Genomic DNA, 57,671 nt, shown 5'->3' on the forward strand with positions numbered 1-57,671 from the left:
TACTTTGTCTAAGTTTTAACAATATTTCTTTCGCCCGGTCCGCCTGTCCTTGGACAAACAGCCAGCGAGGACTTTCTGGCATAAACAAAATACCACATAACAAGAGCACAGAAGGAACAACGGCAATTCCAAGCATCAGACGCCATGCCTCTGCATCTGCTAAAACGTAGTTCACAATATAGGCAAGAAGAATACCAAATGTGATCATGAGTTGGTTTAATGAGGAAAGTGCCCCTCTTGATTCCTTTGGCGCAAGTTCAGATAAATATAATGGAACAATCGTCGTCGAGCATCCGACAGCAAGTCCTAGCACGATTCGGAATAAGACCATGACCTCCGTATTCGGTGCAAGGGCTGTTCCAAATCCGCCGATAATAAATAAAATGGCTGCGGCGATTATCGCTTTTTTCCGTCCGAATTGATCTGTCAGTTTTCCAGAAAGAGAAGACCCGAGCATCGCCCCGATTAAAATCGAGCTGACCACAAGTCCCTCTGTAAATGCATTTAAACCTAAATCCTCTTTCATAAATAAGATAGCGCCAGAAATGACACCTGTATCGTAACCATATAAGGCGCCGCCAAGTGCGCCGAAGAAATAAAGCCACCCATTCCGATTTTTCATGATCATAACCCCTCTTTTATCTATGTAATGACTAGATGTTTCTCTATGAAAAATCATTTTCCTCACTTCCTGTCATTTCAAACATTTCGATGTTTTATGACAAATATATTTCATTTGCGTATCATTGAAACTTTTTTAGATAAGGAAACGTCAATTAAGCGTTAGTGAAAAAAATGTCGCACTATATCCCGTTTTAAGGTATATTTGTTTTAGTTTGTAAGCAGGAAGAAGGACATCTTTACTATAAAATCATAGCGAGGGTTTAAATATATGGATCAAACAAGAAGTAAACGCAAAGGCAAAAAGCGTTTAAAACCATGGGTGAAAGTCACTCTTTTTATTTTTGGTATTCTTTTACTGACAACCGCTTCTGTCACCGGCTATGCCTACTATAAAGTGACATCGGCTGCAAAAAAAGCACAAGTCTCTCTAGACCGCGGTGCACAATCTGTCAAACGGATTGAAGCATTTGATCCTGGGAAAGACAGCTTTTCTGTCTTGCTGCTTGGCATTGACAGCAGACCAGGCGAAACCGTCAAACAAGCACGAAGCGATGCAATGGTATTAGCGACAGTAAATCGTACGAATAAAACCGTGAAATTATTAAGTATTCCAAGGGACTCATATGTTAATATTCCAGGTCATGGTTATGACAAAATTACACATGCACACGCATTTGGTGATGCAGACCTCACGGTGAGTACAGTTGAGAATTTACTAGATATCCCTGTCGACTTTGTGATTGAAAGTAATTTCAAAGCATTTAAGGAAATTGTGAACGAATTGAATGGTGTTTCCGTTAACATTAAAGATGAATATGTTGTGAAACAGATTCTTAAAGATACAAAGGGCAAAGTTCAGCTGCAAACGGGTACTCACACACTAGATGGTAATCAAGCTCTCGCTTATGTGAGAACAAGAAAAGCAGACAGTGATCTCATGCGTGGACAGCGTCAAATGGAAGTTTTAAAAGCCATTTTCGATAAATCAAAATCAGTAACGTCTATTCCGTCTTATGACAATATCATAGATACTCTAGGTGATAACGTCTCAACTAACCTGTCAATGAAAGAACTAGTCGGTCTTTTCCCACTACTCACTTCATTGAAATCTGTTGATACGATTCAACTAAAAGGATCTGATTACCAGCCAAATGGCGTTTATTATTACCAATTGGATCAAAACCAACTGAACGAAGTCAAAACGGAATTGAAGAAACAGCTTGAATTATCATAAAAACAGAAAGCGTCCTTTTGGGCGCTTTTTATGTGTTGAAAAAGGTGTTTGCCCTTTTTCTTCTTTTAAGCGTGATAGAAAACCTTTGCAGTCTAGGAAGGACGAGCACCGGAGCAGAGCGAATTTGACATTCGTGAGCACCGGAGCGCAGGACTGACAAAGAATGCGAGGGTTTGTCTACACGCTAAAAGCGTCCTTTTGGGCGCTTTTTCTTATATCCTTGATCAATTGACCATTTTTGTTTAGCCTTAAAGAGAGGAATCCACAATCCGACTCTTTCATGAGAATGAAGGAAATCGTACATACTTTGAAGAGGCTATTGCATGAATGAAGGAGGATATAACAGCAATGAAAAAGATGATTGCGATTGATTTAGACGGTACACTCTTAAATACGAAAAGTGAAATATCCGCTCAAAACCGGCAAGCATTGATTCGTGCGAAGGAAGCTGGATATATTGTGACCATTTGTACAGGGCGCGCGACTTTTGATGTAAAAGAGCTTCTTGGGGATTTGGACATTCCCATTATTGCGGCAAATGGAGGAACTGTCCATACAGAAGGGTACAAGCTCTTCAGCAGAATCACCCTTGATCAAGAAGCTGGAAGACGTGCTGCAAAGGAATTAGTGGAACGGAACATTTATTTCGAGATCTATACAGACGATGCCCTCCTTTCCCCATTTGATGGAAAAGAAAAGCTCAAAGCTGAATTTGATATGATCAAAAGCGCCAATCCTCATGAGGATGTAGCTGATTTATGGGAAGGGGCGATGACTCAATTTAAACAGTTTGGTATCAAACCTGTCGATGACATCCGTCAAATTTTTGAGTCGAATGAACCAACCTATAAATTACTATGCTTCTCCTTTGATATGAATAAGCTGCAAGAAGCACGAGATCTTCTTTCTAAGATGCCTGAGCTCTCCTTGACCTCATCTGGAGAACATATCATTGAGGTACTGCCAAAAGAGTCAGGCAAAGGACATGCCCTCAAAAAACTTGCAGCCCATTATGGCGTAGACCGATCCAATATTTATGCGATCGGTGACAGCCCCAATGATCTATCCATGTTCGATGAAGCAGGACACAGGATAGCGATGGGGAATGCGGTGGATGTCATTAAAGAAAAAAGCACCTATATCACAAAAGGCAATCATGAAGATGGCGTCGCCTATTTTATTGATCTGCTTTTGCAGAATCAATTTCAAGAAAAAAAGACGCTTGTCTGATCAGCGCCTAGTGAGAAGTCGAGAAGTCCGATCCGAGCATTGATCGGGCTTTTTCTTTATTTTTTGATTCTAACGGCCGTCTCATATTTATCCTTCCAATACGTACTTGTTTTCATATTGGTAATGACAACGCCATTTGAAACCGTCACATGAATGACTTGATTTGAACCAGCATAAATGGCCGGCATCAACGAAGTCCCTTTAAAAAAGACAAGATCTCCTGGCTTTAGTTCCGATCGTTTCACAGGTGTACCTGCTTTAACTTGTCCCGATGCATAGCGAGGCATCTCAATTCCAAGCACTTCTTGATAGATATACTGCGTGAATCCTGCTGTATCAAAGCCTTGCTTTGGGCTCGCACCACCTTTTACATAAGGTACTTCTCCAATATACGTAGCGGCTTTTGATACGACTGGGTCTTCTTTCGCTAGTTTCAGCTCAGTTAATCGTTTCGCACCTGTCCATTTCTCACGCCAATACGATTCAGACAAATAAGAAATCGTCACACTTTCCGAACGGCTCGCATGAATAAAGCGGTCTCCTCCGATGTACATTCCTACATGTGAAATTCCTTTTTTATACGTGTTGCTAAAAAAAACAAAGTCTCCAGGGCGAATATCGTCTCGTGCTACTTTCTCTCCAACCATCCATTGCTGCTCAGCACTTCTTGGCAAATAAATCCCAAGTGATTTTTCAAACAAATATTGTAAAAAACCTGAACAATCGAATCCTACTTTTGGATCTGATGCCCCGAATACATAAGGGATTCCTAAATATTTCATCGCATCTTTCACTAGTTGATCATCCGACATCTCTTGGGAGACAGGCAGCCGTTTGACCGCATAGAACCGATCGGTCCAATATTTACTTTTGCTGACATCTGTTTTCACCACCCCTTGACTGAGTGTGATGTGGATCACTTGATCATTTCCAGCGTACAAAGCAACATGTGTCGGGATGTCTTTTGTTTCTTCAAGACTGCGAAAATAGACAAGGTCTCCGGGCTTCGCTTTTCCCCATGATACGTTTTCACCGATTTGGTATTGATCGATCACCTTTCGCGGCAAATGAAATGCACCTGTTGTTTTGTATACATATTGTATAAAGCCAGAAGCATCAAAGCCCGTTTTCGGATCGATTCCTCCTTTATGATAAGGCGTACCTATCAGCGTTTCCGCTTGTTTTAAAGGAGATGTTGTTTGAGCAGACACCTCTGTTTGAGACATAAACATGAGTCCTACAATGGCACATCCTCCAAGCAGTATTCCTTTCCATTTCATCCTCTCTTCCTCCTTTCTTTTATAGTTTCGACATGACCCCTTTCATTTTACACCTTTTTCCGTCAAAAAAGAGCACGCCTCGCGTGCTCTTTTCATCATCATTTCTTTATTTACTCGCTTCCGCTTTTGACTGCTTTTGCTGTTCAATTTTCTGCATTTCAACCGAGATCTTTTGTTTCTCATGATCTGTGAGGCTGTCACTAAATTTAAAAGCAGACATAAAGACAAAGACTAAAATTAACGCAACAAACGGCCAGCTTGCTTTAAGGAATTTCATTTTTTATCCTTCCCCTCGTTTTCTTTTAATGTTTGAACTTTATCAGAATGATCGACTTCAAAGAAAATATGTCCGTCTTTTTCTTTCCAATCCGCATTCGTACCATTTGTCAGCATACGGATAATCGATTTTGATTCAAGAGATCCTGCTTTGACTGGAGCAGGTGTCGCTTCTTTGATGTACATTGGAACCACTTCAAATGTCGCTTTTCCATCTTCATTCAGATGATACTGAACAATGGCAGAATCACGTGTTCTTGACCAGCCTTGGTCAAAAATAAAGTTCCCCAAGCTATAGAAAATCGCTGTTCCGTTATAGACTTCCATCGGCTCAAGAACGTGCGGGTGTGCACCGATAATGATATCAGCACCAGCCTTTGACATCGCTCTTGCCAGCTCTCTTTGTCTGTCGTTTACTTCATTGTTATATTCCTGTCCCCAGTGCGCATGAACAACAACGATATCTGCCTTTTCAGCAGCTTGTGAAATCATCGGAATAAAGATAGATGGATCAGCTGGCAGAATACCTGCCTTGCGATTTGTTGCTTTAAAATCTTTTCCATATACATCTGTAAAACCAAGGGTAGCGATTTTAACGCCATTCACTTCTTTGTATGAAATGTTCTGCTTCGCATCTTTGACGTTGCGCCCTGCCCCTGTATAATCCATGTCAGCTTTTTCAAAGGCATCAATCGTGTTATTTAAGCCTTTTTCACCGTAGTCTGCTGCATGGTTATTCGCAAAGTTTAGTACAGAGAAATTCAAATCCTTTAACGCTTGTACAGAATCTTCATCTGTTTTCAAATGAATATTCTTTTGTGCTGCCTGTTCCTTATCTGAAGCCACTGGATGCTCAAAATTCCCAGTTACATAATCTGATACATCAAAATACGGCTTCGCATAGCGGAACAGGCGCTGCTTTCCATAGCGGTCTGTTACTTTCTCTACATTTCTTCCAAACATAATATCTCCGACAAACGAAGCGGTCAAGATGTTTTCTGGATTCTTTTCTACAGTTGGTACTTGTGCTTTCCCGATAAATGTAAATAGAAATGTACAAGCAATGACAATCGGTAAAGCAATCAGTACGTGTTTATTCGTCTTTTTCTTTTGGTTCTTTGTGATTTTCAGCAGCTTTTCCTGAAAGCTCAATTTTTTATTCATCATTGGACACACCTTATCTTAAAATAGATAGTAAACATACATGATGGCAAATGTTGCACCACTTAGAAGTAATGTGCTTCCAAGGGTAATCGTAAGACCTTGCTTTTGAATCGTATTCGCAATCAATCCAGGCACGATGATTCCGATTCCGCGGAATTCTGCTATTTCAAACGGAACCACTGGATAGAAGAAATCAAATATGAGCTTTAGGGCAATTCCTGTAATCAGCATCGCCGCAAACTTTCTGCGTCCGTACAAAATCATAAATTTCGATAGACCAAAACGAACGATCACATATGTCAGCAAGCTGACAGATAAAACAACTAAAATGAAGACTGGCTGGTTAAAGACGAGCGCCAGATAACCTGGAACAACCAACCCAGCTGGTACGATTCCTGTTTTTTCTGCAAAGATTAAACTGAGTAGAACACCTAAAATTAACGAGATATAAAGATCTGATCCGAACATTTTCTATATTTCCTCCTAGCTGACAAGCTGCTTAATTTTGTATTCTTGAATTTTTTCGATTAAAGGTTCAGCGGCGCCGTGAATATTGCCGACTCCATAAACCACTCGATTATGAAGCTTTTTCTCAAGCATGTTCATAATTTGTTCTGTAGATTGATATTCAAGGTTGTGTAAGTGGTCAGCCGGAATTTTTCCATCCTCAAATGCCTTCACAATTGGATCTGTCGTTTCACCAATTAAGACAAGATCACTTGCTTCAATATAAGGAAGTACATCCTCCGCAAACTGGATCGTTCTATCTACGCGATCCGCACGACAGTTCATGATAATAATCGGTTCATCTGTTGGATACCCAATTTCCTTCACACGCTTCCAAATGTTCAATGTAGATGCTGCGTCATTAGCCGCAAATCCATTTACAAAATGTCCAGGTGTTTTTGCGTCCATTAATGGAAGAATTCTCATCGCTCCTGGATCAGGCGGCGCATTTAACATGCCTCTGAATGCCGTATCTTCATCAATTCCCAATGCTTGTGCGACACCAAGTGCAAGTGAAGCATTATCCGGGAACACCATGTACTCAAATTTCCGTAAATACTCATCGGTAATCTTGGAATTATCTGCAACAATCACTTCAGTATTGCGTTTTTTCGCAATCTCTTTAAAGAAATCTGTATATTCACTATCCGTAATAACCAAGTGCCCATTGTAAGGAATTGTCGCTGTAAAGGCTTCAGCTATTTCATCAAGAGTTGGCCCCATCACATCCATATGATCTTCAAGAACGTTTACGATCACGCCAATATTCGCTTGAAGCAGCTCTTCCTGAAAGATAATTTGGTAATCTGGATTCACCGCCATACATTCACTGACGATGGCATTTGCTCCTCTTTCAACGGTTTCTCTCATAACTTCTTTCTGCTCTCCGATATTCGGTCCTTGCGGTTTCCTTTTAATCGGTTTCTCTTCTGGCGTATCCCAATAAATCATTCTTGCATCCGTTCCTGTTGTTTTGCCGACAGTTTTATAACCTGCCTCCATTAAGATACCGGTTGTCAATCTTGTAACGGTAGACTTTCCGCGTATACCATTAATATTGACGCGTACCGGCAGGGCATCGATATTTTTCTGATGACGCTTCTTTTCAATAAAGCCAATCCCTAACATGATGACACAGGCTATAACGATTAACCACATCGCTTATCTACATCTCCTTTTTTTATGAGTGTGATATGTAAATTCAATCAACAGTATATAGGTTCAGCATAAAATCACAATCGGTATTATGTAACATAATCTTTCACTTCCTCGTATGCCAAATTCCTCTAATCAGAAGGCGTATTTGCCTATCTCACGCTCAAATGAAAAGGCCAAAAGACGGACAAAATGACGACTGAATTTCTGCTTCAAACAAGAGAAAGCGTTACCATCAAGCAGTGAAAAATCTTTTGTCCTTTTCTCCCTAAATTTTTCGACAATTATTAAGATGTATTTTGAATCAATGTTTTAAAGCCCTCTCATCTCTACGAAATCAGTCATATCAGCGCTTTAAATGAATAGTGCGTGTTTTAGAATATTTTATATTTTTAAATGAACAGGTTAGAAAGTCATCCTCATTGGTCAGAACGCTATGTGTTGACCTATGACAAAGGTCACCTCTCAAAAAATCAAGTCATCTGCTTATTTTCAGGTCACAAAAAATTGGGATAAGATGTCAAAGATTAATCATTTTGTTATAGCCTCTTTTTACGATATTCACTCCTTATGACCTAAACAATGAAACATTATTCATTTCTTTTTATCAAGATTCATCATTTCTTAACATTTTTAATGTGATTTTAGTTGAAAGTTGTCGGTGCGTGTCATGCTTTCCCCAAAGATGACGCATAAAATCATCTTCTCGGCTTACACTATGGTTAAAAAATCTGTGAGAGGAGGCTAAAGATGCCAAACACGAATGAGCAAACACGCTTACACTTTTTATCAGGCGGTTTTGAGGAAAAGATTCGGATTCTGAAAAAAGCATTTCAGCAAAGCGCTGATTTTGAATACCGGGAATTAATGGTGAATGAAACGAAATCAGTGCTGTTTTATATTAAAACAAGAGTTGAAGAAAGCAAATTAAACGACTTCATTATCGGCAACTTGCTCGGTCCTCCTGGAGAGCAGAATTATACAAAATCACTTAGTACACTCGAAACAGGAGACTTGACGCTGATTGTCGACAGCATTATTGCAGGAAGCATTGCTTTCCTTGATGAAAAATCCTCACAGATCAAAATATTTGCCGTTGGACAGCCGCCGCTGCGTTCCATTTCTGAACCTTCTTCTGAAAGTATTATTGCAGGCGCACATGATGGGTTTGTTGAGAGTTTAGATACCAATTTATACTTGCTGCGTTCACACTTAAATGATCGAAAACTTGCAATCCAGTATCATAAGGTCGGTACAAAATCTGAAACAAAGGTTGCGACGGTTTATATTTCTGATATTGCCAATCAAGAAAAGATAGATGAGGTTAACAAACGAATTTCTTCTATTAAAGTAGACACGCTGCTTAGCCCCGGTTCTATTGTAGAAGCGATTGAGGATGATTCATATTCCATCTTCCCGCAGCTCATTGATACAGAACGACCTGACAAAGTGAGATCCGCCATTCTTGAGGGGAGAATTGTTGTGCTGATGGATGGTAGTCCAATGGCTATCATTCTGCCTATTACATTCTTTAGCTTCTTTCAATCACCAGATGACTACAATAGTCGCTGGATTCCAGCTACGTTTATTCGTATTCTTCGTTATATTGCCTGTATCATCGCTGTGATTTTGCCTTCTTTTTATATTGCAGTCATCGGCTTTCATTATGAGGTAGTCCCGGATGAATTAGCGATTACGATGAAAAATTCCATTATCGGCATTCCTTTTCCGCCTTTAATAGAAGCTATGCTGATGGAGATTACGATTGAGCTCATACGCGAGGCAGGTGTGCGTCTGCCAAAACCAATTGGACAGACCATTGGGATCGTAGGCGGTTTGGTCATTGGAGATGCGGTAGTAAAAGCTGGGCTCATTTCCAATGTTCTTATCGTTGTGGTCGCCGTGACCGCTGTTGCTTCCTTTGTTCTTCCTTCGTTTGAAATGACGTCTACCATCAGGATGCTGCGTTTTCCGCTCATGTTCATGGCATCGATGTTTGGGTTTATTGGCATTTCATTCGGTCTGTCGATCGTCCTGATGAATTTATGCCGCCTTGAATCACTAGGTGTCCCGTATTTATCTCCAGTAACTCCATTTAACTGGCAGGATTTAAAAGACACTGTGATTCGATTACCAATGTGGATGTATAAAAATCGCCCTGTTTACTTAAACCCAAAAAAGAAAGAGCAAATTGAAAATTTGAGAGGATGGAAAAATCAAGATGAAAAATAAAATATCTCCATCTCAAGCTGTCTTTTTTATCATTCAATCTCAAATTGGTGTCGGTATTTTAGCCCTGCCTCATTTGCTCATGAAAGATATGGGGCATGATGGCTGGATGGCTATCATTTTGGCCTGTTTTTTTATCCAAATCATCAATACCATTTTTATATATATCATTCACAAATATCCTGAGACATCATTTTTCGAGGCGTTAATTGAGGTTTTTGGAAAATGGATTGGGCGAATCTTAGTGGCTCTTTATACAATTTATTTCGCCTCAGTCTGTATTGTCGTTCTATCTATTTTCACGAGAATTCTTGGCATTTGGGTGCTCCCACTCACACCAAATTGGGTCATAAATCTATTACTGATGATCTCCATCATTTACATTGCAAAGGAGCAGATTACAGCCATCGTCAGGTTTAACTTCATTCTAACGCCCTTTTTGCTTATGCTGTCTCTCTTAATGCTCTATTCATTAAAAGGAACCAATATCGACTATCTCATGCCTTTTTTTCAAGTGGACATTTCTCAAGTTTCACTCGGATTGAAGGATGTTGTACTATCTATGAATGGATTTGAGATGATTCTGATCATCTCTCCACTGATGAAAGGCACCATTAAAGCGCGATACAAGGTCATGACCATTGCCAATATATGCACGACACTTTACTACCTATTTATCACAGTGATTTGTTTTATGTTCTTCAGCCCGATTGAGCTCAATATCATTCCAAATCCTGTTCTTTATCTGTTAAAAACCATTTCGTTCGGTGTGATTGAACGGACAGATTTAATTTTTCTTAGTTTCTGGGTATTTGTCATTTTAGCCACACTCAGTAACTATCTCTACTTCTGTGCAAATGGCGTAGCAAGTATTCTCAAGAAAAAAGACCACAAAAAATACGTCTTTTATTTTGCCATTTTGATTTATGCGGCTAGCTGTTACCTTGCAACCGATAATTTTAGAATTCAGCGTTTTAATGACTTTACCACCATTGCGCAATATTCATTTATTTACACACTCCCAATCTTTATGGCCATTATCATCTTTATCAAACATCGCAAAGGGAAGGTGAAATCACATGCGTCATAAGTACATACTGACGTTGCTCATGTGTGTGTCTCTCATATTCATGCCTGGCTGCTGGGATCAAAATTTATTAAAGAACATCTCTCTTGTGTTAACCTCCGCTGTTGATCAAGGAGAGGATGACAATGCGAAATACTCAATCACTTATCGAAAAGTGCAGCAATCTCAAAGTATGGAGCAAGGAAATACAGGCAGCTTTTTAACCACTCTTCTCACAACGGAAGCACCTACTTTAAGAAAAGCAAGAACCAACTTCAGCCGGATAGTGGATCAAAAAATAGACATGTCGAAAATGCGGGTGATGCTGATCGGTGATGAATTTGCCCAAAATCGTCTTCTGCCCTACTTAGATATGTTTTATCGTGATCCAAAAAGCCCCCTCCTCGCAAATCTCGCCGTTGTTCAAGGAGGGACCTGTGAAGAAGTGATTAACTCGCTGCTGAAGGAAAAGCTCATTGTGAGTGACTATTTAAATAACTTGATCACAACCGCATCACGCTCATCCCAAGTAGCACCTAAAAACATTCAAAGTATTCGATCTAAAATGCTCCAAACTGGAGAGGACTTCACATTGCCCTTAATCCATTTTGATCAATCGAAGAAATTAATCAGTATAAAAGGTGTTGCCCTATTTGATAATGAGAAGAAGAAAGGCGAGTTGTACGGTCAAGATGCGATCTTACTCACCGTCATGGACGGAAAAATGGGCAAGTATGCCAACTTCACAAAAAAAGTGAGAAGCGACATGAAGTCAAAAGAAAACAATTACATTACGATTCAAGTCACTGATGTAAAGAGAGACATTGAGATTCTAAATCCTGATCATCGAAACTTAACATACTCACTCAAATTTGAATTTAATACTTCTGTCATTGAGTACCCAAAAGATAACCTTGATACTGACAAAAAAATTGAAATGCTCAACAAAAAGCTATCAGTCATTTTGACAAAAGAAGCAGAAAAAATTATCGCTGCCCTGCAAGATGCGAATTCCGATGTGCTAAGCCTCGGCAGAAAATACAGAGTCAGACATTATGATGAGTATATGAAAATGAATTGGGTCACCGATTATCCAAAAGTGAAAATCATTCCAAAAATCAAAGTGAACATTACTCAAACAGGCATTATTAGTTAAGAAAAGGAAGACGTCCTCTTTCTTTTCTTTTTTTATTTTTTTAAGATTGTTTTTTCAATGCTTTCGTGATAATCTATCTGTGTAAACGGTTACACATCAAAGAAGGGAGGCACTCCATTGGCTACAATTAAAGATGTTGCAAAAGCTGCTCAAGTGTCTGTTGCAACTGTTTCACGCGTGCTCAATGATACTGGATACGTCCATATTGATACGAAAACCCGTGTGACACAAGCGATGCAGGAGCTAAACTACTTCCCCAATGAAGTGGCACGATCCCTTTTTAAAAGAGAATCAAGATTAGTTGGTCTCATCTTACCTGATATCACAAACCCCTTCTTCCCTCAGCTGGCTAGAGGCGTTGAGGATGAGATTCATGCAAACGGTTTTCGCTTATTATTCGGAAACAGTGATGAAGATCGGGAGAAGGAAATGGCCTATTTACAAACCTTTAAGCAAAACCAGGTGGTCGGTGTCATCGCTGTCACAAACGAACCTGAATCGGATTTGTACAATGATGATGAACTGCCTGTTGTCTTCTTAGATCGTACCGTTCCAAATGCGCCTTCTGTGTTTGCAGATGCTACGGCAGGCGGGAAAATGGCTGCAATGGAATTAATCAAACGCGGCAGTCAGCAAATCACATTGCTAAAAGGGCCCGCTCATCTTCAAACGGCGCGGCAAAGATTCAAAGGCGCACTTGATGTTCTGACTGAAGAAGGTGCTAACTTTCATGTGATGTCTAACGCTTCTTTTTCTTTTCAGGAAGCCCGAAAAAGCGCCAAGGCTCTTTTCAAGCTGTACCCTGAAACAGATGGCATCATTGCCAGCAATGACATCGTCGCAGCAGCCGTCGTACACGAAGCGCTTCGTATTGGAAAAGCCATTCCAGAAGACGTCCAAATCATTGGATTTGATGATATTCCGCAAAGTGAACTGCTCTTCCCTTCTTTATCAACGATCCGGCAGCCTGCCTATGATATGGGGAAAGAAGCCGCAAAGCTGATCATTAAAGCCATTCAAAAACAGCCAATAGATCAAGCAGTTATTCAAATGCCCGTCTCTTTTATTGAACGAGAGACCACGAGAAAGGTGGATTCACAATGAGTCAAATAGTTGTCGTAGGAAGTTGTTCCATGGATCTAGTTGTCACATCGAATAAGCGTCCCAATGCAGGAGAAACCGTCCTAGGCGAATCATTTAAAACGGTTCCTGGGGGAAAAGGAGCCAATCAAGCAGTGGCAAGCGCAAGGCTTGGTGCAGATGTATATATGATAGGCCGAATTGGTGATGACGCGTATGGTCAGGACATTATGAGCAATTTGCAAGCACAAGGTGTTCGCACCACCTATATGAAACCGGTTACCGAAATGGAAAGCGGAACAGCTCATATCATTTTAGCTGAAGGGGATAACAGCATTGTTGTCGTCAAAGGAGCAAACAATGAGGTAACACCTCATTATGTAAAAGATGCGCTTTCTTCTATTGAAAATATCGGAATCGTCCTCATCCAGCAGGAAATTCCTGAAGAAACAGTCGAAGCCGTCTGCGCCATTTGCAGCGAAAAAGGGATTCCAGTCATCTTAAATCCCGCACCAGCTCGCAAAGTCTCTCAGCAAATATTAGATCAAGCTGCCTACATCACGCCAAACGAACACGAAGCAGCTCTTATGTTTGATGGACTCACCATAGCAGAGGCTTTGCGCCAATATCCAAACAAATTACTCATTACAGAAGGAAAAAGTGGTGTTCGATACTTTGATGGATCAAAAGAAGTGTTGGTACCGGGCTATCCTGTGAAAGCCGTCGACACTACAGGCGCTGGCGATACTTTTAACGGCGCTTTAGCTGTAGCACTAACAGAAGGAAAATCCCTATACGACGCACTTGCCTTTGCTAACTTAGCCGCATCTATCTCAGTCACAAAATTTGGTGCCCAAGGCGGCATGCCAGCAAGAGAAGAATTGGAGAATAAGAAATGAAGAAAAATGGTATTTTAAATAGTCATATCGCCAAGGTGCTTGCTGACCTTGGTCATACAGATACGATTGTCATCGCAGACTGCGGCCTGCCCATTCCAGAAGGCCCGGTCAAGATCGACCTTGCATTATCCATCGGCACACCATCCTTTCAGGAGGTTACTTCCCTTCTTCTTGAGGAAATGGCCGTTGAACACATCACGATCGCCAGTGAAATCAAAGAAGCCAATAAGAGAGATCATTTATTTCTAAAGAAAGCGTTCTCACATCTGTTAGATGAAGTCGATCACGAGACATTTAAAGACATGACCAAACAGGCAAAAGCAGTGATTCGAACGGGTGAAGCCACCCCATACGCAAACTGCATTCTTCATGCCGGTGTCATCTTTTAAAAGGAGGAGCCACTTATGAACATTGAAATGCATAACATCCATAAGGCCTTTGGAAAAAACACCGTTCTCGCCGGGGTCTCCTTTGACCTCCTCACAGGTGAAGTCCATGCACTAATGGGTGAAAACGGGGCAGGAAAATCAACGTTAATGAATCTGCTGACAGGACTCTATTCCCTGGATCAAGGAACGATTCAAATCGACGGAAAAGAAACCGCTTTCAAGAATCCGAAAGAAGCCGAGCAGAACGGGATTGCCTTCATTCATCAGGAGCTGAATATATGGCCTGATATGACGGTACTCGAGAATTTATTTATCGGGAAAGAAATCTATACAAAACTTGGTCTCCTAGACACCAAGAAAATGAAAGCCCTCGCCCAAGCGCAGCTCGACCGATTATCTGTCAACCTCTCGCTCGATCAAGAGGCAGGAAGCTGTTCTGTCGGCCAAAAGCAGATGATTGAGATTGCGAAAGCGTTAATGACCGATGCAAAGGTCATTATTATGGATGAACCAACAGCTGCTCTCACAGACCGTGAGATTGAAAAGCTATTTCAGGTCATTGAATCTCTCAAAAAAGAAGGCGTTTCCATCGTCTACATTTCTCACCGGATGGAAGAAATCTTCGCGATCTGTGACCGGATTACGATCATGCGTGACGGAAAAACGGTCGATACGAAAGCGATACCGGACACGAATTTCCATGAAGTCGTCAAAAAAATGGTCGGCCGCGAATTAACCGATCGTTACCCTGAACGCACACCTTCTACTGGTGATACCGTCCTAGAAGTGAAGCAAGCAACGAGGAAAGGCCGCTTTCAAGATGTCAGTTTTTCCGTCAAAGCTGGAGAAATTGTCGGTGTTGCAGGCTTAATGGGTGCTGGCCGGACGGAAATGATGCGATCGCTCTTTGGACTCGATCCCCTGGATCAAGGAGAAATTTGGGTTCATGGGAAAAAGGCTGTCATTAAAAAACCAAGTGATGCAGTTAAACTTGGCATCGGTTTTATCACGGAGGATCGTAAAGATGAAGGACTGATGCTGGATGCATCCATCCGGGAAAACATCGGCTTGCCTAACTTAGACAGCTTCTCTCCAAAGGGGCTGATCGATAAGAAAAACGAGCAGGACTTTGTTGACCTTCTCATCAAACGACTCACGATCAAAACCGCTTCATCTGAAATTTCTGCACGCAGCCTGTCCGGTGGAAATCAGCAAAAGGTCGTCATCGCCAAATGGATCGGCATTCAGCCGAAGGTGCTGATTTTAGATGAACCGACAAGAGGTGTCGACGTCGGGGCGAAACGAGAAATTTATCAGCTCATGAACGAGCTGACGGATCGAGGCGTTGCGATTTTGATGGTCTCCTCTGAGCTCCCAGAAGTCCTTGGGATGAGCGATCGAGTGCTTGTCATTCATGAAGGAACCATCAGCGGCGAATTAAGTAAAACAGAAGCTACACAAGAACGAATTATGACACTAGCTACAGGAGGGAAGTAACATGAAACCACTTACTTCAAATGGACGATTTGACAACATCATGCAAAAGCTTGGGCCATTCTTAGGACTCATCATCCTTGTTGCCATTGTTTCTATTTTAAATCCGGCCTTTTTAGAACCATTAAACATTTTAAACTTACTCAGACAAATCTCCATTAACGCCCTCATTGCCTTTGGCATGACGTTTGTTATTTTAACCGGAGGAATTGATTTGTCTGTCGGTGCCATTCTAGCGCTGTCTAGTGCTCTGACTGCCGGCTTTATAGTATCTGGTTTGGACCCGATTCTTGCCATCATCGTTGGATGTATCATCGGTGCCATCCTTGGAATGATCAACGGTCTTTTAATCACAAAAGGAAAAATGGCTCCTTTTATCGCAACACTTGCGACGATGACGATTTTCAGAGGATTGACGCTTGTTTATACAGACGGAAACCCAATTACAGGGCTTGGCTCTAACTATGCATTTCAGCTATTTGGCCGTGGATATTTCTTAGGCATTCCTGTTCCAGCGATCACCATGCTTCTCACCTTTATCGTTCTTTGGGTCTTGCTTCATAAAACACCTTTTGGCAGAAGAACGTATGCCATTGGCGGAAATGAAAAAGCAGCCCTCATCTCAGGTATTAAAGTACCACGCGTCAAAATCATGATTTACTCATTAGCCGGCTTTATGTCTGCTTTAGCAGGAGCGATCTTAACATCTCGTCTCAACTCAGCCCAGCCAACAGCTGGTACGTCGTATGAACTTGATGCAATTGCTGCCGTTGTACTTGGCGGGACAAGCCTATCCGGCGGAAGAGGGCGAATTGTCGGCACACTCATTGGGGTACTCATTATCGGGGTCTTGAACAATGGTATGAACTTACTTGGTGTTTCATCATTCTATCAGTCTGTTGTGAAAGGGATTGTCATCTTAATTGCAGTCCTACTCGACAGAAAGAAATCTGCTTAAGGAGGCAGCTGCTATGAAAAAATATGTAATCCTGATCGTGACTCTCTCATTATTCATGCTTTCTGCCTGCTCGCTTGAACCGCCAGAGTGGGCCAAATCAACAAAGGATGGCAAGAAAAAAGACATAAAAATCGGACTATCGATCTCGACTTTAAATAACCCATTCTTCGTTTCTCTTAAAAACGGTGTGACAAAAGAAGCGAAAAAGCTTGGCATTGAAGTTGTCATTGCCGATGCACAAAATGATTCAGCCAAACAAACAAGTGATGTAGAAGATTTAATTCAACAAGGGGTTGATGCATTACTCATTAACCCAGCCGATTCCTCTGCCATATCAACGGCTGTCGAATCTGCGAATGCTTCAGACATACCGGTCATCACATTAGACCGCTCGGCAGAAAGCGGAAAGGTTGAAGCGCTTGTTGCTTCTGATAACATCAAAGGCGGTGAAATGGCAGCTAACTTTATTATCGACAAAGTCGGTAAAGGAGCAAAAGTGGCTGAACTAGAAGGTGTACCAGGTGCTTCTGCGACACGTGAACGAGGAAAAGGTTTCCATCAAATTGCAGACAAAAAGTTAGATGTCACAGCAAAACAAGCCGCTGACTTCGACCGAACAAAAGGGCTCAACGTGATGGAAAACCTTCTTCAAGGAAACCCTGACATCAAAGCCGTTTTTGCCCACAATGATGAAATGGCACTTGGCGCACTAGAGGCCATCCAAAGCTCTGGAAAAGACATTCTTGTCGTCGGTTTCGACGGTAATGAAGATGCACTCAACTCGATCAAAGCAGGAAAACTATCTGCAACAGTCGCGCAGCAGCCAGAGCTGATCGGTCAACTGGCAGTCGGCGCTGCTGACGATGTATTAAAAGGAAAAAAGGTAGAAAAAAATATCGCTGCGCCATTGAAACTAGAACAAAAGAAATAAACACTAAACCCCCGATAGCCTCGGGGGTTTTAGATGTTATTCCGGCCTCTTCAGTACAAATGGCGTGCCTAAATGGGCATAATCATTACCTGCTAGGCGCGCGACTGGCTTTAATTCATTCGTAAAAATATATCCTTTTTCCGCATCATAGACGGATTCATCTAAATGCGCACACACCACCCGGCCAATGATATGATCGACTGTGATCTCCCCTTCATCATTTTGAAAGGTCAGATGTTTTTCCAGCTGACATTCAAAGCGAATGCGTGCTTCCTTGATTCCTGGCACTGACACCACGCTGCTCTTCACTTGATGAAGACCGGTACGAGTCAGCTCACTCTCTTCCTCTGGCAAAGTAGCAGCTGTTTCATTAATATCCTCAATCATCGCTTCATCACTCACATGGACAACAAATTCTTCCCTGTCGATGATATGTTTTGCTGTATCTTTCATCTCTCCTTGACGACGTCCAATAGAAACAGCGATCAGCGGAGGATGGCCGCTGATGACATTAAAGAAACTAAATGGTGCAGCATTGACGACTTCTTCTTTAGAAAGGCTTGTAATAAATGCAATGGGTCTTGGAACGACGGAACCAGATAATACTTTATATGCTTCTTTTCGTGACAACTGATCCATTTGTAATGTAATCACTTCAGACATGCCTCCTCTTGTATGTAACGACATCATACCATACCCAGTTCTCTCTTCCCTTACTCCGGCTCACCGCGATGGAGAATATGATGGACAAGATGAAACAATGCCGGATTATGATTTTCTCGTCTATAAGAAATGGTCCATTCCGCTAATAGCTCCTCACCTTCAATTGACCGATACACCACATCTAAATTAAATAAACGCCGGGCCGATGTTGGAATGATAGCAATTCCGATTCCCGCTGTGACAAGCCCAATGACCATTTGATATTCTGCTGCTTCCTGCACGATATTGGGTGAAAATCCGTACTTTTCACAAAGTAGGACAAAATGCTGATAAAGGGACGGCCATGATTCCTTTGATAAAGAAATAATCGGCTCATCACGAATATCTTCAATCGTGACCGCTTCTTTTTCCGCCAGCGGATGGTTTTTCGGAATCGCAAAAATACATTCACTTTGCTTCATTAAACGACTGACCAATTCTTCTTGTGGTGATGTAGGATGCAAAAAACCAATATCAATCTCACCATTCAAAAGCGCCTCAAGCTGCTGCGGGACAGAGAGCTGTTGCAGCTCAATACTGACAGAAGGGTACCGCTCTCTGAATTCACGGACAACTGGCGGCAGAATATCATATGTCGCTGTACCAACGAAACCGATGATAATCTTCCCAAGCTCCCCTCTTGCCGTATGCCGGGCATGATCAACGGCTTTATCAAGCTGATGCAGCACCCCCCGGACCTCATGTAAAAAAACCTTTCCAGCAGCTGTTAACTCCACCACCCTTTTAGACCGGTGAAACAAAGGAAATCCCAATTCTTCCTCAAACTGCTTAATTTGCTGACTAAGTGGAGGCTGTGTCATGTTCAATCGTGCGGCCGCTCTGCCGAAATGCAGCTCCTCCGCGACTGTGACAAAATACTGCAAATGTCTCAGTTCCATCCTTTCACTCCTCAAACACTTATTCGTGAAACATATTAAAACTACGTTAAACATATATTGGAAAATTTATTTTGTGAAATGTATAGTAAATCATATCATGAAAATATATTTTCATAAAAAATTTTACTTGCCGAAAGGAGTGCGGGGTAAATGAATTCTCAAACACAACCCCTAACAAAACGAGGAGCAGAGTTGATTGTCGATACGCTCATTGCCCAAGGTGTGACCCATGTTTTTGCGATTCCAGGTGCAAAAATTGATGCAGTATTTGATGTATTAAAAGACAGAGGTCCAGAGCTTGTGCTATGCAGACACGAACAAAATGCGGCATTCATGGCAGCAGCAGTCGGTCGTTTAACTGGCAAACCAGGCGTTTGTCTCGTCACATCAGGTCCTGGCGCATCCAATTTAGCGACAGGTCTATTAACAGCCAATACAGAAGGTGACCCTGTTGTTGCAATCGCTGGAAACGTCATCCGTGCGGATCGGCTCAAACGAACACATCAATCACTCGACAATGCGGCATTATTCAAACCAGTGACAAAATATAGCGTTGAAGTACAAGACGTAAACAATATACCAGAAGCCTTAACAAATGCTTTTCGCGCGGCACAAAGAGGTCAAGCTGGGGCAGCATTTATCAGCTTTCCACAAGATGTTGTGACCGAACACACCACACAAACACCAGTGTCTGCTCACCCTTCTCCAGAACTAGGTCCTGCACCGGATGCTCTCATCAGTTCGGCCATCGCAAAAATTCAAAATGCGCACTTACCTGTTGCAATTGTGGGAATGAAAGCTAGCCGTCCAGCTGCGGCAAATGCGACAAGAACATTATTAAAAACACTTGGTATCCCATTTGTCGAAACGTACCAAGGAGCCGGTGTTCTCTCAAGAGAGCTTGAGGCTCAATATGTGGGCAGAATCGGTTTATTCTGTAATCAGCCAGGCGACCTTCTCATTGAGAAAGCAGATGTGATTTTAACTATTGGCTTTGATCCAATCGAATACGATCCGAAGCATTGGAATTTGAAACCGCAGCAGCGTCAAATCATCCATGTGGATGACATGCAGGCAGATATTGACCATTTCTATGAACCGATGCTTGAGCTTGTGGGCAATATATCTGAAACAGTGCAACATCTAGCCCATGACAGCGTTCCACTTTCATTATGCAAAAAGAACGTAGATCTCGTCACAGAATTACAAGAGCTGTTAAGTGATATCGAAAAAACACCAGAAAGAGAAAGTCATTTATCACACCCGCTGGATGTCATTCATGCGTTGAGACGTATCATCCCAGATGACACGAAAGTGACATGTGATATCGGATCGCACGCCATTTGGATGTCTCGCCACTTCCGTGTTTATGAACCGAACACGTTCCTAGTAAGTAACGGAATGCAAACACTTGGCGTGGCATTACCATGGGCGATTGCAGCCTCCATATTGAATCCAGATGAAAAGATCATTTCAGTCTCAGGTGATGGCGGTTTTCTCTTCTCCGCCATGGAATTAGAAACAGCAGTGCGCATGAAAACAAATCTCGTTCATCTCGTTTGGAACGACAGCACATACGATATGGTGGCATTCCAGCAGGAAATGAAGTATGACCGTACGTCTTGTGTTGAGTTCGGTCAGATCGACTTAGTGAAATATGCAGAAAGCTTTGGAGCAACTGGATTACGTGTCAACTCACCTGAAGAGCTTTCAACTGTCCTTCAAAAGGGTATAAACATAGAAGGACCCGTTATTATTGATATTCCGATAGACTATCAAGACAACCCAGACCTCGCCAGTCAAAAATGGCCAGAAGTCTTTCGTGAAAAACACACAACGAACGTCAGATAAGACTTCGATACATTACGTTAAAGGAGTGAGCGGATATGGGTATGATGCACCCAATGAATCAACAAAATAACACAATACCGCAGGACAAAAAGCAAGAGGTCTATCAAGTATCAACCATGACCTCCTTGCTGGAAGCCGTATACGATGGAGATTTCTCCCTATCACATATTCCCGAGCATGGTGATTTTGGCATTGGCACATTCAATCAATTAGATGGGGAACTAATCGGCTTTGATGGCGCTTTTTATCGACTGCGCTCTGATGGAACAGCCACACCAGTAACCGATCAAGATTATTCACCATTCTGCTCTCTAGCATTCTTTGAAACGGACATCGTTCATCGAATTGATGCACCGATGACGTCCAAAGAGCTAGAGGAAGAAATCGACCGAATCTTACCGAGCAAGAATGTCTTTTATGCGATCCGCATCGATGGGTCATTCAAAAAGGTTCAAACCCGTACGGTTGAAAAACAGGAAAAACCTTACGTTCCGATGGTAGAAGCAGTCAAGTCACAGCCTATTTTCGATTTTGAAAATATTCGCGGGACGATCGCAGGCTTCCGTACACCACAGTACGCACATGGCATTGCGGTAAGTGGATATCATCTCCACTTTATTGATGATGATCGAAGCGTAGGCGGGCATGTATTTGATTACACTGTGGATCAAGTGACCATCCGAATTTCCCAAAAACGTCACATGAATTTACACCTGCCAAATACGCAGGAGTTCTTCCAAGCAGACATTGATCGTGCTGACCTTGCACAGCAAATTGCCAGTGCGGAAAGCAGCCCAGAAAAATAAAATGAACACACCCCGGTGATACTGGGGTGTTTTTTTATGCAAAAAGATATATTATCTTCTTTTATTATTTCATTTCGTTACTCAATTAAAAATCAAACATTCTATTCGTAATAAAATATGATAGAATATCAACAGAAGAAAGGTGGTTATACGGTGGCACATGAATATCGCATTCCAAACTTAACATTAGATGAAAGAGATAAACAAATTCTTTCCTTATTACACGAGGACGGGCGTATGTCCTACACGGATCTAGGGAAACAAGTCGGCCTTTCCCGTGTTGCTGTACAAGCCCGTATTCAACAGCTCATTGAAGCAGGTGTCATTGAACGATTCACCGCTGTCATTAATCCAGCAAAGATCGGCATTCATGTCTCTGTCTTTTTTAACGTAGAGGTTGAGCCGAAATGTTTAGAAACAGTCGCCCTTCAGCTTGAGCAGGAAACAGCCGTCACAAGCCTTTATCATATGACAGGACCAAGCAAGCTGCATATGCATGGCATTTTTCAAAATGAACAGGAAATGGAGACGTTCCTGACAAAGAAGCTGTACCCGCTTGAAGGCGTCGTCAGTGTTGACTGTCAAATGCTCATTAAACGATACAAAAGCCGAATGGGCATGAAATTGTAGATAGGAGTTGAACCACTTGCAATCATATCTTGAACTCATGATCGCCATGGTGCGAACCGGTATTCTGGGATTTGGCGGAGGACCTTCTGTGATCCCGCTCATTCGCCATGAAGCGGTCGTCAAATACAAATGGATCAATGATGACGAATTTGGAGAAACACTCGCCATCGCCAACGCATTACCCGGACCGATTGCTACGAAAATGTCGGCATACCTCGGCTATCGATTAAAAGGTGTATCTGGCGCCATTGTTGCAACAGCTGCACATATTTTACCGACATGTCTCGCTATGGTGGCACTTGTTACACTTGTCAGCGTCTTAAGCTCTTCAGTCATCATTCAAAATATGATCGGTGCTGTGACACCAGTGATTGCCGTTCTGTTAGGAATGATGGCATATGAATTTGGACAAAAAGCGTTGAAGGGCTTCGGCATGATCTTCGGAATCGCCCTATTCCTTTTGGCATTTATCGGTCTTCAAGTACTCTCGATTCATCCAGGAATCATTGTCATCATCTTTTTATGTTATGGTGCTTTTCATTTCAAACTGAAAGATCGCTGGACTCGAACAAATAAAGAGAAAGGAGTGTCTTCGTGATGCTGATTCTCTTTTTATTCTGGGCATTCTTCTTATCCAATCTGTTAGGGTATGGCGGAGGACCTGCCTCCATTCCGCTCAATTATGAAGAAATCGTCAATCATTTTCATTGGATGACGAACGAAGGGTTCTCCAATATGCTCGCATTAGCCAACGCACTTCCAGGTCCAATCGCTACGAAAATTGCGGCTTATGTAGGCTATGATGTCATGGGATGGCCAGGCTTTATCGTTGCACTGCTTGCCACGGTCCTGCCGTCTGCTATCGGATTGATCTTACTGCTAAAACTCATTGACCGTTTTCGCCAATCTTCTGTCGTCAAAGGCATGACTTTATCTGTGCAGCCTGTCATTGCGATGATGATGCTTTTATTAACATGGGAAATTGGCGGAGATGCCGTGAAAGCCATTGGCTGGACACAATCACTTGCCATTGCCGCCATTTCATTTTTCTTTATGACCAAATTCAAATTGCACCCTGCCTTTCTGATTGTGGCTGCATTTTTATATGGCGGATTCATTCTTCCGCATTAACGCAAAAACCGATAACACATGAAGTTATCGGTTTTTCTCATTACATATAAATAGGAGAGACAGACCTGCGTCCAATAGAATGATACTCGACACCAGCTACTTCTGCCGCTTCAAGCGTATGACAATTCCGGCCATCAAAAATGATCGGCTGCCTCATGAAATCTTTATAAGCTGAAAGTGGAAATGACTGAATATCCGCCCACTCAGTTAATATACAGACAGCATCAGCATCCTTGATCGCCTCTTCAATCGTTTGAGCAAAAAGGACTTGATCAGGCAGTTCTTGAGCTGCATTGCGAGCGGCAGCAGGATCATAGGCTACGATCTCCGCTCCTAATTGATGGAGCTGATGAGCGATCGGGATTGACGCCGCCTCTCTCATATCATCTGTATTCGGCTTAAAGGAAAGGCCAAGAAGAGCCATTCTCTTCCCTTCCAAGTTTTCTCCCATCCGCTCCTTCACACTTCGAATAAAACTTGCTCGCTGCTCATTGTTGACTTTGATGACAGCCTTCAATAGCTCAAAATCATGGGACACATGCCCTGCAATTTGGACAAGGGCATTAGTATCCTTCGGAAAACAGGAACCTCCGTAACCAATGCCTGCCCTAAGAAACGAAGCACCAATCCGCTGATCGAGTCCCATCCCCTCTGCAACTCTCTCAACATCAGCTCCCGTTTTTCCACAAATCGAAGCAATTTCATTCATGAAGCTGATTTTTGTGGCAAGAAATGCATTTGATGCGTATTTGATCATCTCTGCGCTTTTCCGATCTGTTCTCACGAATGGAATGTGGAAATCCGCATACATAGACTCTAGCTGATCTAATCCGTTCTTCGTTTCGGCTCCAATCACCAGCCGATCCGCTCGCAGCGTATCTGAGATGGCAGACCCTTCTCGTAAAAATTCTGGGTTCGATGCAATAAATAATGGCTCCTTACGACCTAACACGTGATGAATCAAATGATCAATTTGATCGCCCGTTCCGACAGGCACTGTACTTTTCACGACAAGCACTGCGCCTGGCTTTGCTTGTAAGCCCATCTCCTTTGCCGCTTGAAAGACATACTGCAAATCAGCTTGACCGTCTGCCTGCTGCGGGGTACCGACAGCAATCATTAACACGTCAGCCTGCGAATAGGCTGACGCTCCATTAATGTGAAAACGAATGCGTCCTTGCTCCATATTCCGTTTGAGCAGTTCTTTTAATCCCGGCTCGTACATCGGAGGATTCCCTTGCTTCAGCTGCATGACCTTCCGCCGATCAATATCCATACATGTCACATCATGTCCCGCTTCTGCTAAACACACCCCTGTGACAAGCCCTACATACCCACAGCCTGCAATCGCAATCTTCATGACACATCAGCTCCCCATACTCCTTATGCTTGTAATGTCATCGTATGCCGGGAATTTTCGTTCCATTCATAAAAGCATACAAAAACCCCCTGCTGAGAGAGCAGGGGGCTACTTTTATGAAACAAGGCCATTTCGAATATGAGCAATCAGATTTTCAAGCATTTCTTTTGTTGTGACATCATTGGAATTTTCACCAATATCATGAGCGTACATCAAAATCTTTAAAAACTCTTCTTGATTTAAACCCTTATTATCCATGTCTGTATCCTTTCGATTCCACTAATTTCATTATTATATGCTGTATGGTTGGTTTATGCAATACTCTATTACATCATTCGACAGCTTTTGAAATTTATGACCATTTTCATGAAAAACTTTTTTATAAATCACCATTGAGCTATAATAAAAGAATTGGAATCTTTTACTTGGTTAGGAGCGGATCAAATGCTTCAGCACAACATCAACGAAGAAGAAATCAAACAAACAGCCGAACAGATCAAAGAACTTCTTCCTTCAACAGATGAAAACAAGCAACTCATCAAAAAAGCATTGATTACTTATAGACAGGACAGCGTATATCGGCTCAAGCAAGAGTCTGATACCGAATGGTCAGCTTATGTACATGATGTCGTGGCAGCAAGAGTCCACCTTCATGTGCTGTTTCCAGTGAGAAGCAGCTGTTCATGTCCAGCTGATGGACTATGTAAACACATCCTCGCTGTCTTCTTTTCGCTATACGCTCAAGTAGAGAGTGTGACCGGCTTTACAGAAAATTGGTCAGAGAAGGATGAATTACAGCGCAGCAAAGAACTCATTCGTCAGCACTTCCAAGTGAAGCGCCCAGATGAACATTCACTTCAGAGCTGGCTGAATTTTTTCCAGGAGGAATTTCACCTCTGGCTGAAACGGACACCGAAGCACCAGCAAACGCCACAGCATTTGTATTACGGCTATTTATCGATCCTGAAAAAACACGCACCCACTTCACCTGAATTCAAGAGTTTGTATGCGATTCATACGTCCATCGATGTGTGGTTAAGGCTCCATGAGCTAATCGATCTCGGCCGTCTTGATGCCGAAAAAGACTTTTATTCGATGAATCCATATGTAGAACAGCTCATGAACACCATTTTTGATTCAGTGGATCATTTGAGGACATACGCCCTTTCCTTTTCCCTCGATCCGTTTCTTGAAAACACACCAACTGCCGTTCGGACACTTCTTCAAATCAGCGGACCTTTCCAGCATGAACGAGTTGCGGTCTTTATGGAAATGTGGGGAACTATATTAAATAGAGGGAAATGGGTCAAAAAAGAAACAGAATTACTCAAGAGCGCCCAACAGCAGGAACAAACGGTTGAACGCACCATTGGGCTGATGCATATGGATTATTTGCTAAAAGAAGACGAAAGACTCTTCCAGCAATTAAAATTGCTCAATGCAGATATGCTGCCGAATGTGCTCAATTGGCTAAAGGATCTCACAAACCGCAAGGACTGGAAGCGTCTCAAACTTTGGTATCAAGAGATCACATATGTATTAGAAGAATATTGCCAGCTTGACCTATCTTATAGAGAACTGCGTGGAGCCGTCAGCGATTTCTTCTTTTATTTAGACGCGTACTTTAAACAGACGAAAGATCATTTCTTGTATGAACGCTATCTCCAAATCTGTATGCCTTATGCATTTACTGAATATAGTCAGCTCTTATATGCACAAGAACGCTATGCAGAATGGATTGAAATACACAGCCTCGTTGGTTTCTCCATCAGTGAATTGGAGAAAGAACTGATCAAACAGATTGCAAAGGAAGAGCCTGAAGCACTCATTCCTTCGTACCACCGGGAAATCTCACTGCTTCTCGATCAAAAGAATCGAAGTGCTTACCGGGAATCTGTGAAAATGCTCAAAAAACTGCGTACGCTTTATCATAAAACGAAAAAAACCGCGGTGTGGGAAAGATATGTACAGCAGCTGCAAGATTCAACAAAACGGCTGCGTGCGTTCCAAGAGGAAATGAAGAAAGGAAAATTAATTGATGACACGCCATAAACAAATTGTCATTCATGCAGAACAAACCGAAGATTTCTCTTTCACCATTTCAGCGCAAGCAGAGGACGGACAGCCTGTACCGCTAAATGAAATGAAGAGGCAGCTTTTCCAATGGCACGAATCATCTTTTTACGGAACATTCTTAGAAGATGTGAGCTTTATTGGCACACCTGCCTTCCTGTTAAGTCCTTGGATGACCGTTGAATTGCTAGGGAAAAATTCATTCAATACTTTCAGCCATGTGACGTTAACGGATGAAACAGAGCCGCTTATGAAAACAGCCTCAACCATTTACGAATTCATCGAGGATGAAGATTTTGTCCCAGATTTCGAGGCATGGACAAAAGGCATGCTTCGCTTTAAAGACAAAGAAGGCTTATTAGATGGCTACACAGCTGATTGGTTCTCCTTTGCCGTACAGGATTACATTCAATATGATGATGCCTTGCAGCACAAATGGAACCGAATGACTGCACAATCGCCTGCTCTTTCCTCCTTCCAGGGACATTTTTTAGATGAACAGGATTTCTTGGAAACAATCGGCTGGATTGATGATGAGACGCCTTTCACTGTCGGCTTGCGTTTAAATGAGCCTGATTTCGACGGGGATGATTGGAAAATTGAATTGTTTTTGCGTGATAAGAAAAACAGTGATCTGCATTTCTTTGAAGGCATCCGTTCTTTAAAAAAATCATGGCGTCCGTTTCAAGAAAAAATCACCAGAGAGCTGGAGCGGTTCGGTCAGATTGTCCCTTGGCTCTCATTTACATCTGGTACCACCCTCATGTCAGAAGAAGAAGCGTGGCTCTTCCTATCTGAAGCGAGTGAAACACTTGTGAACATGGGGATTGAGATCCTGCTCCCATCATGGTGGCAGATCGTCAAAGAAAGCACCATGATGCTAAAAGCACGGATTTCCTCCACACCACGAGGCGAATCGCACGTTGGAATGGATGCCCTTATGGACTTTAATTGGCGCTTTGCCACAAACGGGATTGAGCTGACAGAAGATGAGTTCAACGAGCTTGTTCAAAGTAAACGTCGTCTTGTCAACATTCGTGGACAATGGATTAAAATCGATCCGACCTTTATCCAGCAAATGAAGAAATGGATGGAGCGCGCTGAGAACGAAGGACTTCATATGTCGGATATTTTATCACGTGAACTCGCAGACCAAGAGGCCTCCTCTGAGTCGATTCCTGAGCTGCTAGACAGTTCGGCCTTTGCCCATATTCAATTTGAACTTTCGTCTCAACTACGAGGACTTGTTCATCAGTTAAATGATACACAAGAGCTGCCATCCTATGAGATGAGTGAGTCCTTTAAGGGCACACTGCGCCCGTATCAGCAGCACGGTGTCAACTGGCTTCTGTTCTTAAGGTCTCATGGATTCGGGGCTTGTTTAGCAGATGATATGGGACTTGGAAAAACGATTCAAATGATCGCTTATTTCACCTATTTGAAGGAGCATCAACAAGACGCCGCTCCATCTCTCATCATTGCACCGACTTCCGTATTAGGGAACTGGCAAAGAGAGCTTGAAACATTCGCACCACATTTGAATGTCGCTCTGCATTATGGACCATCACGTCCACAAGGTGAGAACTTTACAAAAGCGTACGAATCAACAGATATCGTCCTCACTTCGTATGGTCTCTCACATTCTGACCGTGATGAATTAACAGCAGCCAAATGGAATACCATTTGCTTAGATGAAGCCCAGAATATTAAAAATGCACATACGAAACAATCGAGAGCCATTAGGCAATTAAAAGGACAGCACCACATTGCCCTCAGCGGGACACCGATGGAGAACCGCTTGACAGAGCTTTGGTCTATTTTCGACTTCGTGAACAAAGGATATCTCGGCAGCCTGACCAGTTTTCATAAAAAGTTCGTCCTTCCGATTGAAAAAGACCGTGTAGAAAAAAGAATCCAACAGCTACAGCAGCTGATCAAGCCATTCTTATTAAGACGAACAAAACAAGATGAAGAAGTCGCACTCAATCTGCCAGAGAAACTAGAAGAAAAAGAATTCATCCCGTTATCTGCAGAGCAGGCATCTTTATATGAACAGCTGGTCAAAGATACATTCGAACATATGGCCTCATTAACAGGGATGCAGCGGAAAGCCATCATTTTAAGTATGCTTGGCAGACTCAAACAAATTTGCGATCACCCTGCTCTTTATTTAAAAGAGAGCGGAACAGATGTGAAATTGTTGAAGCGTTCATTAAAAATGGATAAATTAGCAGAGCTGTTAAAAGCCATACACGAACAAGGAGAAAGCTGTCTCATTTTTACGCAGTATATTGAAATGGGCAACATGATCAAACAGCTCGCCGAAAAGATGTTTGGAGAACCAGTTCAATTTTTAAATGGGAGCTTATCAAAACATGATCGGGACAAAATGGTGGAACGTTTCCAGAAAAAAGAGTTCAACATCTTAATTCTTTCTTTAAAAGCAGGAGGAACCGGACTAAACTTAACCGCCGCCAATCATGTCATTCACTACGATAGATGGTGGAATCCTGCTGTAGAAAACCAAGCAACAGACCGTGCTTACCGCATCGGGCAAAAGCGGTTTGTTCACGTCCATAAGATGATCACAACCGGCACGATAGAGGAAAAAATTGATCAAATGCTCGAAACAAAACAAACGTTAAATGATCAAATTATCCAAAGTGAAAGCTGGATTACAGAGCTGTCAACGAATGAACTAGAAGATTTATTCACGTTAAGTGCAGCCGCTCAATCATCTTAATGACAGCAAAAAGAGGACTTTTCTCAAACTTGATGAAAAGTCCTCTTTTTTTCATCTCATCTAAAGGAATGCTTAAATTTGCAGCTTTTTCAATGCAGATTTCACATTCATATACGTATTCAACTCACGGAAGTCCTCTCTCATTTCTCCCATTTTCATCGCAAGATTTGGTTTAATACCTGTCACGATCAGTTCTGTGCCAGTCATTAAAATCAGATCGTTCAGCTTAAAGATCGCATCCGCCACAAATGAATCCACCTCTAATAAACCAGACAGATCCACAATGAAGTAATCGTCTTTGGATTGAGAGATATAAGTGGAGACTGTTGAGATGATTTTATCAAATCTTGGCGCTGTTAACGTACCTATGATCGGCAGGACAGAAATACCATCCTTCACCGGAACAATCGGGACAGAAATATTCAATACTTCATCAATGGATTGCTCAAGAAGCTCTTGCTGTTCCTTCTCTTTCGTAACATCCTTTTGCAGACCAACGAAATAAAGGCGTTTCCCTTCATTTTCATCAATCCATAGAGGCGCCAAACTTAACTCGTTCCAAAACATTTGACCAGATTTTTTATAGTTTTTCAACTGTACAGTGACAGCCTCTTTGTTTTCAATGGCTGTCCTAATTTGTTTGAGAGCAATCTGTTCAGTTTCATCTCCTTGAAGGAAACGACAGTTCTTTCCTATTACTTCGGTTTCTTGATAGCCTGTCATATCTAAAAAGCCCTTGTTCACATATATTAAAGGATTATCAGGTAAAGACGGGTCCGTCACCGTCAGGCCAACCTGAGTATAGTCTAAGGCTTCCTTGATTAAATGCAGATTGTCGGACTTATAAGATTCCAGCGCCATTCGTTTACTCTCCTTAACTTCCTTACAAGCGGGTTATATTCATAATTAAATTATATGATGTTCCATAGCGGGTGTAAATAGAAGTAGTTCTGAATTCCTCTTTTGTAGAATGCGCTTCATCCTATGTCATTTATACAAATACATACGATTCAATTATTTCAAAAGATGTTGAATCATATGTGCCACACCATGTTCATCATTTGTTAACGTGACGTGATCAGCTAATTCTTTTATATCCTTTCTCGCATTCCCCATTGCAATTCCAACCCCAGCTGCCCGAATCATCGATTCATCATTTAAACTGTCTCCTACAGCCGCTGTTCGGCTCAATGGAATACCGAGCTTTTCTGCCAGCCTGGTTAACGCCTGCCCTTTCGACGCCTCCTTTGCTCCAATTTCAAAGTTATGATCAGCCGAACTAACCAATGTTAATTCAGAATCATGTCCAAACGCATCCCATCCGGCTTTCAATCTGTCTTGAAAAAATGAGAAACCTAAGATGTTATAAAACGAAAGCTTCTGATCCTCACGAAACAATTCTTGATATGTATCAATATAAGCAAAACCTGACTGGCTGTATTGAACTTCAGCCGCTTGCTCAAGAACACGCTGATCCGTTTCTGGATTTGCACTCTTTAAGCGGTCCATTTCTATCGCCAGAACCTCCCTGCCGCGGTTTGGTGTGTAAATGGCTTCATTCGTAAACACTTCATAGTAATAATCACGCTCCTCTAGCCATGATAAGATGTGTTTTGCTTTTTCTTCTTCTAGAACAGCCGAATGATATACCTGACCTTCTGGATCATGAATCACAGCTCCATTTGCACTGATGACCCACGTATTCATCCCAAGCTGATCAAAAATAGATTTCACATCAAAATACGCTCTTCCTGTTGAAACGACAACCTCAATCCCACTCGCCGCTGCTTCCTTTAACGCCTGCTCGTTTTCCTGACTCACTTTGTGCTCACTGTTCAATAAAGTTCCGTCTAAATCCGTTGCGATTAATTGAATGTTTGTCATCGGTCTCTCCTTTTTTGCCTGCATTTTCAGTTGACCTTCCGTTTATCAAATCCATCATCATTATGAAATGAGTATCCACTATTTGCAAGGGATGATCGGCTTATCAATGAATATAAGAGTACCCGGTCACGCTACATGACCGGATACGCATAAGGGGATTCACAGGGGACACATGACTGATACAAAGAAACCTTGGTTCTACTATTACGCAGTGAATATGTGTACAAGGCAAAGTCTATCAGCTATAGCTAGAGGGGGGCCACGAGATGCTAGACCTTTGCCTTTTGCCTCCTTTCCTTTCAGCTAACCCTAGTCTACTGAGAAATAGCACTAAAGACAAAAAACGAAAATGACAAAATCGTTCTTTAAAATTCTTTATTTCCTCAATCATTTTTACTTTTTACCGCTTGCGTATAAAACATCATCTTATTTTGTTTGACGAAATACTTATTTTTCATAAATTGATAAAAAACATCTGAATGAATCCAATTACTAGAAGGCATGTGAATATAGTCAGACCCGTCCCACGCAAACCAATAAAAACAAAGCCTTCCATCATGAATTGACAATTGAAATTCAAAACAGTCCATTTGATCGTCTGTCACATATTGAAAAGTGAGGGACTCCCCTTCTTCCATATACACGTCACAAAATGAGAGAATGTCTCCCCATGTATAGACCCTCACATTGCTTTCCTTTTCCTCACCAATATGTATGTTTCGAAGTTGATAGGACTCCATAAAACATCTCCTTTCACTTATATGCAGCTAGTTCTGAGTAGGCAGCGGTTTCATTTATACAGATGTTGTATGCTATAATGATACTTACGAATAATGAACGCTTGTGAGGTGATAAATATGAAAACCTTTAGGCTGATTGATTTAAAAATCGAACTTGATCCAAAGCAAGATAAAATGTCCAGCATTCCCCTTCGTGACGGCTTAATCATTAATAAAGAAGATGGCGAAAATCACTGGATGATCGAGGCACTGATTCCAAAGAAGCATAGACAAGTGTTTGAGGTGCTCTTTCAGCAGCATACAGAAGTAAAGATTCTCGTGACGATTACAAAAGAAAACAACCGCCCTGTTCATCTATCGGTCCAAGTCAAAAACATCGTTGCCTTAGAAGAAAACATATCTGTATTACTCGACGGTAAAATGATCACAAATCGTTACAGAACAGAAACCGAAGAAGTATTAAAAGACCTCGTCAAAGAGGGGCTATCAGGAGAAAAACTGCTGGATGCTTTTAAACAGAACACATAAAAAAGAGCGGGATGAGCCGCTCTTAGATGGTTGACAAAGGGCTAAAATGAACTTTATTTTAGCCCTTTGTCTTCCTTTTCAGCGTGATAGAAAACCTTTGAAGTCTAGGAAGGGCGAGCACCGGAGCAGAGCGAATTTAATATTCGTGAGCACCGGAGCACAGCCCTGACAAAGAATGCGAGGGTTTGTCTACACGCTGAGAGCGGGATGAGCCGCTCTTTTTCTATTGCACATCTTTCGATTGGCTTTGATTTTTCAATATATCTCTAATTTCGGTTAACAACACTTCCGTTTGATCTGGCGTTTCAACCACTTCCTCTTCCTCTACCTTTTTCCGTTTTAATTTATTTAAATAACGAATAAAGATAAAAATGGAAAAGGAGATAATCAAGAAGTCGACCACTGTTTGAATGAAACTTCCATACAAAATTTGAGCAGAACCGATTTTAATAGACAATCCACTAAAATCATGCCCCCCAACAATAATACCAACAAGCGGCATAATTAAATCATTCACAAGAGAAGTGACAATTTTGCCAAATGCTCCCCCGATGATGACACCGACAGCCAGGTCAATCACATTCCCCTTGACGGCAAACTCTCTAAATTCTTTCAGCATTCTTTATCACCTTCATCTTTTTTTGTCTAATATGACGTTTTTTTGTCAAAAAAGCAAGTCCTCATCCGCTCTGGCTGAATGTTTCCATATAAAAAACGGTTCATACAAGATGAACCGTCAGACACATTACGATACTTTCGGACCGATAGAAAATGTCAGTTCTGCTTCACATGCCACTTCGCCATCTACTGTTGCAACTGCTTTTCCTTTGGCAACTGGACCGCGAAGACGTGTGATTTCAACCTCTAAACGTAGCTGATCGCCTGGCTTGACCTGTCTTTTGAATCGGCAGCTGTCAATCCCTGCAAACAAACCAATTTTCCCTTTGTTCTCTTCTTTACCTAACATGATGACCCCAAAAACTTGAGCAAGCGCTTCTACAATAAGCACACCCGGCATGACGGGGTATCCTGGGAAATGGCCATTAAAAAATTCTTCATTTACTGTGACATTTTTGATTCCAACCGCTCTTTTCTCACCATCAACTTCTAAAATACGGTCAACCAATAAAAATGGATAACGGTGTGGAATAATGTCTTGAATTTGCTGAGCATCAAGCATGTCTTGATCTCTCCTTCTTTTCTATATCGCTAATCTTCATTTGATTCCTATTGAAGTATATTATGAATGCAGTCATTTTTCAATGTTCAGCCAACATTTATGGTAAAAAATAGAATCTATCATTACCTATTGTCATGAAATATAATCCACTCTACACTCATCGTTTTTTCACAAATATGGTAATATATATTACATCATTGATTGAATAAGAGGGTAAAAATGAATTTTATAAGCGATAAATCCATTAAAAAACTTCTCCATTCGTGGTATACAATGCTAAAACATCGACATTTTTCGAAGGCTGAAGAGATCAAAACGTCCTTAACCAAATATAAACGTAGATTGTCAAAGAAACAGGAGCTTCATTTACATTATCAGCTTATGCTTTTTCGGCACCAGCTCTGGATGAACCAAACAGAAGACTTAGAAAAACTGAAGCATGAACTCATGCTCCACAAAGATCAAATGAATGATCAACTGCAATATTATTTTTACTTTTTTCTCGGTTTATACGAATCTTTAAAGAGCGATCAAAATGATGCCATTCATTATCTTGAAAAAGCAGAAGAAAAACTGCCCCTGCTAGACGATGAGCTAGAGGAAGCGGAGTTTCATTTCCGTACAAGTGGTGTTTATTATAACAACCGCTATTCACTGTTATCCATTCGACATGTTGAAAAAGCCATGGATATCTTTGCAAAGCACGGGGATATCCACAGCATTTATCGGTGCAAAATTGTGCTCGCCCTTAACTTTAGTGATCAAAAAAAATATGAAGAAGCAGAAGCTATTTTTATTGAAATTATCGAATACGTGAAAATGATTGATGACCAAGAACTGCTTGGTATCGTGTATTATGACGCTGGTTTTATCAAGTCGAGACAGAATCGTCATAAGGAAGCACTAGAATACTTTAAAAAAGCGCTTCGGCTCCCAGCATACCGGAAATCTGCCCACTCCTATGTGTCGTGTCTCTATGAAACTGTGCGTTCCTGCTTTAAAGAGAATTTAACTGATGAAGGAATGAAGTATATTCAAAAAGGGCTAAAAGAAGCCGTTGATGCCCAATTTGATCTATTAAGAATCAAGTTCCAAATTTTATTCCTTCTCTACAGCCAAGCGCCCAAGGCAGATGAACAGATTGCTACACTCGTCACATGTCTTGAACGAAAAGAAGCCTGGATTGATCTTGAAGATCTGCTTGCAGATGTCTCAGATTTTTATAAAAAAAAGGGCGACTTTGAGCGAGCCGCCTTTTTTATCATGAGAGGCTGACATCCGCCTGCTCATTATCGAATGGTATTAATGAGTCCTAGCATTTGATCGCCCATCGTAATGGTTCTTGAGTTCATCTGATACGAACGCTGTGTTGTCATGAGGTCTGTTAATTCTTTAGACATGTCCACATTCGACGTTTCAAGTGCACCTTGCTGAAGTTGAATGGCCTGACGGTTTGCCCCATTCAGTGCCGTTAAAGCGCCTTGATAGTTGCCGTCGACTGAGAACAAATTTTCTCCTTCAGAGATGAGTGCTGAAGAATTATTCACTTGAACAACCCCAAGATTCACCTGCTGATTCGGTTGATTGCCTCGAGAAATAGCTGTAAGCCGGCCATTTTTATCGATAGAAATATCACGGAAATTCGCATTTAAGACAATCTCATTCCCGTTTTCGTCAAGAATCGGATGGCCTTCGCTTGTCACCAGCTGGACTTGATTCCGATTATTTCCTGGCTGTAAATAAAGAGAGCCATCTCTTGTATACCGGATGTTACCGCCAGCATTGACCTGCAAATACTGAGATGGCGCACCAAATGCAACATCAAGGTCACGGCCTGTTTCTTTAATAGACCCTTGCAATGAGTTAATGGATGCATTGACCATCGTTCCAGTTCCAAGCCTTAAACCAGCAGGTGTCAGACGACTGTTTGCCACCTGCTCATTTTTTTCATCTACCTGATTAAACTGTTGTCTGACCAGCTCTGAAAAACGGGTGTTTTTCGCGCGATACCCTGTTGTTTCACTGTTTGCGATGTTATTACTAATGATATCAAGCTGCTTTTGCACCTCGTTCATTGACACAGCTGCATTGATCATCGTTCTAAGCATGAGAATCCTCCTCTCTCTTTCATTTCTTTATTAATACACTCTTCCGATTTCATTCACTGCTTTTTCTAAACTTTTATCATATGCCTGAACCACTTTTTGGTTTGTTTCAAATGCGCGGTAGGCTGTTGTCATTTCTGTATATGATTTCGTCACATCAACGTTCGAGAGCTCTGATACACCTTGGCTTAATGTATAGGACATTTGACCGTTATTGACCGCACTTGGAAGAGGCTGGTTATCAGCTGTACGGTATAAATCATTTCCTTCACGCGCAAGGTTTCTTGTATCCATTGCAACACGTACATCAATTTGTCCAAGGTTTTGTCCGTTTTCACTCACGGTTCCATCTGCGTTCACTTTGAAATTCTCACTTTGAACGGTAATCGGCTGACCCGTCACAGAAAGAAGGGCACGTCCATTGATCGTCAACTGATTTTGATCATTCAATGTAATGGAACTGCTTTTCGTATAACGAACGCCTTCTGGTGTATTCACAGCATAAAAAAGCGCTGACTTTTGATTTGTCTCCGGGTTGATGGGCACATTATTTTCTACTAATGCAATATCAGTTGTTTGATCCGTTGTTTTTAATGTTCCTTGTGTAAATTGAGGAATCAATTCCTGCATGTATGTTCCCGTATTAATTCCGCCAATCGCCGTTTGCTGTGGGATACTAAAGCCTTTGCCTGAAGATGTTTGGAAACGTCCTGATTCCATTCGGCTTAGCAGCATTTCTGGAAATGCGCGCATGGCCCCTTCATCTGCTTTATAGCCTGGAGTATTCGCATTTGCGATATTATTTGAAAGCATTTCTGTCCGCCGCTCTTGAGCGATCATGGCAGATGTTGCGGTGTATAGTCCTTTTAACACGTGCTCACCTCATTCAAATTCTTTCACATGACCTAAAATCATCAGTTTCACAATCTTCTATGAAATATATCGGCATATTGGCAGGCTTCTTTAATAAAAATCCCCCATTCTTTCTAAAAAGAATGAGGGAAATCATTAGCTGAGTTTACGCTTTGGCAGCTTGTCCATATTATCAAGCATCACGCCAGTACCAACTGCTACACAATCCATTGGATTTTCTGCAACGAAAACTGGTACTTTCAGCTCTTCTGCAAGCAATTGATCAAGCCCGTTTAGAAGCGCTCCGCCACCAGTAATGATGACGCCGCGGTCAATGATATCAGCTGATAATTCAGGTGGTGTTCTTTCAAGAACTTGTTTCGCAGCCTGAACAATGGCAGATACAGATTCACGTAATGCTTCTTCTACTTCTTTGCTTGTGACGGTAATCGTTCTTGGTAATCCTGTCACCATGTCTCGTCCACGAATCGAGATCTCTTCGTGACGTGCGTCTGGGAATACCGTTGCAACTTGGATCTTAATGTCCTCTGCAGTTCGCTCACCGATCAACAGCTTGTACTCTTTTTTAATGTAGTTTAGAATTTCCAAGTCAAATTTGTCTCCAGCCATTTTAATAGAAGAGGCGGTTACAATGTCACCCATTGAGATGACAGCGATATCTGTCGTTCCGCCTCCAATATCTACGACCATGTTTCCACTTGGCTGAAAAATATCCATACCAGCACCAATAGCTGCTACTTTTGGCTCTTCTTCAAGAAATACATGCTTCCCGCCGCTTTTTTCAGCAGCTTCTTTGATCGCCTTCTGCTCAACAGATGTAATGTTTGTTGGGCAGCAGATGAGCATACGCGGCTTAGAGAATAGCCCTTTCACATTTAATGAGTTAATAAAATGCTTGAGCATCGCTTCAGTTACTTCAAAATCAGCAATTACGCCATCTTTTAATGGACGAATCGCAACAATATTCCCAGGCGTACGTCCAACCATACGTCTTGCTTCTTCTCCAACAGCTAATACTTTCCCGCTGTTTTTATCAAGAGCGACAACAGATGGTTCATTTAACACAATTCCTTTTCCTTTGACATGAATCAGTACATTTGCAGTACCAAGATCAATTCCAATATCCCTAGCAAACATCTATATATATCCTCCTTGAAAATCTGTTTCCATAGCAAATACCACATTCTGCCCTAATTATATATTCTATCATAATTTGCAGAAAAAAAGATATTTCTTTACAAAAGTCTTTACAAAATTTGTGGTTAGAAACTACCGATAAGAGGAAGATATATATATCATGTTTATGAACAAAGAACTAAAGCTTACTGTTTTACAGGCTCACCTTCTAAAATTTCTTCTTTTTTATACTTTAACTTTGTGGCTTCTCCCCCTCGCAGGTGGCGGATTGATTTATGATAATCCAGTATCTCCTTCACTTCGTTAGCCAGATCTGGATTAATTTCTGGCAGTCTTTCTGTTAGATCCTTGTGTACAGTACTTTTAGAGACTCCAAATTCTTTCGCAATTACACGAACGGTTTTCTTTGTCTCCACGATATACTTTCCTATCTTGATTGTTCGCTCTTTGATGTAATCGTGCACACCACTCGACCTCCCTAAAATGGATGTGAGAAGTGTGAAATGAGATCCGTATCAATATTATCCATTTTCAGCGGCGCTTGTTCGTCTTAATTTCTCATCCATTAGGTAGTAAATGCCAAACACGATCCCTCACCTCAAACACTCTCTTTGTCAGGTTTGTAACAGTGTATTAGCATTGCATAGGGAATATGCTAAAAATGAAGATGGGACAAGGGATTTATCAGAAAAGACAAAACAAAAAATCATTTCGAGTGGCGAAAATTTTCACTTTACAAGCATCGGTGTAACACGTAAAATAGGAAAGGTGATTTTATTTACCTAGATAAATAATGAATAAAGGTGAGCCTATGGATACGTTAAACAGAGAGTGTTTACATCAAATACATCAAAGCGCGCGGCTGCTGTCTAAAAAAGCGAACGAAGCGCTTGCTGCTTATGACTTGTACATGTCCCAGTGGACTGTACTTTTTTGTTTGGATACATTCGGTCCTAAAACGCAAAAAGACATTTGGACCTATTTGAACGTCGAAGCACCGACGATTACCAGAACCGTGACGCGTCTAGAAGCAAACGGTTGGGTGAAACGAGTCCAAGGAAAAGACAAACGTGAGAATCTCATCGTCATGACAGACGATGCAAAAGCAAAGTTTCAAAAAATCAAACAGACGATGGAACAATTTGAAGAAGAATGTCTTTCAGATTTTACCTACGAAGAAAAACAACTCCTCCATACACTTTTACACAAATTATCAACTGAATAGGAAGTGACATACACCATGAACGAACGCATTTGGACAAAAGACTTTATCATGATTGTCCTGGTGAATTTATTTACATTCACCTCTTTTTATGCCCTTTTGACACTACTCCCCATTTACACAATGGATGAATTAAATGGAACAGAATCACAGGGCGGCCTCCTTGTGACGGTCTTCTTATTATCAGCAATTGTGACAAGACCATTTTCAGGGGCCATTATTGAGAAATTCGGCAAGAAACGCATGGCGATTTTTTCTTCAACGGCTTTTGCCCTGCTCACTTATTTATACATTCCAATTGATCAATTCCAAACACTTCTCATGCTGCGTTTCGTGCAAGGAATCTTCTTCAGCATTTTGACAACCGTAGCAAGTGCCATTGCAGCTGATATGATTCCGAAACATAAACGAGGAGAGGGTCTTGGATACTTTGTGATGTCAATGAACCTCGCTGTGGTTATCGGTCCGTTTATCGCACTGAATCAAGTGGGAAAAGTAGGATTCCATTCTTTATTTCTTCTCTTTTCGATCATCGTCTCTATCGGTGCAGCTTTCACGATGCTGATTAGACAGCCAGAGCCTGAAAACGGCGGAAGTGTCATCTTTCGATTCACTTTTTCTCACCTGTTTGAAAAAGGTGCTTTAAAAACGGCAGCAGTTGGAATCATTATCTCCTTCTGTTACTCGCCGATCATTTCATTTATTTCAGTCTATGCCAATTCCCTGAACCTAATGGGTGCAAGCAGTTATTTCTTCATTGTATTTGCAGCTGCGATGCTTGGATCACGTCCATTTACAGGCAGACTGTTTGACCGAGTCGGGCCTCATATTGTGATCTATCCATCGATTGCTCTCTTTGCGATTGGTTTATGGATGCTGACCGCTACCCAAACAGCCACCATGCTTCTTTTATCCGGCGCTGTCATCGGTCTTGGCTACGGCTCTTTGGTGCCATGTCTACAAACACTTGCGATACAGCACTCACCAGCACACCGTACAGGCTACGCCACAGCAACTTTCTTTACCCTATATGATACGGGGATTGCCGCTGGATCATTTGTCTTCGGACTGCTTGTCAGCTTCACAGATTTTTCAAATGTATATCTCATTGCTGGCGTTGTCGTGTTGCTCAGCATGGGCGTTTTTTATTGGAGCGAACGAAAACCGCAAGAAGCAAAAGCACAAAAGGTTTCCCTATCAGAATAGGATACTGTTTTAAACTTCACTGAAAACATGCTAAAATATAGGATATTTCAAATGAACAGATAGGTCTTTTGAAAAATAGTTGGCGTTAAGCGAAAGTATAGGTGATGTTTTGAATTACGAATTGTTTAAAGTCATACACGGGATGGCTCATCATTCTGAGTTTTTAGATCAGGCCATGATTTTCATTACGAAAAAGGCCATTCTCGTATATGCCCTCGTCTTATTGATTTGCTGGTTTTTAGGTAATCACAAATTTAAGAAGCATGTCTTCTTTTCTGGTGTAACAGGCATCGTGGCACTCATCGTCAATTTTGCCATTACGCTGTTTTATTATGAAGAGCGGCCGTTTGTGGCGCACAAAGTCGACACACTCATCCCGCACTCAGCAGACGCTTCCTTCCCAAGTGACCACACAACAGGTGCACTGGCTCTTTCACTAGCCATTCGATCCCGTAATAAAAAACTCGGCAATATTTTGCTTGTTTTTGGATTACTGACAGGGTTCTCCCGCATCTGGGTCGGTCATCATTATCCATTTGATGTATTAGGCAGCTTGATCGTATCGATTGTGGTTGTCTTTATCATGAATAAATTATGGAAGTTCTTTGACTCTCCAATTGACCGTATCGTGACATTTTACGAGAACATTGTGGGCAAAATTTTCAGAAGGAAGCAAAAGGACCAAGGATCAGACCTGTCCAACTCTTAAGCGGCTTGCGATAAAGTATGGAAGACCTCTCTTCTACTTTATCCCAGCCGCTTTTTTCATTGTTTGTTTTCCTCTGACCATACTCGAAAAATAAAGGCTGACGCTAATGCCGACAAGAGAAATCATGATCAATGTCCAGCCTAATTGTTCAAAATGAGAACCTGCAATTTCCTCACCAAACAGCATGCCAAGCACGGCAGATGACAGAATGGAACCAAGGTACCTGCATGTTTGAAAAAGCCCAGAGGTCGTGCCAATCATTTGTTGAGGGCTCGCTTTTAACATCGCAGCTTGAAGCGCAACATTTCCAATCCCGTAACTGAGTCCAAGCAAAGCAAGAACCAGTCCTTTCCCCCAGAATGGCGCAGGTATAAAAAAGAAAGTCATTGCGGAAGCACCGGCCAGCATCAGCACAGCACTTGCCAAAACAGGATGCCGTTCATCGCCGCGATCTACCCACTTGCCAGTCAGCGGCGATACCATTATGCTCACGCCAGACATGCAAAGCATAAAGAGACCTGTCATCTCCACACGCCAGCCCAATTCATCCTGAAAATAACTTGGCAAGCCAAAAAAGAGACAATAGAAGAAAATATTCAAAATGATAAATTGCACATACACAAGCGAAAGCCGTTTCTCCTGCCTGAACATCCGAATTTGGATAAATGGCTCATCCACCTGATATTCCCACCATATAAAAACACCCGCACTCACAAGACAGAGAATGCCCTGTACATACTGAATACCATCAGATAGTGATAATAAAAAAGAAAGCAAAAGGACAATACAAACTGTAAATAGAAACATCCCTGGCAAATCAAGCTTTCGGACAGTGTCTCCGATACGCAATTTTTTCTTCTTCTCCTTAGGAAATAAGGAAAGGCCTAGAAAAAAACTGATCAATATGAATGGCAGATTCACTAAAAAGATCGCCGGCCAGCTGCCGATCGTCATCAAAAACCCGCCAAGTGTCGGTCCGAGTGCTGTCATCGCTGAAGCAAAGATGGACAATACCGCTAAAGCAGAAGCTTGTCGTTCCTTCACATGATCCCGAATCAGTCCAACACCTGAAGGATAGATCGCACTGCTTCCAATCGCCTGTAGAAGCCGGATCACAATCAGCACCGCAAAAGTCGGGGCAAACGGCGCACAAATGGCTGAGACTGCCACTAGAACTAGTCCAAATAAAAATAAGGTTCTCCGGCTCATCACATGATCTCCAATTCGTCCACTCACCGGCTGCGTGACCGCACTGGCCAAATAAAAGGTTGAAATGAGCCAAGATACCGTCGTAAACGACAAACCGAACTCATGCTGAATTTGATGCAAGGCTAAAGAAATCATTGACGAATTCAGTGGATTTAACATCGTTCCAAAAGCAATCGCCGTTAAAAAGACTTTTCTGTTGTCTTTCCATTTGATCATACACCCGCCCCCTTCTTTTGACATACACGTTCTTTGTCTATCTCCTCGTTATTATGAGATTCATTTCCCTTTTTTACCCTGATCAATTCAAGTTCTCTCTCCGAAAAGCAAGACATACATTTTAAAAAGGGCAAGTGTTGGAAAAGCGCATATAAAATTGAGAATATGAGGAACAAATGGTAAGATGCTACACATATTGAAAAGCCTACTTTCTCCTTATACGGAGAACGGCTGAAAAGGAGGAGAAGCTTATTATTAAAAAAAGACGGTTTTGGGTCCCAGCCCTTTTCTCGGTTGCAGTATTACTTCTGTCTTCGTGTGGTTCAAATGAAACAAATGGGAACGGAGATAAACGTAATTCTACAGCGAAAGGGTCGCCGATTTTGGAGGATGGGAAATTTATTTTTGCAGCATCAGGTGAATTCCACCCATTCAGTTACATGGATGGAAACCAGATGTCCGGCTTTGATATTGATGTCGGCAATGCGATTAGTGACAAGATGGGCCTAGAGCCTGTACAGAAAAAATATAAATTCGCAGGCATCGTCGAAGGCGTCAAAGTAGGTAAATTTGATGCGGCCGTTGCAAGTCATACCATCAACGAGGAACGAAAAAAACACGTCCTTTTTTCTCAACCGTATTACTACTCAGGTCCGCAAATCTTCACAAGACCCGGCGCAGATATTCACAGTGCAGATGACTTAAAAAACAAAGAAATCGCTGTCTCTAAAGGTTCGTCTTATGCGGATATTGCCAAAGAACATAGCGGTCAGGAACCGAAATATTACGACAGTGATGTTGTCGCTTTAGAAGCACTAGCCAATGGCAAACACGATGCGGTCGTCACTGATTTTGCCACAGGGGCAGAAGCCATGAAGAAAAAACTAAAAATTGAAGCACAAGAAAGACTCGGGCAAAGTGAGCAAGCAATTGCTGTCTCTAAAGACAATAAAGAACTCATAAAAGAAATCAACGATGCGATTGATGCACTCAAAAAAGACGGAACATTAAGACAAATTAGCGAAAAGTATTTTGACGAAGATATTACCGTCAAACAGGATTAAAACCACGATTGTGCGCCTTTCTCTAGGCGCACTTTCTTCAAATGGAGATGATTGTTTTGCCTACCTTATCACATTTTTTTCAAACGCTGATTGATTCTAGAGGCGTTTTCTTAGAAGGAATGCTGCTCACCTTACAACTCACTGTCATCAGTATTTTCATCGGCATGTTCATCGGGCTTTTCTTTGCCTTACTAAAAATATCCCGCGTGGCCGTTTTCGGTTATATCGCAAATGCCTATATCTTCCTTGTACGCGGGACACCACTCATTGTGCAGATTTTCATCCTGTATTTTGGGCTGACAGAATTAAATATACCCGACTTTTGGGCAGCCTCTATTGCGCTTGCCTTCCATAACGGTGCCTATATAGCAGAAATATTCAGAGGGGCGATTCAATCAATCGATCAAGGTCAAAAAGAAGCAGGACGTTCTCTTGGCATGGGGCGATTTCTAACCATGAGACGTATCATTCTCCCGCAAGCGATGCGGCGCGCCCTCCCCCCTCTCGGCAATCAGTTTATTATCGGCTTAAAAGATTCATCACTTGCTGCCTTCATCAGCGTCAATGAACTCTTTAACATAGCCACCACTCAAGGCTCCAACAGTTTTGACAACATGACGTACTTACTTGTTGTGGCTGTCTATTACTTAGTTCTTGTCCTGCTGTTAACATTCGCTGTGCAAACCGTTGAGAAGAAACTATCAGTCAGTGATCATTAGGAGGAGAAGCATGACAGAATCAAAAGAGATCATTCGTGTTGAAAAACTGAATAAACACTTTGGAGAGCTGCATGTCTTAAAAGATATCGACCTCACTGTATATGAAAATGATGTCGTCGTCTTAATTGGTGCAAGCGGCTCTGGGAAAAGCACCTTACTCCGTTGTATGAATTTTTTAGAAATAAAAAATGACGGTCAGATCATCATTGATGGCAGTCCCGTTCATCCAAAACGAGATCAATTAAACGAAATGAGGCAGAAAATAGGCATGGTGTTTCAGCATTTTAATCTCTTCCCGCACAAAACCGTGCTTGAAAACATCATCGAAGCACCGGTCATGGTGAAAAAAACAAAGAAAGCACAAGCGATAACTGAAGCCAATGTCTTATTAGAGAAAGTCGGACTAGCGGATAAAGCAAAAGTGTACCCTTCAAAGCTATCAGGCGGTCAAAAACAGCGCGTTGCCATCGCACGAGCTCTCGCCATGAAGCCCGATGTCATGTTATTTGACGAGCCCACTTCTGCGCTGGACCCAGAGCTTGTAGGCGAAGTGCTGCAAACCATGAAAAGTCTTGCCAAAGAAGGCATGACAATGGTCATCGTCACTCATGAAATGGGCTTCGCAAAAGAAGTAGCTGACCGAGTTGTTTATATGCATGAAGGACGAATTGTCGAACAAGGTACCCCATCAGAATTATTTAATTCCCCTCAAGAGGAGCGAACCAAATTGTTTCTCAGTTCGATTTTATAGGTCAAATGCCCTTTATTTTTCGTCGTTCATACACGTTTATTCTCATTTTTTACGAACTTTTCATCCATTTATATTGATAATGACCAAAAAACCATGTTAGATAAACTTACACGAATATGTTATATATGACTTTTCTCTCTATAATGAAGAATTAAGAAATCTATTAATTCTGAATGATTCGGGGGAATGCAGCATGCAAATGGGTGATACAGTATTTATGTTCTTCTGCGCACTACTCGTGTGGTTAATGACACCGGGTTTAGCCTTATTCTACGGAGGACTTGTGAGAAGTAAAAACGTGTTAAGTACGACAATGCACAGCTTAACCTCACTAGCCATTGTCTCTATCGTCTGGATCGTGTTTGGCTATTCACTGGCCTTTGCGCCAGGCAATGCATGGATCGGAGGCTTTGACTGGGTTGGACTAAAAGGAGTTGGCTTTGAACCTGGTTCATATAGTGATACGATTCCACATTCATTGTTCATGATGTTCCAAATGACCTTTGCTGTCCTCACAACAGCCATTATCTCTGGTGCCTTCGCTGAACGTATTCGTTACTCAGCGGTGGTCGTGTTTACACTCCTTTGGGTCACATTTGTATACGCTCCAGTCGCACACTGGGTATGGGGTGGCGGCTGGATTGGCGAAATGGGAGCACTTGACTTCGCCGGTGGAAACGTCGTCCACATTTCATCAGGTGTGGCTGGTCTAGTCGTAGCCATTGTTCTCGGGAAGCGAAAAGAAGCGGCAAGTTCTTCTCCGCATAACTTGATCTACACACTTCTTGGCGGAGCTGTGATTTGGTTTGGCTGGTTTGGGTTTAACGTAGGAAGTGCCCTCACATTAGATAGTGTCGCCATGTATGCCTTTATTAACACCAATACAGCAGCTGCTGCAGGAATCATCGGCTGGCTGTTAGTCGAATGGATGATCAACAAAAAACCAACGATGCTAGGTGCAATCTCTGGAGCCATTGCAGGCCTAGTAGCGATTACACCTGCCGCAGGTTTTGTCACACCATTTGCTTCGATTATCATCGGAATCATCGGCGGAATCGTTTGTTTCTGGGGCGTCTATTCACTTAAAGCCAAGTTCGGCTATGATGATGCACTGGATGCATTCGGTCTGCACGGAATCGGCGGTACGTGGGGAGGCATTGCTACAGGCCTTTTCGCCACTACATCTGTCAATGATGGCGGAGCCAACGGCTTATTTTACGGCGATCCAAGCTTACTTTGGAAACAAGTTGTCGCCATCGTGGCCACATACGTCTTTGTTGCAGTTGTCACATACGTGATCATCAAAGTCGTCAACATCTTCTTCAAGATTCGCGCAACTGAAGAAGAAGAATCAGTCGGTCTTGATTTAACGATGCACGGCGAAAAAGCATATCAAGATTAAAGAAAAAGGGGTGCCTCTATGAGCAAAATGTATAAAGTGGAGATTGTCACACGTCCAGCTAATTTTGAAACATTAAAGGTGGAGCTTGGAAAGATTGGTGTCACCTCGATTACCTTTTCCAATGTGCACGGTTGCGGATTACAAAAGGGACATACGGAACTATACCGTGGCGTCAAAAAGGAAAGCAATGTGTACGAACGTTTAAAGATTGAAATCGTCTTAAGCAAAGTACCTGTTGAACAGGTCGTGGAAACGGCTCAAAAGGTACTTCGTACAGGAGAACCAGGGGATGGGAAGATTTTTATATATGAGATAGAAAATACAATCAACATTCGGACAGGTGAAGAAGGACCTGCCGCCTTATAATCCATCCTCCGCCGAGTGCGGGGGATTTTTTAAGACAGAAAAAAACCTCTGCATATTCATATACACAGAGGCTGCAAGGTATTAAGATTGTTTTGTTTCTTCTGACTGACTGCGGTCTTTAGAGGAATCAGAAGACTTTTCTTGATCAGAGGATTTCCCCTTCTCATCAGACTTATCTTCAGATTTTTCTTCAGCCGGCTCTTTTGCCTTATCGTCAGCAGCAGGTTCCTTCGTTTTTTCATCAACTTTTGGCTGAGCAGGTTCTTTTGCTTCTTCTGTCACTTCTTGCGCTGCTTTTTCAATGGAAGAAACAGGCTTATCAATGAAGCTAAGTGGATTAAGCGCTAATCCTTCCATACGAATTTCAAAGTGAACATGGTTGCCGCTTTCAGCACCATATAGATTCTTACCAGAAGCACCGATGACATCATTCTGCTTTACTTCATCGCCTTCTTTTACACTCACTTGAGACAACGATTGATAAACAGTAGACAATCCATCTTCATGTTCAATTTCAACAACGTGACCGAGAACTGGATCTTTTTTCGCCTGAACGACTGTTCCACTAAGAGCAGCTGTGACATCAAACACTTTGCCATCTTTATCTGCAAGATCAATACCTTTGCTTAAGGTATAGGTGTTATTATAGTTTACAAGTGCTGCTTCTTTTTCTTTTTGATCAGCATCTGCTTCATAGAACTTTTTCACGACAGAAACATTCTCAGAATTCTGGACCGGCATAGCGACATTTTCAATTGGCTTTCCAACTTCAACGGCATCATCACGTTGTTCTTGTCCTGTTTGATTTCCATCAGATAGTTGGTCTTTCACATCTTTCGATACAGCTTGATACCAAAGAACGGCTGTTAACACGACCGCTGCGCTGACCAAGTAAATAGCAGGGAATACCCAGCGCTTACGGAAAAATTGCTGAACTTTTGTGATTTTGGAAGTACGTTTCTTTTCTTCCTCTCTCATTTTTCATCACCTCAGCAACATTCTGAACACTTTTCAAAAAATATATACACACGAAATCATTTTTCTTTTTATTTTGCGCAATCGCATCAATAATATGTATGATAAATGAAAAAAGATGGGGGTACATATGGTGAAGACTTTCAACCGCATGGCAACAGAAGATGACCTCAAAGAGATCGTCGATATCTACAATTCTACGATTGCTTCAAGGGAAGTAACGGCCGATACAGAACCTGTTACAGTAGAAGACCGCCGTCAGTGGTTTTTGAATCATTCAGAGAAACGTCCTCTCTATGTGAAAACAGATGAGGAAGGAAATATCTACGGCTGGCTCAGTTTTGAAACGTTTTACGGCAGACCTGCATACAACGGTACTGTTGAAATGAGTATTTATTTGAACCAAAACTATCGTGGAAAAGGTTTAGGGTCATTGTTCTTACAAGAGGCGCTCGAATTGGCACCCTCATTAGGCATCCGAACGTTACTTGCCTTTATTTTCGGCCACAACGAAGCCAGCATCAAATTATTTAAGAAGCACGGCTTTGAGACTTGGGGACATTTGCCACGCATCGCAGAAATGGACGGCAATCGGTACGACTTAGATATTTTAGGAAAAGAGTTATAAACGGAGCGTCTCTTGAAGAAAGAGACGCTTTTTTATGAAGCATGCACCAACTGCTCAAATTGCTTCGCATTTTGAAGCGATTTTCTTTTCAGAATGATACCATGTTCATCAATCAGAAGCGCTTGCGGAACAACTGTTACTCCATACAACTCCATAATTTGTGATGAGCGCATATAAACAGCTTGCTCCGGCAGCAATTGAAGAAGCGAGGCATCATCGGCTTGTTCATCTCCATTAATAACAATCACATGAGCATCATCATGTGAAGTTTGAGGCTGCACATCAGACAAAATACTTTTACAAGTCATACAAGTAGAATTCACAAATAACAGCATCACAGCTCGCCCATTTTGCAAATACTCCTTCAAGATCACCTTTTCACCTACATGCGAATAACTGCGAAATAACGGAGCCGGGTCACCAATATCCGCTTCCTTCAATTCAATTCCATCAAGGGACTTTATTTTATTCATAAATCTCCCGATAAAACGGGCAAGCAAAAAAACGACAGCCAGCTGGGCAATGACAATTAATAACACAATGATTAATAAAATATCTGTCATTTCATTTTATCTCCTTCTATAATTGATTCATCTGCAATCTGGAATGAGTCGATCCACTTTCGCTTCAATAGCACAATTTCTTGGCTGACCGCTATGATCAAACATACAGCCGCTGCAATGAGAAAACAAATCATTTTCAACCGCAATGAAATCATTTCAACACTAGGATGTACATAAAATAACCCTGCCACAAGAGTAAGCATCAGCAGATTACGAATCACAATCCCCCAATGCAGGCGATCGTTTTCCAGTAACCCTCCACAACCGCACGAAATATCACGATGCCCCCTAATTAAATTGAACGTAACCGCTCCAGTATAAATACATAACAGGGCTGTAAGGCCAATTGCAGGCAGGACAGACATGTTCCATATAAACAAATGAACCGTACAAACCAATTCAATCAACAAAAATAAATAAAACATAGGTGCCGCAAAAGAAGGCGGCAACAACCGATAAGCATTGATCTGCTGGACATGTGCCTTCTGTTTCCTTGCTTTATCGAGCCATGCACCCGCAAAAATGATTCCTAGTAAATAGACGCCTATGAAATAAAAGACACTCACCTTACACCATCTCCTTTTGTTGAAATAGTTGAGATTGTGCCTCGTAAAGCCTTCTGTACTCTCCGTGCAACGCCATCAGTTCATCATGGTTGCCCTCTTCAATAAAAGCACCATCTTTCATGACGATGATACGGTCTGCTAAGCGGGCCGCTCCCATACGATGTGTAATAAACAAAACCCCTTGATCCTGCGTATGATCGAATAACTTTCGAATGAGCGAGATCTCCGACAGCGGATCGAGAGCAGAGGTCGGTTCATCTAAAATAATAAAATCACTTTCTCTAAAGAAGGTTCTCGCCATCGCAAGCTTTTGCCATTGTCCGCCAGACAATTCATGTCCCTCTTCAAAAAAGCGACCTAGCTGCGCATCATATGTGTCTTCCATTTGATTAATTCTTTTCTCTATACCTGCTTGGCGGGCGGCTGAAATCAACCGCTCTTCCTCTTCTATATCATCAATACGGCCAAACCCTATGTTTTCTCTCACAGTGAATTCGTACTTCATAAAATCTTGAAAAAGAACAGCCATTCTCGCATGATAGGTCTTTTTATGGATGGTGGAAATATCCTCTCCATTGACTTTGTGCATATTCTGTTGATCTGGATCATATAAGCCGGTTAAACATTTGATTAAAGTGGTTTTACCGGACCCATTATCTCCTACTAATGCAATTCGTTCACCTTTATTCATATGAAAATGAATATGCTCAATCGCTGGTTTTTTCATATTCGGATAAGTAAAAGAGAGATTGTCTAATGTAATGGACTGGATATGCTCAATTCCCTGAAGCGACGCTGCCTCTTCTGTCTGTTCATGTTCATGCATTTCCTCTTCTCTCTTTTGAAAAGCTCTCATTTCATCAACATATAGGCTTGTTTCATATAAACTAGAACATTCTCTTGTTAAATCTTGAAACCCACTTTGAATGTTTTGTACAGCTTGCAGCACTGCAACAAACGTACCCGCTGCTAATTTTTTTTGAAAAATAAGAAAGACAATCAATAAACCACAGCACACATAGGCCAATGTCATAAGCAACCCGCCTGCCATCTCCCAGCGCACTTGGCGTTTCAGCAAATTATATTTTTCATCTGCACTTTTAACGTAGTGACCTCTCCACTTTTGAAGAAGATAATTCCCTATTCCATATAAACGAACTTCCTTTAAAGAATCTCGCTGCGCGACGAGATCAGATACATACATTTCTCTTCGATCATTAGCCGTTAACAAACGATTTAATCGATAACGTGCGCCTCCAAAAAAAAGTTCAATCCATAATACAGGCAAGGTAAACAAGAACAATATGACCGCTAAGCCCCAATGAATACCGATCATATAGATAAGAAGTGATACAACAGTAATCAACGCGCTCATCATTGTAAAAATACTTCTCACCATACTGAGAACATGCTGATGACTGTTCATCACACGTTGACTTTCATTGTAAAATGACGGGTGCTCAAACGTAATAAACGGCAGTCTTATCGCTTTTTGAAGCAATTCACCTTTCAAATGCAGACCAATCAGATTTGTTGCTTTCTGTTGACTAAGCTGAAGAATGAATTGAAGCCCATATCCTAAAATCACAATGACCATTTGCAGTCCAAATAACCACAAAACCTTTTGGATGTCACCTGAAGACGTCATAAATAAAATAATTTCATTAATCAAAGTTTGAATAATCCAGACACTAGCCAAAGGCATAAAACCAACGATCACTTGAATGAACAAAGTTAAAAGAAGATAAGAACGACTTTTTTTCCAAGTATAGGAGATTGCATATAAACAATGGTTCACTGTACTCATGAGATGCTCCACCTTACACCATTTAGTATAATTGACATATTTTTGATATTTGTAATATGATAGCTTTGCGTAACTTCACTTTGAGAGGACGATATACGATGAATTCAATTTTTCTTTTACAGCTCGCTCTTATGATTTGCAGTCTTCTATTAACGGCTGGAATTATCATCTATTTAAAACAACAGATGCAGCTTATCATCTTACCTATAGAACACGTGGGGCAGAAACTTGCGCATCCACTTCTCGAACAGCCATCACCCATTCACATGAATGATCTGCTGCAAACAAATCGTACACAACAATTACTGATCTTCACTGACACAGCATGTCCGCACTGCATTCCATCACTCGAACAATTCCTAGAAACAAAAAAGCAGCGTAAACTAAACGTTTCATTGAGTATTTTGTTGAAAAACGGGCAAAAAAAGGACCAAGAATTATATCGTGATAACGAAACAAACTTGCGGATTATTCCGGTAGACGAACAATTGATAAACGCATTCCAAATTCAGGAGTTTCCTTTCTACATCATGGTAGAAGACAATGATACCATCTCATATGCAGCACCTTTTCCAGACGGTCTTTATTCAAGACTAGCTGCAAACTAAAGATAAATGAGGCATGTGAAGAGCATAAACACATGCCTCATTTTTTATTATTGTGAATTTGGCTGAACATCCTTCCCTTTTTCCTCTGCAGCGATATCATTAGCTTCGCTTGAAGCGGATGTTTGTTCCTCAGCTTGTTCAAACTCACTGCGAGCTTCATTTGAAATGTCAACTTGATCACCGTGCTGATTCACAGTAACAGAAGAAGATCCCTCTTTTTGAACCTCTTTCTCTAGTTCCTTTAATTTAGAAACATGAAGCTCTAAATCTTTTCCTTGCTGAACTAAAGTCAGTTGTTGAAATAACGCCTTTCTCTCTTCTGGAGAATGGTCGCCTTGAACAATTTGCGCTGCTTGGGTCAAAAAAGAATTTGATGTATGGCCTGCTTGACGCTTATTTGACGTCTGCATAGCATTTGTTACTAATGAAATTGGAGTTATGCTCATGCGTTCACACCCTAATAAATAAGATACTTAGATTTAGCAGCCACATTTAACGCGTTCTTGGCTAGTACAAATCTCACCTGTGTCACGATCCACATAGTAACGGAAAGTTCCAACGCCTTGAAGGAAACAAGTTGGTGCTGATTGGCAAGAAGTTACCAATCTTTGCAAAATACATCTAGCAGCTGCAGGTTGAACATTGGTCATTTTGTTTAAAATTCGATCTAACATATGAATTCCACCTTCCAATTTTTATGGTAATACAATACAATAATAACCAATTGATAGACAACTAACAACATATTTTGATAAATTTTCTAATTACTTCAAACTACTTTTCTTATTTATGACAAAATTTATCGATTAGAATTGTAGTAATTGCTACTTTTTTCTTATTCAAAAATAATTTATTTATCCATAAAAAGTAAATAAAAGATAGAAAAAAGGTCAATTCACTCTTCCTAAAGTACTACTTGCTCAAGTATGATATAGAGTGAATACATAAAGGAGTGAACACAATTGCAACAAACTGAGAAAATCATTCAATCTCTTCATTCAATAACAAAGTGGGGAAAGGTTGGGAGCATCTTTCTCTATATTTCAGGTGGTTTATCCATCCTCAGTGGGTTTTGGCTTGTTCTTCCTGCTGCCATTGGCGTTTTTCTGATTATGATGGGAATACATGTCCAAAAATCCGTGAAAGCAGCTGAACAATTGATTCAAGCGCCTGATACTTCTTACGAAGAATTATTGGAACAATATGCTAAGATGATGAAAATGCAAACACTGTTTGCGATTTCAAGTATCGCCGCCGTTATTCTCTCATTCATCGCGATTGTTTTAATGTTTATACTAGGTGGACTAGCCTTTCTCCAAGAACTCCCTACCGATGTCCAACAGTACGAAGATTATTACGAAGAAGAACTTGGTGACTTTTATTAATAGAAAGGGGTATCAATGAAATAGGATACCCCTTTTTTATTTGAGTTGGCATAGACTTGATACTAAACTTGACAATCAGCCTTTATCATTTTAAAATACAAATCGTAATCATTACGAAATAAAGGAGGATTATAGCAATTATGCGCGTGAAAATCACCTTAGCCTGTACTGAAACAGGTGACAGAAACTATATCACTACAAAAAATAAACGAACGAATCCAGACCGATTGGAGTTAAAAAAATATTCTCCACGATTAAAGAAATACACCCTTCATCGGGAAACAAAATAATTTTTAAGATTTAAATCGTAATCATTACTATATAAGTGAGGCGGCATACAAAATGAGCATGTTCAAAAGGACTAAAACAAATGGATAAAAGAATACCTGTCACAGTTCTAAGCGGCTTTTTAGGAGCTGGAAAAACCACGATATTAAATCATGTTCTTCAGAATCGTAAAGGCCTAAAAGTAGCTGTTATTGTCAATGACATGAGTGAAATAAACATTGATGTGGAATTAGTTAAGCAAGGCGGCGAACTCTCTCGATCAGATGAGAAACTGGTTGAACTATCTAATGGTTGTATTTGTTGCACATTGAGAGAAGATTTATTAATTGAAGTAGAACGCCTTTGTAAGGCTGGGAATATCGATTATATTGTCATTGAATCTACAGGTATTAGTGAACCAATTCCTGTCGCTCAAACTTTCTCTTACATTGATGAAGAAATGGGCATAGATTTGACACGTTTTTGCAGATTAGACACGATGGTAACGGTGGTAGATGCAAACCGTTTCTGGACAGATTTCCAGTCAGGAGAAAGTTTATTGGATCGTAAAGAAGCAGTTTCAGATGATGATGAACGAGAGATTTCCGATTTACTTATTGATCAAATTGAATTTTGTGATGTGCTCATTATCAATAAATGTGATCTTGTATCAGCATCAGAACTAGATCGGCTTGAGCACGTGTTAACCAAACTTCAACCAGAAGCAGCCATTATTAGAACCTCTAAAGGTAACGTAAAACCTAGTGATATTTTGAATACTGGTTTATTCGATTTTGAAAAATCTAGTGCTTCTGCGGGCTGGATCAAAGAAATTAATGCTGGACACTCTCAGCATACGCCTGAAACAGAAGAATACCAAATCTCATCTTTTGTTTATGAAAGAAGGCTCCCTTTTCATACTGGCAGACTGAATGCATGGTTAGATCAAATGCCAGAGCAGATTGTTCGAGCGAAAGGATTTACATGGCTAGCGACACATCATGATTTAACCATTTTAATTTCGCAAGCCGGAAAATCTGTGGCAATTGAACCAATCGCATACTGGATTGCTGCCTTGCCTGAGCAAGAACGATCACGGATCTTAAATCAGGAACCAGACATTCTAGATGAGTGGGATGCAGAGTTTGGTGATCGACATACAAAACTTGTCTTTATCGGTGTAGATTTACCTAAAGCAGATATTATTCGTACACTAGATCAATGCTTACTTACACCTGAAGAATTTGATCAAGATTGGACAACGTTTGAAGACCCCTTTCAATGGAACATACACACTTAAACCAGGAGGGTTTTAAATGGCAAAGAAATCAAAGATAGCAAAAGAAAAAAAGCGGCAGCAGCTCGTTTTGAAATATGCACAATTAAGGAAAGAGCTAAAAGAAAAAGGTGACTATGAAGCTTTGCAGAAACTACCTAGAGACTCTTCACCCACTCGCTTAAAAAACCGCTGTGAATTAACTGGCCGTCCTAGAGGTTACTTGAGAAAATTTAAAATGTCTCGAATTGCTTTTCGTGAGCTTGCCTATAAAGGACAGATTCCAGGAGTGAAAAAATCGAGTTGGTAAAGATTGATTTGATCTTAGCATAGTTCCTATCAATGTAAAGCAGGACAAAATGAATAAAAATCTCTTTTTCATCCTTACTCCGTCAATTTTGAGGTGCAAAATAGCATTTTAAAAAACAGCAGAATCTCTGCTGTTTTTTTATGGGGCCGAGCTTATAGGAAAGATTGTCCTGATGTGAAAAGAAGATTTTCAACATTGATTATAGCATTTTCTCTTCTTTTCAAAAATCGATGATCATGATACTTTGTTGTCATTACCCGCCGATGTAGGACATCTCAACTTTTTTCTGATCTTTCTTTTGCTCTCTCTCAGCTGAATATTGATCCTGTCTGTTTGACCAAAGTTCCTTCAATATGTTCAATAGGTATTCATCATTTTCTGAATTACGGATGAATCGTCTCAGATCAAAACCCGATGATGCAAAAAGACAGGTAAATAATTCGCCACGTGCAGATAGTCTAGCTCTATTACACGATCCACAAAAAGCATCTGAAACGGAAGAAATAATGCCAATCTCTCCTGACCCATCCTCATAAAAATAACGCTTGGCTACTTCCCCTTGATATCGAGGAGGTTCTGGTTTGATAGGGTATTTTGAATGAATTAGCTCCATAATCTCTTTTTTCGTCAATACATGCTTGAGATTCCATTTATTCGTATTGCCAACATCCATGAATTCAATAAATCGTAGAATGTGTCCTTCTTTTTTAAAATAGGCTGCCATTGGTAAGATATCTTGATCATTCACACCTTTTTGGACAACCATATTGATCTTAATAGCAAGTCCAGCTTTTTTTGCAGCCTCTATCCCATCAAATACTTTTTGGATAGAAATGTGTCTTCCATTCATCTGCTTAAAACGATCTGGATTTAAAGAATCTAAACTAATGGTGACTCTATTCAGACCTGCTTTCTTTAGCTTATCTGCGTACAAAGGTAACAGCGTTCCATTGGTTGTCATCGCGATGTCTTCAATACCTGGAATTTTTGCGAGTTTTTCTATCAAAACGGGCAAATCTTTACGCATTAAAGGTTCACCGCCCGTAATACGTAATTTCACCACACCTAATTCCTTTGCAAAAAGCGCAGCAAGTCGTTCAATTTCCTCGAAGCTAAGTAGCTCTTCTTTATCTAAAAAAGGATAATCTGGTCCAAAGATTTCAGCAGGCATACAGTACGTACATCTAAAATTACAGCGATCTGTTACGGATATTCTTAAATCGCGCAATGGTCGATGTCTTTTATCCAAAATACTGACCATACTTAGCCTCCTATTCTGTAATACGCTGATGATGAGTATAGATATTAAAAGATTCTCCTCTTACGAATCCAACTGTTGTTATATTTAATTCTTCTGCCATTTTAAGTGCTAACTCAGTAGGAGCTGATTTTGATATGACGATTGATACTCCTAATTTTGCTGCCTTCAACAAAACTTCAGATGATATCCGGCCGCTAAATACAAGGATTTTATCTCTCAGTGGGATTTTATGAAGTAAACAATATCCATAGATTTTATCCAACGCATTATGCCGTCCTATATCCGTCCTAGTGATGAATAGCTTTTCTGTATCACACAGTCCAGCATTATGGACACCACCAGTATGTTGAAATAACTGACTTTCCTCCTGTAAACATTTCATTAAATGAATACAAGTTTCAGCAGAAATACTGATTCGGTCAATGGCTGTTTTTGCCGTCTTCACATCTTGGAGAAAATAAAAATGTCTTCCTTTCCCACAGCAAGATCCGATCACTCGTTTTGTAAAATCTGAGGATTGGAACTGAGTTGTGTGATGTAAGTCAACATATGCAAAACCCATACTTTCATCTATTGTAAACCTTTTAATCTCTTTTTCAAATCGAATGACTCCTTCTGAAGCTAAAAAACCGATCACCAATTCTTTCAAATGATCCGGTGAACAAACGAGTGTGACAAACTCTTCACCATTCACCAGCACGGTTAAAGGGAATTCTTCTACAACTTCATCTGTTTTACATGTCATTTGACCTTTGCGATATTGGTGTATGCGCCGTTTCGTTTTAACAGAAGGATTCATGATCTGATCTTCCTTTCAACACAAATTTAGTTATATGAACCAGACGAA

The 57,671-nt window shown here is 41.2% G+C and carries 61 protein-coding genes (1 of these 61 running past the window's edge); 34 read left to right on the forward strand and 27 right to left on the reverse strand.

Translation table 11 applies throughout. From position 1 onward, the window contains the following. Positions 1-622: the start of a sugar porter family MFS transporter gene (locus tag NSQ52_RS17075; RefSeq protein WP_342473643.1), read on the reverse strand. The gene continues 743 nt to the left of window position 1, outside the view; 622 of the gene's 1,365 nt are visible here — the first part of the coding sequence; its start codon is at positions 620-622; its stop codon lies off the left edge, out of view. 270 nt (positions 623-892) lie between these two features. On the opposite strand from NSQ52_RS17075, the gene NSQ52_RS17080 reads away from it, so the two are divergent. Then, a complete protein-coding gene (locus tag NSQ52_RS17080) occupies positions 893-1,858 on the forward strand; it encodes an LCP family protein (RefSeq protein ID WP_017360001.1) in 966 nt (321 codons plus the stop codon). 348 nt (positions 1,859-2,206) lie between these two features. Continuing rightward, on the forward strand, positions 2,207-3,088 hold the full coding sequence (locus tag NSQ52_RS17085; RefSeq protein ID WP_342473644.1) for a Cof-type HAD-IIB family hydrolase: 882 nt from the start codon (positions 2,207-2,209) through the stop codon (positions 3,086-3,088). A 56-nt stretch (positions 3,089-3,144) separates the two neighbouring features. Here the strand turns inward: NSQ52_RS17085 and NSQ52_RS17090 are convergent, their stop codons facing one another. From NSQ52_RS17090 to pgsB, 5 genes are all read right to left on the reverse strand, one after another. Next, positions 3,145-4,368 carry a C40 family peptidase gene (locus tag NSQ52_RS17090; protein WP_342473645.1) on the reverse strand — a complete coding sequence of 408 codons (1,224 nt, stop codon included), beginning with the start codon at positions 4,366-4,368 and terminating at the stop codon, positions 3,145-3,147. A gap of 106 nt (positions 4,369-4,474) precedes the next feature. Continuing rightward, positions 4,475-4,645: a hypothetical protein gene (locus tag NSQ52_RS17095; RefSeq protein ID WP_008343253.1), complete on the reverse strand. Its 171-nt coding sequence runs from the start codon at positions 4,643-4,645 to the stop codon at positions 4,475-4,477. After that, positions 4,642-5,808, reverse strand: coding sequence for a CapA family protein (locus NSQ52_RS17100; RefSeq protein WP_342473646.1), 1,167 nt, complete (start codon positions 5,806-5,808; stop codon positions 4,642-4,644). The genes NSQ52_RS17095 and NSQ52_RS17100 overlap by 4 nt, the downstream gene beginning before the upstream one ends. Before the next feature lie 18 nt (positions 5,809-5,826). After that, positions 5,827-6,276, reverse strand: coding sequence for a poly-gamma-glutamate biosynthesis protein PgsC (pgsC, locus tag NSQ52_RS17105; protein ID WP_007497520.1), 450 nt, complete (start codon positions 6,274-6,276; stop codon positions 5,827-5,829). A gap of 15 nt (positions 6,277-6,291) precedes the next feature. Next, positions 6,292-7,473 (reverse strand): poly-gamma-glutamate synthase PgsB, encoded by a 1,182-nt coding sequence (pgsB, locus tag NSQ52_RS17110; protein WP_007497522.1) that lies wholly within the window; start codon positions 7,471-7,473, stop codon positions 6,292-6,294. Positions 7,474-8,220: 747 nt separating this feature from the next. On the opposite strand from pgsB, the gene NSQ52_RS17115 reads away from it, so the two are divergent. The 9 genes from NSQ52_RS17115 to rbsB all read left to right on the forward strand — a co-directional run bounded on the left by NSQ52_RS17115 (position 8,221) and on the right by rbsB (position 17,672). After that, positions 8,221-9,702, forward strand: a complete 1,482-nt coding sequence (locus NSQ52_RS17115; protein ID WP_058337015.1) for a spore germination protein — start codon at positions 8,221-8,223, stop codon at positions 9,700-9,702. Continuing rightward, positions 9,692-10,789, forward strand: a complete 1,098-nt coding sequence (locus NSQ52_RS17120; protein ID WP_056408339.1) for an endospore germination permease — start codon at positions 9,692-9,694, stop codon at positions 10,787-10,789. The genes NSQ52_RS17115 and NSQ52_RS17120 overlap by 11 nt, the downstream gene beginning before the upstream one ends. Continuing rightward, on the forward strand, positions 10,779-11,921 hold the full coding sequence (locus NSQ52_RS17125; RefSeq protein ID WP_342473647.1) for a Ger(x)C family spore germination protein: 1,143 nt from the start codon (positions 10,779-10,781) through the stop codon (positions 11,919-11,921). The genes NSQ52_RS17120 and NSQ52_RS17125 overlap by 11 nt, the downstream gene beginning before the upstream one ends. 117 nt (positions 11,922-12,038) lie before the next feature. Then, entirely contained in the window at positions 12,039-13,025 is a 987-nt protein-coding gene (locus NSQ52_RS17130; protein WP_008343265.1) for a LacI family DNA-binding transcriptional regulator, read from the forward strand. Further along, positions 13,022-13,900 carry a ribokinase gene (gene rbsK, locus NSQ52_RS17135; protein WP_110487155.1) on the forward strand — a complete coding sequence of 293 codons (879 nt, stop codon included), beginning with the start codon at positions 13,022-13,024 and terminating at the stop codon, positions 13,898-13,900. Before NSQ52_RS17130 ends, rbsK begins: the two co-directional genes overlap by 4 nt. Beyond that, positions 13,897-14,289 carry a D-ribose pyranase gene (rbsD, locus tag NSQ52_RS17140; protein WP_342473649.1) on the forward strand — a complete coding sequence of 131 codons (393 nt, stop codon included), beginning with the start codon at positions 13,897-13,899 and terminating at the stop codon, positions 14,287-14,289. The genes rbsK and rbsD overlap by 4 nt, the downstream gene beginning before the upstream one ends. A gap of 15 nt (positions 14,290-14,304) precedes the next feature. Next, a complete protein-coding gene (locus tag NSQ52_RS17145; protein ID WP_342473650.1) occupies positions 14,305-15,786 on the forward strand; it encodes a sugar ABC transporter ATP-binding protein in 1,482 nt (493 codons plus the stop codon). 1 nt (position 15,787) lies between these two features. Next, positions 15,788-16,741 (forward strand): ribose ABC transporter permease RbsC, encoded by a 954-nt coding sequence (rbsC, locus tag NSQ52_RS17150; RefSeq protein ID WP_007497532.1) that lies wholly within the window; start codon positions 15,788-15,790, stop codon positions 16,739-16,741. Positions 16,742-16,754: 13 nt separating this feature from the next. Then, positions 16,755-17,672 (forward strand): ribose ABC transporter substrate-binding protein RbsB, encoded by a 918-nt coding sequence (rbsB, locus tag NSQ52_RS17155; RefSeq protein ID WP_017368181.1) that lies wholly within the window; start codon positions 16,755-16,757, stop codon positions 17,670-17,672. Positions 17,673-17,708: 36 nt separating this feature from the next. On the opposite strand, the gene NSQ52_RS17160 is transcribed toward rbsB, so the two are convergent. Further along, positions 17,709-18,326 carry a flavin reductase family protein gene (locus tag NSQ52_RS17160; RefSeq protein WP_024718717.1) on the reverse strand — a complete coding sequence of 206 codons (618 nt, stop codon included), beginning with the start codon at positions 18,324-18,326 and terminating at the stop codon, positions 17,709-17,711. Positions 18,327-18,385: 59 nt separating this feature from the next. Next, a complete protein-coding gene (gene alsR, locus NSQ52_RS17165; RefSeq protein WP_045033949.1) occupies positions 18,386-19,273 on the reverse strand; it encodes an acetoin biosynthesis transcriptional regulator AlsR in 888 nt (295 codons plus the stop codon). A 150-nt stretch (positions 19,274-19,423) separates the two neighbouring features. On the opposite strand from alsR, the gene alsS reads away from it, so the two are divergent. The 5 genes from alsS to NSQ52_RS17190 all read left to right on the forward strand — a co-directional run bounded on the left by alsS (position 19,424) and on the right by NSQ52_RS17190 (position 23,691). After that, the gene (gene alsS, locus NSQ52_RS17170) at positions 19,424-21,124 is read left to right on the forward strand and encodes an acetolactate synthase AlsS (protein WP_342473651.1); all 1,701 of its coding nucleotides are present in this window, start codon (positions 19,424-19,426) and stop codon (positions 21,122-21,124) included. A gap of 53 nt (positions 21,125-21,177) precedes the next feature. Continuing rightward, complete coding sequence (gene budA / locus NSQ52_RS17175; protein ID WP_024718720.1) at positions 21,178-21,930, forward strand: acetolactate decarboxylase; 753 nt, start codon at positions 21,178-21,180, stop codon at positions 21,928-21,930. 153 nt (positions 21,931-22,083) lie between these two features. Next, positions 22,084-22,560, forward strand: coding sequence for an Lrp/AsnC family transcriptional regulator (locus tag NSQ52_RS17180; RefSeq protein WP_017360010.1), 477 nt, complete (start codon positions 22,084-22,086; stop codon positions 22,558-22,560). A gap of 37 nt (positions 22,561-22,597) precedes the next feature. Then, a complete protein-coding gene (locus NSQ52_RS17185) occupies positions 22,598-23,158 on the forward strand; it encodes a chromate transporter (protein WP_342474119.1) in 561 nt (186 codons plus the stop codon). After that, positions 23,158-23,691, forward strand: coding sequence for a chromate transporter (locus NSQ52_RS17190; protein ID WP_007497548.1), 534 nt, complete (start codon positions 23,158-23,160; stop codon positions 23,689-23,691). The genes NSQ52_RS17185 and NSQ52_RS17190 overlap by 1 nt, the downstream gene beginning before the upstream one ends. A gap of 40 nt (positions 23,692-23,731) precedes the next feature. Here NSQ52_RS17190 and NSQ52_RS17195 read toward each other — a convergent pair whose 3' ends face one another. Then, positions 23,732-25,051, reverse strand: a complete 1,320-nt coding sequence (locus NSQ52_RS17195) for a UDP-glucose/GDP-mannose dehydrogenase family protein (RefSeq protein WP_342473652.1) — start codon at positions 25,049-25,051, stop codon at positions 23,732-23,734. Between the two features lie 114 nt (positions 25,052-25,165). Next, positions 25,166-25,309: a hypothetical protein gene (locus tag NSQ52_RS17200; RefSeq protein ID WP_003214884.1), complete on the reverse strand. Its 144-nt coding sequence runs from the start codon at positions 25,307-25,309 to the stop codon at positions 25,166-25,168. A gap of 186 nt (positions 25,310-25,495) precedes the next feature. On the opposite strand from NSQ52_RS17200, the gene NSQ52_RS17205 reads away from it, so the two are divergent. After that, a complete protein-coding gene (locus NSQ52_RS17205) occupies positions 25,496-27,103 on the forward strand; it encodes an SWIM zinc finger family protein (RefSeq protein ID WP_342473653.1) in 1,608 nt (535 codons plus the stop codon). Beyond that, positions 27,090-29,867 (forward strand): DEAD/DEAH box helicase, encoded by a 2,778-nt coding sequence (locus NSQ52_RS17210; protein WP_342473654.1) that lies wholly within the window; start codon positions 27,090-27,092, stop codon positions 29,865-29,867. The genes NSQ52_RS17205 and NSQ52_RS17210 overlap by 14 nt, the downstream gene beginning before the upstream one ends. A 72-nt stretch (positions 29,868-29,939) precedes the next feature. Here the strand turns inward: NSQ52_RS17210 and NSQ52_RS17215 are convergent, their stop codons facing one another. The 3 genes from NSQ52_RS17215 to NSQ52_RS17225 all read right to left on the reverse strand — a co-directional run bounded on the left by NSQ52_RS17215 (position 29,940) and on the right by NSQ52_RS17225 (position 32,491). Beyond that, positions 29,940-30,728: an STAS domain-containing protein gene (locus NSQ52_RS17215; protein ID WP_058337020.1), complete on the reverse strand. Its 789-nt coding sequence runs from the start codon at positions 30,726-30,728 to the stop codon at positions 29,940-29,942. Positions 30,729-30,881: 153 nt separating this feature from the next. After that, positions 30,882-31,742: a Cof-type HAD-IIB family hydrolase gene (locus NSQ52_RS17220; protein ID WP_277687858.1), complete on the reverse strand. Its 861-nt coding sequence runs from the start codon at positions 31,740-31,742 to the stop codon at positions 30,882-30,884. A gap of 392 nt (positions 31,743-32,134) precedes the next feature. Further along, positions 32,135-32,491 (reverse strand): hypothetical protein, encoded by a 357-nt coding sequence (locus NSQ52_RS17225; protein ID WP_008343305.1) that lies wholly within the window; start codon positions 32,489-32,491, stop codon positions 32,135-32,137. Positions 32,492-32,608: 117 nt separating this feature from the next. Here NSQ52_RS17225 and NSQ52_RS17230 point away from each other — a divergent pair, with 117 nt between their 5' ends. Beyond that, positions 32,609-33,019 carry a YwpF-like family protein gene (locus tag NSQ52_RS17230; protein WP_003215215.1) on the forward strand — a complete coding sequence of 137 codons (411 nt, stop codon included), beginning with the start codon at positions 32,609-32,611 and terminating at the stop codon, positions 33,017-33,019. A 223-nt stretch (positions 33,020-33,242) separates the two neighbouring features. On the opposite strand, the gene mscL is transcribed toward NSQ52_RS17230, so the two are convergent. Beyond that, positions 33,243-33,638, reverse strand: a complete 396-nt coding sequence (gene mscL, locus NSQ52_RS17235) for a large conductance mechanosensitive channel protein MscL (protein WP_342473656.1) — start codon at positions 33,636-33,638, stop codon at positions 33,243-33,245. A gap of 126 nt (positions 33,639-33,764) precedes the next feature. Next, on the reverse strand, positions 33,765-34,199 hold the full coding sequence (gene fabZ, locus NSQ52_RS17240) for a 3-hydroxyacyl-ACP dehydratase FabZ (protein ID WP_024718731.1): 435 nt from the start codon (positions 34,197-34,199) through the stop codon (positions 33,765-33,767). A gap of 219 nt (positions 34,200-34,418) precedes the next feature. On the opposite strand from fabZ, the gene NSQ52_RS17245 reads away from it, so the two are divergent. Beyond that, positions 34,419-35,474 carry a tetratricopeptide repeat protein gene (locus tag NSQ52_RS17245; RefSeq protein ID WP_268381901.1) on the forward strand — a complete coding sequence of 352 codons (1,056 nt, stop codon included), beginning with the start codon at positions 34,419-34,421 and terminating at the stop codon, positions 35,472-35,474. 14 nt (positions 35,475-35,488) lie between these two features. Here NSQ52_RS17245 and NSQ52_RS17250 read toward each other — a convergent pair whose 3' ends face one another. From NSQ52_RS17250 to spoIIID, 4 genes are all read right to left on the reverse strand, one after another. Continuing rightward, a complete protein-coding gene (locus NSQ52_RS17250; protein ID WP_007497568.1) occupies positions 35,489-36,307 on the reverse strand; it encodes a flagellar hook-basal body protein in 819 nt (272 codons plus the stop codon). 30 nt (positions 36,308-36,337) lie between these two features. Next, positions 36,338-37,177 (reverse strand): flagellar hook-basal body protein, encoded by an 840-nt coding sequence (locus NSQ52_RS17255; protein WP_017360018.1) that lies wholly within the window; start codon positions 37,175-37,177, stop codon positions 36,338-36,340. 135 nt (positions 37,178-37,312) lie between these two features. Beyond that, positions 37,313-38,314: a cell shape-determining protein Mbl gene (mbl, locus tag NSQ52_RS17260; protein ID WP_012011515.1), complete on the reverse strand. Its 1,002-nt coding sequence runs from the start codon at positions 38,312-38,314 to the stop codon at positions 37,313-37,315. Between the two features lie 185 nt (positions 38,315-38,499). Next, positions 38,500-38,778: a sporulation transcriptional regulator SpoIIID gene (gene spoIIID, locus NSQ52_RS17265; protein ID WP_008343327.1), complete on the reverse strand. Its 279-nt coding sequence runs from the start codon at positions 38,776-38,778 to the stop codon at positions 38,500-38,502. Between the two features lie 347 nt (positions 38,779-39,125). Here spoIIID and NSQ52_RS17270 point away from each other — a divergent pair, with 347 nt between their 5' ends. The 3 genes from NSQ52_RS17270 to NSQ52_RS17280 all read left to right on the forward strand — a co-directional run bounded on the left by NSQ52_RS17270 (position 39,126) and on the right by NSQ52_RS17280 (position 41,451). Then, positions 39,126-39,539, forward strand: a complete 414-nt coding sequence (locus tag NSQ52_RS17270) for a MarR family transcriptional regulator (protein ID WP_008343328.1) — start codon at positions 39,126-39,128, stop codon at positions 39,537-39,539. 15 nt (positions 39,540-39,554) lie between these two features. Beyond that, positions 39,555-40,742 carry an MFS transporter gene (locus NSQ52_RS17275; RefSeq protein WP_007497577.1) on the forward strand — a complete coding sequence of 396 codons (1,188 nt, stop codon included), beginning with the start codon at positions 39,555-39,557 and terminating at the stop codon, positions 40,740-40,742. A gap of 109 nt (positions 40,743-40,851) precedes the next feature. Then, positions 40,852-41,451 (forward strand): undecaprenyl-diphosphatase, encoded by a 600-nt coding sequence (locus NSQ52_RS17280; protein WP_008343330.1) that lies wholly within the window; start codon positions 40,852-40,854, stop codon positions 41,449-41,451. A 33-nt stretch (positions 41,452-41,484) separates the two neighbouring features. Here the strand turns inward: NSQ52_RS17280 and NSQ52_RS17285 are convergent, their stop codons facing one another. Further along, entirely contained in the window at positions 41,485-42,876 is a 1,392-nt protein-coding gene (locus NSQ52_RS17285) for an MFS transporter (protein ID WP_268356796.1), read from the reverse strand. Positions 42,877-43,094: 218 nt separating this feature from the next. Between NSQ52_RS17285 and NSQ52_RS17290 the strand changes: the two genes are divergently transcribed. From NSQ52_RS17290 to NSQ52_RS17310, 5 genes are all read left to right on the forward strand, one after another. Further along, positions 43,095-43,940, forward strand: a complete 846-nt coding sequence (locus NSQ52_RS17290) for a transporter substrate-binding domain-containing protein (RefSeq protein WP_342474120.1) — start codon at positions 43,095-43,097, stop codon at positions 43,938-43,940. A 41-nt stretch (positions 43,941-43,981) separates the two neighbouring features. Further along, on the forward strand, positions 43,982-44,659 hold the full coding sequence (locus NSQ52_RS17295) for an amino acid ABC transporter permease (RefSeq protein WP_007497584.1): 678 nt from the start codon (positions 43,982-43,984) through the stop codon (positions 44,657-44,659). 10 nt (positions 44,660-44,669) lie between these two features. Beyond that, positions 44,670-45,410 (forward strand): amino acid ABC transporter ATP-binding protein, encoded by a 741-nt coding sequence (locus NSQ52_RS17300; RefSeq protein WP_342473658.1) that lies wholly within the window; start codon positions 44,670-44,672, stop codon positions 45,408-45,410. A gap of 193 nt (positions 45,411-45,603) precedes the next feature. Next, positions 45,604-46,812, forward strand: a complete 1,209-nt coding sequence (locus tag NSQ52_RS17305) for an ammonium transporter (RefSeq protein ID WP_008343343.1) — start codon at positions 45,604-45,606, stop codon at positions 46,810-46,812. A gap of 18 nt (positions 46,813-46,830) precedes the next feature. Continuing rightward, positions 46,831-47,178 carry a P-II family nitrogen regulator gene (locus NSQ52_RS17310; protein ID WP_007497589.1) on the forward strand — a complete coding sequence of 116 codons (348 nt, stop codon included), beginning with the start codon at positions 46,831-46,833 and terminating at the stop codon, positions 47,176-47,178. Positions 47,179-47,259: 81 nt separating this feature from the next. On the opposite strand, the gene NSQ52_RS17315 is transcribed toward NSQ52_RS17310, so the two are convergent. After that, positions 47,260-48,156 (reverse strand): peptidoglycan DD-metalloendopeptidase family protein, encoded by an 897-nt coding sequence (locus tag NSQ52_RS17315; protein WP_039165313.1) that lies wholly within the window; start codon positions 48,154-48,156, stop codon positions 47,260-47,262. A 127-nt stretch (positions 48,157-48,283) separates the two neighbouring features. Between NSQ52_RS17315 and NSQ52_RS17320 the strand changes: the two genes are divergently transcribed. After that, complete coding sequence (locus NSQ52_RS17320; RefSeq protein ID WP_008343345.1) at positions 48,284-48,781, forward strand: GNAT family N-acetyltransferase; 498 nt, start codon at positions 48,284-48,286, stop codon at positions 48,779-48,781. A 32-nt stretch (positions 48,782-48,813) separates the two neighbouring features. Here NSQ52_RS17320 and NSQ52_RS17325 read toward each other — a convergent pair whose 3' ends face one another. From NSQ52_RS17325 to NSQ52_RS17335, 3 genes are read right to left on the reverse strand one after another with little or no spacing between them, the layout of a single operon-like run. Next, entirely contained in the window at positions 48,814-49,344 is a 531-nt protein-coding gene (locus NSQ52_RS17325; protein WP_007497592.1) for a thioredoxin family protein, read from the reverse strand. Then, the gene (locus NSQ52_RS17330; RefSeq protein ID WP_024718741.1) at positions 49,341-49,910 is read right to left on the reverse strand and encodes a MauE/DoxX family redox-associated membrane protein; all 570 of its coding nucleotides are present in this window, start codon (positions 49,908-49,910) and stop codon (positions 49,341-49,343) included. Before NSQ52_RS17330 ends, NSQ52_RS17325 begins: the two co-directional genes overlap by 4 nt. A 1-nt stretch (position 49,911) precedes the next feature. Further along, positions 49,912-51,717: an ABC transporter ATP-binding protein gene (locus NSQ52_RS17335; protein ID WP_144679101.1), complete on the reverse strand. Its 1,806-nt coding sequence runs from the start codon at positions 51,715-51,717 to the stop codon at positions 49,912-49,914. Positions 51,718-51,815: 98 nt separating this feature from the next. Here NSQ52_RS17335 and NSQ52_RS17340 point away from each other — a divergent pair, with 98 nt between their 5' ends. After that, complete coding sequence (locus NSQ52_RS17340; protein WP_017368198.1) at positions 51,816-52,325, forward strand: hypothetical protein; 510 nt, start codon at positions 51,816-51,818, stop codon at positions 52,323-52,325. Between the two features lie 47 nt (positions 52,326-52,372). Here NSQ52_RS17340 and NSQ52_RS17345 read toward each other — a convergent pair whose 3' ends face one another. Then, the gene (locus NSQ52_RS17345) at positions 52,373-52,771 is read right to left on the reverse strand and encodes a hypothetical protein (protein ID WP_039165303.1); all 399 of its coding nucleotides are present in this window, start codon (positions 52,769-52,771) and stop codon (positions 52,373-52,375) included. Between the two features lie 516 nt (positions 52,772-53,287). Here NSQ52_RS17345 and NSQ52_RS17350 point away from each other — a divergent pair. From NSQ52_RS17350 to rpsN, 4 genes are all read left to right on the forward strand, one after another. Beyond that, positions 53,288-53,710, forward strand: a complete 423-nt coding sequence (locus NSQ52_RS17350; RefSeq protein ID WP_007497598.1) for a DUF5362 family protein — start codon at positions 53,288-53,290, stop codon at positions 53,708-53,710. Positions 53,711-53,850: 140 nt separating this feature from the next. Continuing rightward, positions 53,851-54,000 (forward strand): 50S ribosomal protein L33, encoded by a 150-nt coding sequence (gene rpmG, locus NSQ52_RS17355; RefSeq protein WP_003214771.1) that lies wholly within the window; start codon positions 53,851-53,853, stop codon positions 53,998-54,000. Positions 54,001-54,080: 80 nt separating this feature from the next. Further along, positions 54,081-55,277, forward strand: a complete 1,197-nt coding sequence (locus NSQ52_RS17360; protein ID WP_342473660.1) for a GTP-binding protein — start codon at positions 54,081-54,083, stop codon at positions 55,275-55,277. A gap of 16 nt (positions 55,278-55,293) precedes the next feature. Further along, positions 55,294-55,563 (forward strand): 30S ribosomal protein S14, encoded by a 270-nt coding sequence (gene rpsN / locus NSQ52_RS17365; protein WP_008343369.1) that lies wholly within the window; start codon positions 55,294-55,296, stop codon positions 55,561-55,563. Between the two features lie 253 nt (positions 55,564-55,816). Here rpsN and moaA read toward each other — a convergent pair whose 3' ends face one another. Together moaA and fdhD are read right to left on the reverse strand one after the other, a co-directional pair. Then, entirely contained in the window at positions 55,817-56,824 is a 1,008-nt protein-coding gene (gene moaA / locus NSQ52_RS17370) for a GTP 3',8-cyclase MoaA (RefSeq protein WP_061420461.1), read from the reverse strand. 10 nt (positions 56,825-56,834) lie between these two features. Then, positions 56,835-57,623, reverse strand: coding sequence for a formate dehydrogenase accessory sulfurtransferase FdhD (fdhD, locus tag NSQ52_RS17375; protein WP_024718748.1), 789 nt, complete (start codon positions 57,621-57,623; stop codon positions 56,835-56,837). Positions 57,624-57,671 lie beyond the last annotated feature (48 nt).

Origin of the sequence: Bacillus sp. FSL W8-1141, assembly GCF_038593205.1 — a bacterium.
Taxonomy (GTDB): Bacteria; Bacillota; Bacilli; order Bacillales; family Bacillaceae; genus Bacillus; species Bacillus altitudinis.

Excerpts from the sequence above, each read along its gene's own strand:
- NSQ52_RS17080 (WP_017360001.1), top strand. The coding sequence starts at position 893 with ATGGATCAAACAAGAAGTAAACGCAAAGGCAAAAAGCGTTTAAAACCA.
- NSQ52_RS17085 (WP_342473644.1), top strand. The coding sequence starts at position 2,207 with ATGAAAAAGATGATTGCGATTGATTTAGACGGTACACTCTTAAATACG.
- NSQ52_RS17090 (WP_342473645.1), bottom strand. The coding sequence starts at position 4,368 with ATGAAATGGAAAGGAATACTGCTTGGAGGATGTGCCATTGTAGGACTC.
- NSQ52_RS17095 (WP_008343253.1), bottom strand. The coding sequence starts at position 4,645 with ATGAAATTCCTTAAAGCAAGCTGGCCGTTTGTTGCGTTAATTTTAGTC.
- NSQ52_RS17100 (WP_342473646.1), bottom strand. The coding sequence starts at position 5,808 with ATGAATAAAAAATTGAGCTTTCAGGAAAAGCTGCTGAAAATCACAAAG.
- pgsC (WP_007497520.1), bottom strand. The coding sequence starts at position 6,276 with ATGTTCGGATCAGATCTTTATATCTCGTTAATTTTAGGTGTTCTACTC.
- pgsB (WP_007497522.1), bottom strand. The coding sequence starts at position 7,473 with ATGTGGTTAATCGTTATAGCCTGTGTCATCATGTTAGGGATTGGCTTT.
- NSQ52_RS17115 (WP_058337015.1), top strand. The coding sequence starts at position 8,221 with ATGCCAAACACGAATGAGCAAACACGCTTACACTTTTTATCAGGCGGT.
- NSQ52_RS17120 (WP_056408339.1), top strand. The coding sequence starts at position 9,692 with ATGAAAAATAAAATATCTCCATCTCAAGCTGTCTTTTTTATCATTCAA.
- NSQ52_RS17125 (WP_342473647.1), top strand. The coding sequence starts at position 10,779 with ATGCGTCATAAGTACATACTGACGTTGCTCATGTGTGTGTCTCTCATA.
- rbsK (WP_110487155.1), top strand. The coding sequence starts at position 13,022 with ATGAGTCAAATAGTTGTCGTAGGAAGTTGTTCCATGGATCTAGTTGTC.
- rbsD (WP_342473649.1), top strand. The coding sequence starts at position 13,897 with ATGAAGAAAAATGGTATTTTAAATAGTCATATCGCCAAGGTGCTTGCT.
- NSQ52_RS17145 (WP_342473650.1), top strand. The coding sequence starts at position 14,305 with ATGAACATTGAAATGCATAACATCCATAAGGCCTTTGGAAAAAACACC.
- rbsC (WP_007497532.1), top strand. The coding sequence starts at position 15,788 with ATGAAACCACTTACTTCAAATGGACGATTTGACAACATCATGCAAAAG.
- rbsB (WP_017368181.1), top strand. The coding sequence starts at position 16,755 with ATGAAAAAATATGTAATCCTGATCGTGACTCTCTCATTATTCATGCTT.
- alsR (WP_045033949.1), bottom strand. The coding sequence starts at position 19,273 with ATGGAACTGAGACATTTGCAGTATTTTGTCACAGTCGCGGAGGAGCTG.
- alsS (WP_342473651.1), top strand. The coding sequence starts at position 19,424 with ATGAATTCTCAAACACAACCCCTAACAAAACGAGGAGCAGAGTTGATT.
- budA (WP_024718720.1), top strand. The coding sequence starts at position 21,178 with ATGAATCAACAAAATAACACAATACCGCAGGACAAAAAGCAAGAGGTC.
- NSQ52_RS17185 (WP_342474119.1), top strand. The coding sequence starts at position 22,598 with ATGATCGCCATGGTGCGAACCGGTATTCTGGGATTTGGCGGAGGACCT.
- NSQ52_RS17190 (WP_007497548.1), top strand. The coding sequence starts at position 23,158 with ATGCTGATTCTCTTTTTATTCTGGGCATTCTTCTTATCCAATCTGTTA.
- NSQ52_RS17195 (WP_342473652.1), bottom strand. The coding sequence starts at position 25,051 with ATGAAGATTGCGATTGCAGGCTGTGGGTATGTAGGGCTTGTCACAGGG.
- NSQ52_RS17200 (WP_003214884.1), bottom strand. The coding sequence starts at position 25,309 with ATGGATAATAAGGGTTTAAATCAAGAAGAGTTTTTAAAGATTTTGATG.
- NSQ52_RS17205 (WP_342473653.1), top strand. The coding sequence starts at position 25,496 with ATGCTTCAGCACAACATCAACGAAGAAGAAATCAAACAAACAGCCGAA.
- NSQ52_RS17210 (WP_342473654.1), top strand. The coding sequence starts at position 27,090 with ATGACACGCCATAAACAAATTGTCATTCATGCAGAACAAACCGAAGAT.
- NSQ52_RS17215 (WP_058337020.1), bottom strand. The coding sequence starts at position 30,728 with ATGGCGCTGGAATCTTATAAGTCCGACAATCTGCATTTAATCAAGGAA.
- NSQ52_RS17225 (WP_008343305.1), bottom strand. The coding sequence starts at position 32,491 with ATGGAGTCCTATCAACTTCGAAACATACATATTGGTGAGGAAAAGGAA.
- NSQ52_RS17230 (WP_003215215.1), top strand. The coding sequence starts at position 32,609 with ATGAAAACCTTTAGGCTGATTGATTTAAAAATCGAACTTGATCCAAAG.
- mscL (WP_342473656.1), bottom strand. The coding sequence starts at position 33,638 with ATGCTGAAAGAATTTAGAGAGTTTGCCGTCAAGGGGAATGTGATTGAC.
- fabZ (WP_024718731.1), bottom strand. The coding sequence starts at position 34,199 with ATGCTTGATGCTCAGCAAATTCAAGACATTATTCCACACCGTTATCCA.
- NSQ52_RS17245 (WP_268381901.1), top strand. The coding sequence starts at position 34,419 with ATGAATTTTATAAGCGATAAATCCATTAAAAAACTTCTCCATTCGTGG.
- NSQ52_RS17250 (WP_007497568.1), bottom strand. The coding sequence starts at position 36,307 with ATGCTTAGAACGATGATCAATGCAGCTGTGTCAATGAACGAGGTGCAA.
- mbl (WP_012011515.1), bottom strand. The coding sequence starts at position 38,314 with ATGTTTGCTAGGGATATTGGAATTGATCTTGGTACTGCAAATGTACTG.
- NSQ52_RS17270 (WP_008343328.1), top strand. The coding sequence starts at position 39,126 with ATGGATACGTTAAACAGAGAGTGTTTACATCAAATACATCAAAGCGCG.
- NSQ52_RS17275 (WP_007497577.1), top strand. The coding sequence starts at position 39,555 with ATGAACGAACGCATTTGGACAAAAGACTTTATCATGATTGTCCTGGTG.
- NSQ52_RS17285 (WP_268356796.1), bottom strand. The coding sequence starts at position 42,876 with ATGATCAAATGGAAAGACAACAGAAAAGTCTTTTTAACGGCGATTGCT.
- NSQ52_RS17295 (WP_007497584.1), top strand. The coding sequence starts at position 43,982 with ATGGAGATGATTGTTTTGCCTACCTTATCACATTTTTTTCAAACGCTG.
- NSQ52_RS17300 (WP_342473658.1), top strand. The coding sequence starts at position 44,670 with ATGACAGAATCAAAAGAGATCATTCGTGTTGAAAAACTGAATAAACAC.
- NSQ52_RS17305 (WP_008343343.1), top strand. The coding sequence starts at position 45,604 with ATGCAAATGGGTGATACAGTATTTATGTTCTTCTGCGCACTACTCGTG.
- NSQ52_RS17310 (WP_007497589.1), top strand. The coding sequence starts at position 46,831 with ATGAGCAAAATGTATAAAGTGGAGATTGTCACACGTCCAGCTAATTTT.
- NSQ52_RS17315 (WP_039165313.1), bottom strand. The coding sequence starts at position 48,156 with ATGAGAGAGGAAGAAAAGAAACGTACTTCCAAAATCACAAAAGTTCAG.
- NSQ52_RS17320 (WP_008343345.1), top strand. The coding sequence starts at position 48,284 with ATGGTGAAGACTTTCAACCGCATGGCAACAGAAGATGACCTCAAAGAG.
- NSQ52_RS17325 (WP_007497592.1), bottom strand. The coding sequence starts at position 49,344 with ATGACAGATATTTTATTAATCATTGTGTTATTAATTGTCATTGCCCAG.
- NSQ52_RS17335 (WP_144679101.1), bottom strand. The coding sequence starts at position 51,717 with ATGAGTACAGTGAACCATTGTTTATATGCAATCTCCTATACTTGGAAA.
- NSQ52_RS17340 (WP_017368198.1), top strand. The coding sequence starts at position 51,816 with ATGAATTCAATTTTTCTTTTACAGCTCGCTCTTATGATTTGCAGTCTT.
- NSQ52_RS17345 (WP_039165303.1), bottom strand. The coding sequence starts at position 52,771 with ATGAGCATAACTCCAATTTCATTAGTAACAAATGCTATGCAGACGTCA.
- rpmG (WP_003214771.1), top strand. The coding sequence starts at position 53,851 with ATGCGCGTGAAAATCACCTTAGCCTGTACTGAAACAGGTGACAGAAAC.
- NSQ52_RS17360 (WP_342473660.1), top strand. The coding sequence starts at position 54,081 with ATGGATAAAAGAATACCTGTCACAGTTCTAAGCGGCTTTTTAGGAGCT.
- rpsN (WP_008343369.1), top strand. The coding sequence starts at position 55,294 with ATGGCAAAGAAATCAAAGATAGCAAAAGAAAAAAAGCGGCAGCAGCTC.
- moaA (WP_061420461.1), bottom strand. The coding sequence starts at position 56,824 with ATGGTCAGTATTTTGGATAAAAGACATCGACCATTGCGCGATTTAAGA.
- fdhD (WP_024718748.1), bottom strand. The coding sequence starts at position 57,623 with ATGAATCCTTCTGTTAAAACGAAACGGCGCATACACCAATATCGCAAA.